Annotated in this window: 40 protein-coding genes and 1 pseudogene (1 of these 41 cut by a window edge); 23 read left to right on the top strand and 18 right to left on the bottom strand. The window is 73.8% G+C overall.

Going from position 1 to position 51,766, the window contains the following annotated elements:
• Positions 1-54 precede the first annotated feature (54 nt).
• From ACFXAE_RS18290 to ACFXAE_RS18280, 3 genes and pseudogenes are all read right to left on the bottom strand, one after another.
• Positions 55-291: a hypothetical protein gene (locus ACFXAE_RS18290; protein ID WP_384715362.1), complete on the bottom strand. Its 237-nt coding sequence runs from the start codon at positions 289-291 to the stop codon at positions 55-57.
• A gap of 132 nt (positions 292-423) precedes the next feature.
• Positions 424-975: pseudogene (locus tag ACFXAE_RS18285) on the bottom strand (toxin-antitoxin system, toxin component); the annotation flags it as partial.
• A gap of 19 nt (positions 976-994) precedes the next feature.
• Positions 995-1,651, bottom strand: a complete 657-nt coding sequence (locus ACFXAE_RS18280) for a helix-turn-helix domain-containing protein (RefSeq protein WP_384715354.1) — start codon at positions 1,649-1,651, stop codon at positions 995-997.
• A gap of 223 nt (positions 1,652-1,874) precedes the next feature.
• Between ACFXAE_RS18280 and ACFXAE_RS18275 the strand changes: the two genes are divergently transcribed.
• The 12 genes from ACFXAE_RS18275 (at position 1,875) to ACFXAE_RS18220 (ending at position 14,037) form a co-directional block, all read left to right on the top strand.
• A complete protein-coding gene (locus tag ACFXAE_RS18275; RefSeq protein ID WP_384715352.1) occupies positions 1,875-2,534 on the top strand; it encodes a hypothetical protein in 660 nt (219 codons plus the stop codon).
• Between the two features lie 65 nt (positions 2,535-2,599).
• A complete protein-coding gene (locus ACFXAE_RS18270) occupies positions 2,600-3,763 on the top strand; it encodes an NAD(P)/FAD-dependent oxidoreductase (protein ID WP_384715350.1) in 1,164 nt (387 codons plus the stop codon).
• Entirely contained in the window at positions 3,760-4,059 is a 300-nt protein-coding gene (locus ACFXAE_RS18265; protein WP_384715349.1) for a (2Fe-2S)-binding protein, read from the top strand. The genes ACFXAE_RS18270 and ACFXAE_RS18265 overlap by 4 nt, the downstream gene beginning before the upstream one ends.
• The gene (locus tag ACFXAE_RS18260) at positions 4,049-5,500 is read left to right on the top strand and encodes an FAD-dependent oxidoreductase (protein WP_384715347.1); all 1,452 of its coding nucleotides are present in this window, start codon (positions 4,049-4,051) and stop codon (positions 5,498-5,500) included. Before ACFXAE_RS18265 ends, ACFXAE_RS18260 begins: the two co-directional genes overlap by 11 nt.
• Positions 5,497-6,387 carry a dihydrodipicolinate synthase family protein gene (locus tag ACFXAE_RS18255; RefSeq protein WP_384715345.1) on the top strand — a complete coding sequence of 297 codons (891 nt, stop codon included), beginning with the start codon at positions 5,497-5,499 and terminating at the stop codon, positions 6,385-6,387. The genes ACFXAE_RS18260 and ACFXAE_RS18255 overlap by 4 nt, the downstream gene beginning before the upstream one ends.
• Before the next feature lie 15 nt (positions 6,388-6,402).
• Positions 6,403-7,404 (top strand): proline racemase family protein, encoded by a 1,002-nt coding sequence (locus ACFXAE_RS18250; protein ID WP_384715343.1) that lies wholly within the window; start codon positions 6,403-6,405, stop codon positions 7,402-7,404.
• Positions 7,401-8,060, top strand: coding sequence for a GntR family transcriptional regulator (locus ACFXAE_RS18245; protein WP_384715341.1), 660 nt, complete (start codon positions 7,401-7,403; stop codon positions 8,058-8,060). Before ACFXAE_RS18250 ends, ACFXAE_RS18245 begins: the two co-directional genes overlap by 4 nt.
• Before the next feature lie 57 nt (positions 8,061-8,117).
• Positions 8,118-9,116, top strand: a complete 999-nt coding sequence (locus ACFXAE_RS18240) for a LacI family DNA-binding transcriptional regulator (protein WP_384715339.1) — start codon at positions 8,118-8,120, stop codon at positions 9,114-9,116.
• A gap of 136 nt (positions 9,117-9,252) precedes the next feature.
• On the top strand, positions 9,253-10,596 hold the full coding sequence (locus ACFXAE_RS18235; protein ID WP_384715337.1) for an ABC transporter substrate-binding protein: 1,344 nt from the start codon (positions 9,253-9,255) through the stop codon (positions 10,594-10,596).
• A gap of 3 nt (positions 10,597-10,599) precedes the next feature.
• Positions 10,600-11,553, top strand: coding sequence for a carbohydrate ABC transporter permease (locus ACFXAE_RS18230; protein WP_384715335.1), 954 nt, complete (start codon positions 10,600-10,602; stop codon positions 11,551-11,553).
• On the top strand, positions 11,550-12,413 hold the full coding sequence (locus tag ACFXAE_RS18225) for a carbohydrate ABC transporter permease (RefSeq protein ID WP_384715333.1): 864 nt from the start codon (positions 11,550-11,552) through the stop codon (positions 12,411-12,413). The genes ACFXAE_RS18230 and ACFXAE_RS18225 overlap by 4 nt, the downstream gene beginning before the upstream one ends.
• Before the next feature lie 37 nt (positions 12,414-12,450).
• Complete coding sequence (locus ACFXAE_RS18220) at positions 12,451-14,037, top strand: alpha-amylase family glycosyl hydrolase (RefSeq protein WP_384715331.1); 1,587 nt, start codon at positions 12,451-12,453, stop codon at positions 14,035-14,037.
• Positions 14,038-14,066: 29 nt separating this feature from the next.
• On the opposite strand, the gene ACFXAE_RS18215 is transcribed toward ACFXAE_RS18220, so the two are convergent.
• The 7 genes from ACFXAE_RS18215 to ACFXAE_RS18185 form a co-directional block, all read right to left on the bottom strand.
• Positions 14,067-14,870, bottom strand: coding sequence for an ABC transporter ATP-binding protein (locus tag ACFXAE_RS18215; protein WP_384715328.1), 804 nt, complete (start codon positions 14,868-14,870; stop codon positions 14,067-14,069).
• 20 nt (positions 14,871-14,890) lie between these two features.
• Complete coding sequence (locus tag ACFXAE_RS18210; RefSeq protein WP_384715325.1) at positions 14,891-15,670, bottom strand: ABC transporter permease; 780 nt, start codon at positions 15,668-15,670, stop codon at positions 14,891-14,893.
• Positions 15,667-16,440, bottom strand: coding sequence for an ABC transporter permease (locus ACFXAE_RS18205; RefSeq protein WP_384715322.1), 774 nt, complete (start codon positions 16,438-16,440; stop codon positions 15,667-15,669). Before ACFXAE_RS18205 ends, ACFXAE_RS18210 begins: the two co-directional genes overlap by 4 nt.
• A complete protein-coding gene (locus tag ACFXAE_RS18200; RefSeq protein ID WP_384715319.1) occupies positions 16,437-17,408 on the bottom strand; it encodes an ABC transporter substrate-binding protein in 972 nt (323 codons plus the stop codon). The genes ACFXAE_RS18205 and ACFXAE_RS18200 overlap by 4 nt, the downstream gene beginning before the upstream one ends.
• A 200-nt stretch (positions 17,409-17,608) precedes the next feature.
• Complete coding sequence (locus ACFXAE_RS18195; protein WP_384715316.1) at positions 17,609-18,547, bottom strand: PDR/VanB family oxidoreductase; 939 nt, start codon at positions 18,545-18,547, stop codon at positions 17,609-17,611.
• Positions 18,544-18,714: a hypothetical protein gene (locus ACFXAE_RS18190; RefSeq protein ID WP_384715313.1), complete on the bottom strand. Its 171-nt coding sequence runs from the start codon at positions 18,712-18,714 to the stop codon at positions 18,544-18,546. Before ACFXAE_RS18190 ends, ACFXAE_RS18195 begins: the two co-directional genes overlap by 4 nt.
• A complete protein-coding gene (locus ACFXAE_RS18185) occupies positions 18,711-19,784 on the bottom strand; it encodes a Rieske 2Fe-2S domain-containing protein (protein ID WP_384715310.1) in 1,074 nt (357 codons plus the stop codon). Before ACFXAE_RS18185 ends, ACFXAE_RS18190 begins: the two co-directional genes overlap by 4 nt.
• Positions 19,785-19,992: 208 nt before the next feature.
• Here ACFXAE_RS18185 and lanKC point away from each other — a divergent pair, with 208 nt between their 5' ends.
• From lanKC to ACFXAE_RS18165, 4 genes are all read left to right on the top strand, one after another.
• Complete coding sequence (gene lanKC / locus ACFXAE_RS18180) at positions 19,993-22,653, top strand: class III lanthionine synthetase LanKC (protein ID WP_384715307.1); 2,661 nt, start codon at positions 19,993-19,995, stop codon at positions 22,651-22,653.
• Entirely contained in the window at positions 22,650-22,778 is a 129-nt protein-coding gene (locus ACFXAE_RS18175) for a SapB/AmfS family lanthipeptide (RefSeq protein WP_003972313.1), read from the top strand. The genes lanKC and ACFXAE_RS18175 overlap by 4 nt, the downstream gene beginning before the upstream one ends.
• Before the next feature lie 117 nt (positions 22,779-22,895).
• Entirely contained in the window at positions 22,896-24,683 is a 1,788-nt protein-coding gene (locus ACFXAE_RS18170) for an ABC transporter ATP-binding protein (RefSeq protein WP_384715304.1), read from the top strand.
• A complete protein-coding gene (locus tag ACFXAE_RS18165; protein ID WP_384715301.1) occupies positions 24,680-26,620 on the top strand; it encodes an ATP-binding cassette domain-containing protein in 1,941 nt (646 codons plus the stop codon). Before ACFXAE_RS18170 ends, ACFXAE_RS18165 begins: the two co-directional genes overlap by 4 nt.
• Before the next feature lie 39 nt (positions 26,621-26,659).
• Here ACFXAE_RS18165 and ACFXAE_RS18160 read toward each other — a convergent pair whose 3' ends face one another.
• Entirely contained in the window at positions 26,660-27,256 is a 597-nt protein-coding gene (locus ACFXAE_RS18160; RefSeq protein WP_384715299.1) for a LuxR family transcriptional regulator, read from the bottom strand.
• Positions 27,257-27,845: 589 nt separating this feature from the next.
• Here ACFXAE_RS18160 and ACFXAE_RS18155 point away from each other — a divergent pair.
• The 5 genes from ACFXAE_RS18155 (at position 27,846) to ACFXAE_RS18135 (ending at position 41,371) form a co-directional block, all read left to right on the top strand.
• Positions 27,846-28,736, top strand: coding sequence for a DUF4132 domain-containing protein (locus tag ACFXAE_RS18155; protein WP_384715296.1), 891 nt, complete (start codon positions 27,846-27,848; stop codon positions 28,734-28,736).
• A gap of 40 nt (positions 28,737-28,776) precedes the next feature.
• Positions 28,777-33,786 (top strand): DNA-binding protein, encoded by a 5,010-nt coding sequence (locus ACFXAE_RS18150; protein ID WP_384715293.1) that lies wholly within the window; start codon positions 28,777-28,779, stop codon positions 33,784-33,786.
• Between the two features lie 66 nt (positions 33,787-33,852).
• The gene (locus ACFXAE_RS18145) at positions 33,853-37,365 is read left to right on the top strand and encodes a DUF5682 family protein (RefSeq protein WP_384715290.1); all 3,513 of its coding nucleotides are present in this window, start codon (positions 33,853-33,855) and stop codon (positions 37,363-37,365) included.
• Positions 37,365-39,176: a hypothetical protein gene (locus ACFXAE_RS18140; RefSeq protein ID WP_384715287.1), complete on the top strand. Its 1,812-nt coding sequence runs from the start codon at positions 37,365-37,367 to the stop codon at positions 39,174-39,176. The genes ACFXAE_RS18145 and ACFXAE_RS18140 overlap by 1 nt, the downstream gene beginning before the upstream one ends.
• A gap of 140 nt (positions 39,177-39,316) precedes the next feature.
• On the top strand, positions 39,317-41,371 hold the full coding sequence (locus tag ACFXAE_RS18135) for a phosphocholine-specific phospholipase C (protein ID WP_384715284.1): 2,055 nt from the start codon (positions 39,317-39,319) through the stop codon (positions 41,369-41,371).
• 34 nt (positions 41,372-41,405) lie between these two features.
• Here the strand turns inward: ACFXAE_RS18135 and ACFXAE_RS18130 are convergent, their stop codons facing one another.
• Together ACFXAE_RS18130 and ACFXAE_RS18125 are read right to left on the bottom strand one after the other, a co-directional pair.
• Positions 41,406-42,380, bottom strand: coding sequence for a hypothetical protein (locus ACFXAE_RS18130; RefSeq protein ID WP_384715281.1), 975 nt, complete (start codon positions 42,378-42,380; stop codon positions 41,406-41,408).
• Positions 42,377-43,174 (bottom strand): phosphatase PAP2 family protein, encoded by a 798-nt coding sequence (locus ACFXAE_RS18125; RefSeq protein ID WP_384715278.1) that lies wholly within the window; start codon positions 43,172-43,174, stop codon positions 42,377-42,379. Before ACFXAE_RS18125 ends, ACFXAE_RS18130 begins: the two co-directional genes overlap by 4 nt.
• Before the next feature lie 159 nt (positions 43,175-43,333).
• Here ACFXAE_RS18125 and ACFXAE_RS18120 point away from each other — a divergent pair, with 159 nt between their 5' ends.
• Entirely contained in the window at positions 43,334-43,948 is a 615-nt protein-coding gene (locus tag ACFXAE_RS18120) for a TetR/AcrR family transcriptional regulator C-terminal ligand-binding domain-containing protein (RefSeq protein WP_384715359.1), read from the top strand.
• Positions 43,949-44,088: 140 nt separating this feature from the next.
• Here ACFXAE_RS18120 and ACFXAE_RS18115 read toward each other — a convergent pair whose 3' ends face one another.
• Positions 44,089-45,075, bottom strand: coding sequence for a DUF2510 domain-containing protein (locus ACFXAE_RS18115; protein WP_384715275.1), 987 nt, complete (start codon positions 45,073-45,075; stop codon positions 44,089-44,091).
• 262 nt (positions 45,076-45,337) lie between these two features.
• Between ACFXAE_RS18115 and ACFXAE_RS18110 the strand changes: the two genes are divergently transcribed.
• A complete protein-coding gene (locus tag ACFXAE_RS18110; RefSeq protein WP_384715272.1) occupies positions 45,338-48,019 on the top strand; it encodes an ATP-binding protein in 2,682 nt (893 codons plus the stop codon).
• A gap of 34 nt (positions 48,020-48,053) precedes the next feature.
• Here ACFXAE_RS18110 and pcaD read toward each other — a convergent pair whose 3' ends face one another.
• The 4 genes in view from pcaD to pcaH are tightly spaced (at most 6 nt apart) and all read right to left on the bottom strand, a layout consistent with a single transcriptional unit that may run on beyond the window.
• On the bottom strand, positions 48,054-49,172 hold the full coding sequence (gene pcaD, locus ACFXAE_RS18105; protein ID WP_384715269.1) for a 3-oxoadipate enol-lactonase: 1,119 nt from the start codon (positions 49,170-49,172) through the stop codon (positions 48,054-48,056).
• A complete protein-coding gene (pcaB, locus tag ACFXAE_RS18100; RefSeq protein ID WP_384715266.1) occupies positions 49,169-50,500 on the bottom strand; it encodes a 3-carboxy-cis,cis-muconate cycloisomerase in 1,332 nt (443 codons plus the stop codon). The genes pcaD and pcaB overlap by 4 nt, the downstream gene beginning before the upstream one ends.
• Positions 50,497-51,102 (bottom strand): protocatechuate 3,4-dioxygenase subunit alpha, encoded by a 606-nt coding sequence (pcaG, locus tag ACFXAE_RS18095; RefSeq protein WP_384715263.1) that lies wholly within the window; start codon positions 51,100-51,102, stop codon positions 50,497-50,499. The genes pcaB and pcaG overlap by 4 nt, the downstream gene beginning before the upstream one ends.
• 6 nt (positions 51,103-51,108) lie before the next feature.
• On the bottom strand, positions 51,109-51,766 hold the 3' portion of the coding sequence (gene pcaH, locus ACFXAE_RS18090; protein WP_384715260.1) for a protocatechuate 3,4-dioxygenase subunit beta. The gene runs 122 nt beyond the window's last position; the window shows 658 of its 780 coding nt (coding positions 123-780); the start codon falls outside the window, past its right edge — the gene reads right to left on this strand; it ends in the stop codon at positions 51,109-51,111.

The raw sequence follows: 51,766 nt of genomic DNA, 5'->3' as shown, positions 1-51,766 counted from the left end.
GTCCCGCACGGCTGAGCGGGACGGCGACCGCCGCCACGGGAGGGACGCGTCCGGCTACGGCTCGGGGTGCCAGTCGCGCAGCATCCGGAAGAACACCTCCTCGTTGCCGCTCAGGCCCGCCCGGGCCAGAGCGGTCTCCGCCTCGGCGAGCACGGAGGGCGGCACCATCGGGGGCCCGGGAGGCCCCGGCGGGCCCGGCCGGGTGTCGAGGGCGGCGCGCACCGTGTGCAGCAGTCGCAGATAGGCCTGGACGGCGGTGCGCTCGCGGTCGGTCAGTACGGCGGTGGGCATCGCTCGGTTCTCCCCGTGTCGCGGTCGGTGACGATTCACCTCCAGCTTGCCGTCCCCCACTGACAATCGGATGGCCTCGCGGCCCGGTTCCCCCGCCCGGAGGGGCTCGTGCGCCGGGGCGTGTCCGCTCGGCCCTGCGGCCCCGGATACCCCCGGCGACGCCTCGATCCGCCCCGCCGGCCGATCCCGCCGCACCGGCCCGCGCAGCGACGAACCGGCCGGCCGGGTCCGGCACCTGCCGGCCGGCAGCAGGCCGAAGGCCTCGGCCTCCTTCTCCTCGGCCGGGTCGAACCGGGTGCGCGCGGCGACCTTCAGGACGGCCGCCCGCAGGGTGTCCTCGTCGAGGGCGTGACCCAGCAGGCGCGGCGCCGCCTCGGCACCCCGGACGTGAGGGCGACCGCAGTGGCCGGCCCGCATGTGCCACAGCTCGTGCCCCAGGATGACCGACTGGTGGTCCGGCGCCGTGCGTTCCCTGATCACGACGAGGTCCTGGTCCGCCATGTCGAGCCACGGCCCGCTCGCCGTCCCGGGCGGGAGGACCGCCGTACGGAACAGCACGGGCCGGCCTCGGCGCCTGCTCACCGCCTCGCACGGGGCCGCGTACGGATCGGCGGGCCGCGCCGGGACGGGAAGCGTCGGCTCCGCCGGCGACTCGCCGCACAGGCGGCGCGTCTCCCTGCCGATGCCCGCTGTCCTCCCCGGATCAGGCCTTGGGCCGCTGGACACTCTCCAGGAGCATGTCCAGCCACTCCGCGACCTTGTCGCGGTGCTGGTCGGTGGGCAGCTGAGCGGCCCGCCAGGCGATCTGGCGCACCCCGTGGTCCTGCAGCAGCCGCTCCAGCGGGTCGCCGGCCGACGCCACCGCCGCCCGCTCCCGGTCCGCGAGTTTCTGCAGCAGTTCCTGCTCGGTGTGCTGGAGCGCGCCCGCGAGCGCCTCGGGGTCCTCGGCGGTGAGGAAGCCGGCGTGCACCCGGAAGAACCGCTGGATGGCGTCGCAGTGCTCCATGGTCGGACGCCGGTCGCCGTTGATCAGCGCGCCGGCCTGCTGCCGGGACATGCCCGCGCCGTCGGCGATCTCCTGCTGCGTGTACTTGCGGCCGTTCGGCTTCAGCCGGGTGCGGCGCAGCAGGTCCAGCCGCTGCACGAACCGCGCCTGCACATCGGGCTCGCCCGCGGACCGGCCGCTCAGCAGCGCCTTGACCACGGACCCCGGGACACCGGAGGCGGCGGACAGCCGGCCGACGTCGAAGACCTCGGCGTGGGCCACGCCGAGCCGGTCGGCGAGTGCGGTGACGCGGGCGACGACGGCCGGCAGCGCGGTCGTCGGTGTGGCGCCCGGACCCTCGAAGCCACCCGTCACCGAAAGATCTCCTACGTCTCTCACAGGCTTCTCACAAGCGATTGCCGTGAACTTCACGGAGACTAGCCGTTGCCTCGAACCCACATCCAGGTCTCGCCACAACTGTGGCCAATTTCAGCCGTCAACCGGCGTGGAATGCCACGATAGTTGACACGCCTCATGTGCGGGCAGCAGGATCGGGGCGCCGCGTCAGGGCCGCACAGGCAAGAGGGGTGACCTCCCGATGGCACATCAGGCAGGAGGGCAGCGGCCGGCACCGCGGCCCGTCCCCGGGACTCCCGAGGTCCAGGCCTATTTCCAGGACTACGCCGTACTCCTGGAGGCGGTCCCCTTCCCCTCCCTGGTGATCGACCACCGCTGGGACGTGCTGCTCACCAACACCGCTTTCCGGACACTTTTCCAGGATGTCGAGCCGCACCCCACGGCTCTGCCCTCCGACAACTTCCTCCGGTTCGTCCTCTTCCACCCGGACGCGGCCACGGTGCTCGGCGACCACGAGTCGAGCTGGTGCCTGCCGATGCTGGCCCACTTCGCCGGGACCGTCGAGCGGTACGGACACGACCACGGGCTGCAGGCCATCCGCCGCGACATCGCCCAGGACCCCATCATGGAGGCCGCCTACCGGTACGGGCTGCCGCACTGGCTGCGGGCCGTCGGCGAGCGGGCCGCCGAACACGACGGCGCCGTACGGCCGCTGCTCCACCCCGACCCGCGCTGGGGCGCCACGGACTGCCGGATCGTCGCGGAGACGACCCCGACCCTCCAGGACATGGACTGCACCCGGCTGACGCTGGTCCTGCGCGAGGCGCGCCGCACTCCCTCCGGGGACCGCGGGTCCCGCCGCGCCGCCTCCCACCTGAGAGTGGTCCACTCCGCCGACTGAGGCAGCCCTTCGCCGACGGCGTCCGCACCCTTCCCCGGCACAGTGCCATGTGACATAGTACTGGCGTGAGCGAGCCGCTGACCTGCGATGTCGTGGTGGTGGGCGCCGGGATGACGGGCGCCGCCTGCGCTCTGTACGCGGCCCGGGCGGGCCTGGCCGTGACCGTGGTGGACCGGGGCCCCGTGGCCGGCGGCACGACCGGCGCGGGCGAGGGGAACCTCCTCGTCTCCGACAAGGCGCCCGGCCCCGAACTCGAACTCGCCCTGCTGTCCCGCCGGTTGTGGGAGCAGATGGCACAGGAACCGGTCGGGCCGGTCGAGTACGAGGCCAAGGGCGGACTCGTCGTCGCCGGGACCCCCGGAACGCTCGACGGGCTGCGGAGGTTCGCGGACGCCCAGCGGGCCGCCGGGGTGACGGCCGACCCCGTCCCCGCCGACCGGCTCCACGACCTCGAACCGTGTCTGGCGCCCGGCCTCGCGGGCGGCGTGCACTATCCGCAGGACGCCCAGGTGATGCCGGCCCTCGCCGCCGCCCACCTGCTGCGCGCCTCCGGGGCCCGGCTGCTCACCGGCCGCGAGGTGACCCGGGTCCTGCGCACCGCCGGCGGCACGGTGCGCGGGGTGCGCACGGACCGCGGCGACCTCCACGCCCCCGCCGTCGTCAACGCGGCCGGCCCCTGGGGCGGCGAGCTGGCCGCCCGCGCCGGAGTGACCCTGCCCGTCCTGCCCAGACGCGGCTTCGTCCTGGTCACCGAACCACTGCCGCCCCGCATCCGGCACAAGGTGTACGCCGCCGACTACGTGGCCGACGTCGCCAGCGACTCGGCGGCGCTCCAGACCTCCCCGGTGGTGGAGGGCACGGCCGCCGGGCCGGTGCTCATCGGCGCCAGCCGGGAACGGGTCGGCTTCGACCGGTCCCTGTCCCTCCCGGCGGTGCGGGCCCTGGCGGCGGGAGCGACGCGCCTGTTCCCCTTCCTGTCCGGCGTCCGGGCCCTGCGCGCGTACGCCGGCTTCCGGCCGTACCTGCCCGACCACCTCCCCGCGATCGGCCCCGACCCCCGGGCGCCCGGACTGTTCCACGCGTGCGGCCACGAGGGCGCGGGCATCGGACTGGCCACCGGCACCGGCCTGCTGATCGCCCGGGCACTGACCGGAGGGACACCGGAACTGGACCTCACCCCGTTCCGGCCCGACCGCTTCCCCCGTACGACGAAGGAGGCCGAGCGATGAATCCGCTGGAGTTCGCCGGGGCGCGGCCCGGACCCCCCTTCGAGGTGACCTTCGACGGACGGCGGATCGAGGCGCTGCCCGGCCGGACGGTCGCCGCCGTGCTGTGGGCCGCGGGTGTCACCTCGTGGCGCACCACCCGGGGCGACGGAAGCCCCCGCGGGGTGTTCTGCGGGATCGGGGTGTGCTTCGACTGCCTGGTCACCGTGAACGGCCGTCCCGGCCAGCGGGCCTGTCTGGTCCCGGCCCGGCCGGGCGACGTGATCCGCAGCCAGGAGGGGACGGGCCATGCGGACTGACCTCGCGGTGCTCGGCGCGGGACCGGCGGGACTCGCCGCGGCCCTCGCGGCGGAGCGGCGCGGTCTGCGCGTCGCCCTGGTCGACGCGGCACCGGAACCGGGCGGGCAGTTCTACCGGCAGCCGGCGGCCGGACTCCGCGCGGACCGCCCCCAGGCCCTGCACCACCGGTGGCACACCTGGACCCGGCTGCGGGACCGGCTCGCCGCGGGCTCCGTGCGCGTGCTGACCGAGCACCATGTGTGGTGCGTGGAACGGACGCCCGGCGGACTGACCGTGCACGCGCTGCTCGGACCGGAACAGCGGGAGCCGGCCGAGGTGCACGCCACCGCCGTCCTGCTGGCCACCGGCGGATACGAGACCGTGCTGCCCTTCCCCGGCTGGACGCTCCCCGGAGTCGTCACCGCGGGCGGCGCCCAGGCCATGCTCAAGGGCGGGCTCGTCGTACCGGGCCGGACCGCCGTCGTGGCCGGCACCGGGCCGCTGCTGCTGCCGGTGGCGGCCGGGCTCGCGGCGGCGGGCGTGCGGGTCGCCGCGCTGGCGGAGTCCGCGGACCCGGGCCGGCTGCCGCGGCACGCCGGTGCGCTGGCCGGCAAGCTGCCCGAGGGCGCCGGGTACGCGGCCCGGCTGCTGCGCCACCGCGTACCGTTCCTCGCCCGGCACACCGTCGTCCGCGCCCACGGTGGGGGTGCCTCCCGCTCATGGGGGTCCCCCCGCTCGAGCGAAGTCGGGAGTGGGGGAGAAGCCGGGAGTGGGGGAGACCGGCTGACCGGCGTCACCGTCGCCGCCCTCGACGCGCACGGCCGCGTCCGGTCCGGCACCGAACGCCATCTGCCCTGCGACACCCTCGCGGTGAGCCACGGCATGCTCCCGCACACCGACCTCGCCGAGAGCCTCGGCTGCCGCCTCGACGGACTCACCGTGGCCGTCGACGCGGAACAGCGCACCGACGTCCCCGGCGTGTGGGCGGCGGGCGAGGCCACCGGCATCGGCGGAGCCGCGCTCGCCCTCGCCGAAGGGCACATCGCAGGCCGTTCGATCGCCGCCCGGCTGCGGGGCGCCGTGCCCGACCCGGAGCAGTGGGCGCCCGCCGCCAAGGCCCGCGCCCGGTCGCGTGGATCCGCCGCCGCCCTCGACGCCGTGTACGCCCCGCCCGCCCACTGGACCGACCGGGTCACCGACGACACCGTGGTCTGCCGCTGCGAGGAGGTCACGGCTGGCGCGGTCCGTGCGGGACTCGCCCTCGGCGCCGGGGACGCCCGCACGGTCAAGCTGCTCACCCGGGCCGGCATGGGCTGGTGCCAGGGCCGGATGTGCGGACCGGCGGTGGCGGGCCTCGCGGGCTGTGAACCCACCCCGTCCCGGCGCCCGTTCGCGCGGCCCGTGCCGCTGGGCGTACTCGCCGGACAGCACGAACAGCACACCGGGAGAGGACCCTCATGACCGACCACCGTCCCTGGCGCGGCGTCCTCGTCGCCACCGCGCTGCCGCTGCACGACGATCTCTCCGTCGACCACGACCGCTACGCCGAGCACTGCGCCTGGCTCGTGGAGAACGGCTGCGACGGCGTCGTACCGAACGGCTCCCTCGGCGAGTACCAGGTGCTCACCCCCGAGGAGCGCGCCCGGGTCGTCGAGACGGCCGTCGCCGCGATCGGCGGGGAGCGCGTCATGCCCGGCGTCGCCGCCTACGGGGCCGCCGAGGCCCGCCGCTGGACCGAGCAGGCGGCCGAGGCCGGCTGCCGGGCCGTGATGCTGCTGCCGCCCAACGCCTACCGTGCCGACGAACGTTCCGTGCTCGCCCACTACGCCGAGGTCGCCGCGGCCGGACTCCCGGTCGTCGCCTACAACAACCCCGTCGACACCAAGGTCGACCTGGTACCGGAACTGCTCGCCAGACTGCACGGAGAGGGGTACGTCCACGCCGTCAAGGAGTTCTCCGGGGATGTCCGCCGTGCCTACCGGATCGCCGAACTCGCTCCCGAACTGGACCTGTTGATCGGCGCGGACGACGTCCTGCTGGAACTCGCCGTGGCCGGCGCCAAGGGCTGGGTGGCCGGCTACCCGAACGCGTTTCCCCGGTCCTGCGCCGAGCTCTACCGCGCCGCCGCCGGCGGTGACCTCGACACCGCGCTGCCGCTGTACCGGCAACTGCATCCTCTTCTGCGCTGGGACTCACGGGTGGAGTTCGTGCAGGCGATCAAGCTGTCCATGGACCTCGTCGGGCGGCGCGGCGGCCCCTGCCGTCCACCCCGCGTACCACTGGAACCCGGTCAGGAGGCGGCCGTCCGCGCGGCCACCGAGAAGGCCGTCGCGGCCGGACTCGCGTAGGGGAGGGGCCCGGTCATGCGCAGCAAGCTCGTCCTGCACGCCGTCGACTCGCACACCGAGGGCATGCCCACCCGCGTGATCACCGGCGGCATCGGCACCATCCCCGGCGCGACCATGAACGAGCGGCGCCTGTACTTCCGTGAACACCGCGACCACATCAAGCGGTTCCTGATGAACGAGCCGCGCGGACACTCCGCGATGAGCGGCGCGATCCTCCAGCCGCCGACCCGGCCCGACTGCGACTGGGGCGTCGTCTACATCGAGGTCTCCGGATACCTCCCGATGTGCGGGCACGGCACGATCGGTGTCGCGACGGTGCTCGTCGAGACCGGCATGGTCGAGGTCGTCGAACCGGTCACCACCATCCGCCTGGACACCCCCGCCGGGGTCGTCGTCGCCGAGGTGGCGGTCGAGGACGGTGCCGCCACCGCCGTGACCCTGCGCAACGTCCCGTCGTTCGCCGTCGCCCTCGACCGGAAGGCGACCCTGCCCGACGGCCGGACGGTGACCTACGACCTTGCCTTCGGCGGCAACTTCTACGCCGTCCTGCCGCTGGACCGGCTCGGGCTGCCCTTCGACCGGTCCCGCAAGGACGAGATCCTCGCGGCCGGACTGTCCCTGATGGAGGCGGTCAACGCCGGCGGTGAACCGGTCCACCCCGAGGACCCGACCGTCCACGGCTGTCACCATGTCCAGGTGACCGCTCCCGACGCCACCGCCCGCCACTCCCGGCACGCCATGGTGATCCACCCCGGCTGGTTCGACCGCTCGCCCTGCGGCACCGGCACCAGCGCCCGCATGGCCCAGCTCCACGCCCGCGGCGAACTCCCGCTGCACACCGAGTTCGTGAACGAGTCCTTCATCGGCACCCGGTTCACCGGCCGGCTGCTCGGCACCACCGAGGTGGCCGGCCGCCCGGCGGTGCTGCCCAGTTTCACCGGCCGGGCCTGGATCACCGGCACCGCGCAGTACCTGCTGGACCCACGGGACCCGTTCCCGGCGGGATTCGTGCTGTGAGCACCGCCCTCTCCGGCCTGGGCGGCCGCGGGCCCAGCTACCGCGAGCGGGTCGCGGACGCGCTGCGGGCCGCGCTGATCGCCGGGGAACTGCGCCCCGGCGAGGTGTACTCGGCCCCCGGGCTCGCCGCCCGCTTCGGGGTCTCCGCCACCCCCGTGCGCGAGGCCATGCTCGACCTCGCCAAGGAGGGGCTGGTCGACACGGTGCCCAACAAGGGCTTCCGGGCCACCGCCGTCTCCGACCGGCAGCTCGACGAGTACACCCACGTCCGCGCGCTCATCGAGATCCCGACGACGGCCCGCCTGGCCGCCACCGCGGACCCGGTGGCCCTGGAGGCGCTGCGCCCGGTCGCCGAGGAGATCGTCACCGCCGCCGCGGCCGGTGACCTCATCGCGTACATCGAGGCCGACCAGCGCTTCCATCTGGGACTGCTGGCGCTGGCCGGCAACGGCCACCTGGTCGAGGTGGTCCGGGACCTGCGGCGGCGCGCACGTCTGTACGGGCTGACCGCGCTGGTGGAGCAGGGGCGGCTGGAGGCGTCGGCCGAGGAGCACCTGGAACTGCTCGACGCGCTGCTCGCCCGGGACACGGAGGCCGTACGGGCCGTGATGACCCGCCACCTCGGACATGTCCGAGGGCTCTGGGCGGCGCCTTGACAAGGAATGTGCGCAGGAACGCAAGCCACTTGCGTTTCTTGCGTTATTCTTGCGTGCATGACACGACGACTTGCTGTGGTGGCGAAGAAGGTCGGGGTCAGTGAGGCCACGGTCAGCCGGGTGCTCAACGGCAAGCCGGGAGTCTCCGAGGCCACCCGGCAGGCGGTGCTCTCCGCCCTGGACGTGCTCGGCTACGAGCGGCCGACACAGCTGCGCGGTGAGCGCGCCCGGCTGGTCGGCCTGGTCCTGCCCGAGCTGCAGAACCCGATCTTCCCGGCCTTCGCCGAGGTCATCGGCGGTGCGCTGGCCCAGCTCGGTCTCACGCCGGTGCTGTGCACCCAGACCCGGGGCGGTGTCTCCGAGGCGGACTACGTGGACCTGCTGCTCCAGCAGCAGGTGTCCGGCGTCGTGTTCGCCGGCGGCCTTTACGCCCAGGCCGACGCGCCCCACGACCACTACCGGCGGCTCGCCGAGCGCAACATTCCGGTCGTCCTCGTCAACGCGGCCATAGAACACCTCGGTTTCCCGGCCGTCTCGTGCGACGACGCCGTGGCCGTGGAGCAGGCCTGGCGGCATCTGGCCTCGCTCGGGCACGAGCGCATCGGGCTGGTGCTCGGTCCCGGCGACCACATGCCCTCGGCCCGCAAGCTGGCCGCCGCCCGCGCGGTCGCGGGGGACGTGCCCGAAGAGCACGTCGCCCGCGCCATGTTCTCCATCGAGGGCGGTCACGCCGCCGCCTCCCGGCTCATCGAGCGGGGCGTCACCGGCTTCATCTGCGCCAGCGACCCCCTCGCCCTCGGTGTCGTACGGGCCGCCCGCCGCAAGGGACTCGGCGTCCCGGAGCGGATATCCGTCGTGGGGTACGACGACTCGGCGCTGATGAACTGCACGGAACCCCCGCTCACCACCGTCCGGCAGCCCATCGAGGCCATGGGCAGGGCGGTGGTGGAACTGCTGAACGCGCAGATCGGCGGCAGCGCGGTGGCACCCGAGGAGCTGCTGTTCGAACCCGAGCTCGTGGTACGCGGGTCGACCGCCCAGGCACCCCGTTCCTGAGACTCCCTCAACTGTCGAATAATTTCATATTCCGTGCGACATCTTGCGGACCGATGTCGTCGGTGCTTGAGTGTGCCCCGCCCACCGCTCCTGTTCCGAGGGGTTCACTCGCTCCTGTCCCGTAAGGGGTCCACCGATGAGAAGCACCGGGATCCGTCGTACCCTCGTCGCGCTGGGCGTCGGCGCGCTCACGCTCACCGCGTGCGGGTCGAACGACGACGAAGCCGCCGGCGGCAAGACCCGCATCACGGTCAACTGCATGCCGCCCAAGAGCGCCGAGGTCGACCGCCGGTTCTTCGAGGAGGACATCGCCGCCTTCGAGAAGAAGAACCCGGACATCGACGTCGTCCCGCACGACGCGTTCCCCTGCCAGGACCCGAAGACGTTCGACGCCAAGCTCGCCGGCGGGCAGATGGAGGACGTCTTCTACACCTACTTCACCGACGCGCGGCACGTCGTCGACATCAACCAGGCGGCCGATCTCACCCCGTACGTCAAGGAGTTGAAGAGCTACGACACCATCCAGCAGCAGTTGCGGGACATCTACACCGTCGACGGCAAGGTCTACGGCATCCCGCGCACCGGCTACTCGATGGGCCTGATCTACAACAAGGCACTCTTCGAGGAGGCCGGACTCGACCCGGACCGGCCGCCCGCCACCTGGGACGAGGTCCGCGACGCCGCCGAGAAGATCGCCGCACTCGGCGACGGCACCGTCGGCTACGCCGACTACAGCGCCCAGAACCAGGGCGGCTGGCACTTCACCGCCGAGCTGTACTCGCAGGGCGGTGACGTGGTGAGCGCCGACGGCGAGAAGGCCACCGTCGACACCCCCGAGGGCCGCGCCGTGCTGCAGACCCTCCACGACATGCGGTGGAAGGACGAGTCGATGGGCAGCAGGCAACTGCTCGTCATCAACGACGTCCAGCAGATGATGGGCGCCGGCAAGCTCGGCATGTACCTCGCCGCCCCCGACAACATCCCGATCCTCGTCAAGGAGAAGGGCGCCGAGTACGAGAACATCGCCCTCGCCCCCATGCCCGGCGGCGAAGGCACCCTCATCGGCGGCGACGGCTACATGGTCAGCAAGAACGCCTCACCCGAGCAGATCCGCGCCGGCCTCAAGTGGCTCGACCACATGTTCCTCACCCCCGGTGACGGCTTCCTCGGCGACTACGCCCGCGCCAGGAAGAACGACGCCCCGGTCGGCCTGCCCGAGCCCCGCCTGTTCACCGGCGCCGCCGACGACAAGGACCAGCAGGTCAAGAAGGCCAACGCCAATGTCCCGGTGGAGAACTACCAGCCCTTCCTCGAGGGCAACGAGAGCCTGGAGATGAAGATCGAGCCGCCGCACGCCCAGCAGCTCTACTCCGTCCTCGACGGAGTCGTCTCCGCCGTCCTCACCAAGGAGGACGCGGACATCGACCGGCTCCTGAAGGACGCCTCCGGCAAGATCGACGGCATCCTGGCCCGGAGCTGAGCGGTGACGAAGACGGCACAGCGGCCGGCCGCGGCCGTGCGGGTCCGACCGGTGAGGGCGCCGTCCCCGGCAGGGGACCGGAGACGGCGCCGCCTCACCGACCAGCTGCACGCCTACGGCTTCCTCCTCGGCGGACTCGTCTGCTTCGCCCTGTTCTCCTGGTACCCGGCGATCCGCGCCGTCGTGATCGCCTTCCAGAAGTACACGCCGGGCTCCGACCCCGAGTGGGTCGGCACCGCCAACTTCACCCGGGTCCTGAACGACCCCGAGTTCGGCGCCGCCTGGCGCAACACGCTCACCTTCACCCTGCTCGCCCTGCTGATCGGCTTCGCGGTCCCCTTCGTCCTCGCCCTCGTCCTGAACGAACTGAGGCACGCCAAGGCCTTCTTCCGGGTCGTCGTCTACCTGCCGGTGATGATCCCGCCGGTGGTCAGCGCCCTGCTGTGGAAGTGGTTCTACGATCCGGGCGCCGGCCTGGCCAACGAGGCACTGCGCTTCCTCCACCTGCCCACCTCGAACTGGTCCAACGGCGCCGACACCGCCCTGGTCTCCCTGGTGATCGTCGCCACCTGGGCCAACATGGGCGGCACCGTCCTCGTCTACCTCGCCGCGCTCCAGTCCATCCCCGGCGAGCTGTACGAGGCCGCCGAACTGGACGGCGCGGGCCTGTTCCAGCGCATCCGCCACGTGACGATCCCGCAGACCAGGTTCGTCATCCTCATGCTGATGCTGCTCCAGATCATCGCCACCATGCAGGTGTTCACCGAACCCTTCGTGATCACCGGCGGAGGCCCCGAGAACGCCACCGTGACCGTCCTCTACCTCATCTACAAGTACGCCTTCCTCTACAACGACTTCGGCGGCGCGTGCGCGCTGAGCGTGATGCTCCTCGCCCTGCTCGGCGTGTTCTCCGCCGTCTACCTCCGCCTCACCCGCTCCGGAGAGGAGGCCGTATGAGCGGCACCCGCACCCTCGTGTCCCCGGCCGTCCTGGCCCGCCCGCGCGGCAGGGCCGTCTACTGGAGCGTGTTCACCGGCATCGTCGTGCTGTTCGCGCTCGCCTTCCTCTTCCCCGTCTACTGGATGGCGAGCGGCGCGATGAAGTCACCCGACGAGGTGGCCCGCACCCCGCCCACCCTCGTCCCGGAGAGCTGGAGCGCCGGCGGCTACACCGACGCCTGGGAGCTGATGGAGCTGCCGAACCACCTGTGGAACACGGTGGTGCAGGCGGCCGGCGCCTGGGTCTTCCAGCTGGTGTTCTGCACGGCCGCCGCCTACGCCCTGTCCAAACTCCGGCCCGCCTTCGGCACGCTGGTCCTCGGCGGCATTCTCGCCACCCTGATGGTCCCGGCCCAGGCCCTCGTCGTACCGAAGTACCTGACCGTGGCGGACCTCGGCCTCCTCAACGACCCGCTCGCCATCTGGCTGCCGGCCGTCGCCAACGCCTTCAACCTCTATCTGCTCAAGCGGTTCTTCGACCAGCTGCCCAGGGACGTGCTCGAGGCCGCCGAGATCGACGGCGCGGGGAGGCTGCGCACCCTGTGGTCGATCGTGCTGCCCATGTCCCGGCCGGTGCTCGGAGTGGTGTCGATCTTCGCACTGGTCGCCGTGTGGCAGGACTTCCTCTGGCCGCTGATGGTCTTCTCCGACACCGGCAGACAGCCGATCAGCGTGGCCCTCGTGCAGTTGTCGCAGAACATCCAGCTGACCGTGCTCATCGCCGCGATGGTGATCGCCAGCATCCCCATGGTCGCGCTGTTCCTCGTCTTCCAGCGGCACATCATCGCCGGAATCAGCGCGGGCAGCACCAAGGGCTGACCCGGCGCCTCGTCCACAGAAGAGAAAGGCACGCACCGTGGGACAGCCCCTCCCTGCCCGGAACGACGACTGGTGGCGCTCCGCAGTCATCTACCAGGTGTACGTCCGCAGCTTCGCCGACGGCGACGGCGACGGCACCGGCGACCTCGCGGGCGTCCGCGCCAGGCTTCCCCACCTCGCCGAACTCGGCGTGGACGCGCTGTGGTTCAACCCCTGGTACCTGTCCCCGATGAAGGACGGCGGCTACGACGTCGCCGACTACCGGGTGGTCGACCCGGCCTTCGGCACCCTCGCCGAGGCGGAGAAACTCATCGCCGAGGCACGGGAACTGGGCATCCGCACGATCGTCGACATCGTGCCGAACCACGTCTCCGACCAGCACCCCTGGTTCCGGGCGGCGCTCGCCGGCGGCCCCGAGCGGGAACTGTTCCACTTCCGCCCCGGCCGCGGCGCCGGCGGTGAACTCCCTCCCAACGACTGGCGGTCGGAGTTCGGCGGCCCCGCCTGGACCAGGGTGCCGGACGGCGACTGGTACCTCCACCTGTTCGCTCCCGAACAGCCCGACCTCAACTGGGCGCACCCCGCCGTCCGCCAGGAACACGAGGACATCCTGCGCTTCTGGTTCGAGCGGGGCGTGGCCGGTGTCCGCATCGACTCCGCCGCACTGCCGGCGAAGGACCCCCGGCTGCCGGACTTCGTGGCGGGCCGCGACCCGCACCCCTACGTCGACCGCGACGAACTCCACGACGTCTACCGCGCCTGGCGGGCCGTCGCCGACGAGTACGGTGCCGTCTTCGTCGGCGAGGTCTGGCTCCCGGACACCGAACGCTTCGCCCGCTACCTCCGCCCCGACGAACTGCACACCGCGTTCAACTTCTCCTTCATGACCTGTCCCTGGGACGCGGCACGACTGCGCACCTCCATCGAGGACACCCTCGCCGAGCACGCGCCGATCGGCGCCCCCGCCACCTGGGTGCTGTGCAACCACGACGTCACCCGCACGGTCACCCGCTACGGCCGCGCCGACACCGGCTTCGACTTCGCCACCAAGGCCTTCGGCACCCCGACCGACCTCACCCTCGGCACCCGCCGGGCGCGCGCCGCCGCCCTGCTCTCCCTGGCCCTGCCCGGCGCGGTCTACGTCTACCAGGGCGAGGAACTCGGCCTGCCCGAGGCCGACATCCCGCTCGACCGCATCGAGGATCCCATGCACGCGCGCTCCGGCGGCACCGACCCCGGCCGCGACGGGTGCAGGGTGCCGCTGCCGTGGACGGCGGACGCGCCGTACGCGGGATTCGGCTCGCGCGGGACGCCGTGGCTGCCGCAGCCCGACGACTGGGCGGCGTACGCGGTCGACCGCCAGCTCGCCGATCCCGGCTCCATGCTCTCCCTCTACCGCGAGGCGATCCGCCTGCGCCCCGCGTTCGGTGACGGTCCGCTCACCTGGCTCCCCGCCTCCGACGGCGTCCTCGCCTTCGCACGCGACGGGGGCACGCGATGCCTGGTGAACCTCGCCGGCACCCCCGTCGGACTGCCCGAGCACACCGAGGTCCTCCTCGCCAGCGGTCCCCTGGACACCGACGGACGACTGCCGAAGGACACCGCGGTCTGGCTGCGCGCCTGAGGCCCGACAGCTCGGTCGCCCCGCGTTGTTCAGCGAAGTGGGGGCGTATCCGTCCTGACCGTGGCGACCCCGCGCTTCGCCGCCTGGATCTGCTCGTACACATGGGTCCGCAGCTCGGCGAAGCGCGGTGCCACGCGGGTGCTCAACTGGTCCCGCTCGGCGGGCAGATCGACCTTCAGCTGCTCCCGTACGACGGTGGGGGAGGCCGACAGCACGATCACCCGCTCGCCGAGGTACACCGCCTCGTCGATGTCATGGGTGACGAACAGGACCGTGATCCCGCGCTCCCGCCACAACCGTCGTACCAGGTCCTCCAGATCGGCGCGGGTCTGCGCGTCCACCGCCGCGAACGGCTCGTCCATCAGCAGCACCTCGGGCTCGTACGCCAGCGCCCGCGCGATCGCCACCCGCTGCTGCATGCCGCCGGAGAGCTGCCACGGGTACGCCCCGGCCGCGTCCGCGAGCCCCACCGAGGCGAGGGCGTCCGCCACCAGCTCGCGGCGCCGTGTCTTGCCCAGGTCCTTCTGCTTCAGCGGGAGTTCGACGTTCTGGCCGACCCGCATCCACGGGAACAGACTGCGCCCGTACTCCTGGAACACGAACGCCATCCCGGGCGGGGGACCGTCCACCTTCCGCCCGGCCAGGAACACCTCACCGGCCGTCGGTGCGAGCAGCCCGCCCACGCACTTCAGCAGCGTCGTCTTGCCACAGCCGGACGGGCCGACCAGGCAGACCAGTTCACCGGCCGCCACGGTGAACGTCAGGTCGCGCACCGCCTCGGTCCGCCGCCCCGATCCCTCGTACACCTTCCGCAGACCGCGTACGTCGAGCATGGACCGCCCTTTCACGAGTTTCACCCGGACCGCCGGGCGGCGGTGCGCAGACCGTGGTACCAGCCGAGCGCCCGCCGCTCGACCAACTGAAAGAGGACCGAGAGGACGAAGCCGAGCAGACCGAGCAGCAGGATGCCGGTCCACATGCCGGGGATCGCGAAGGAACGCTGGAACTGCACGATGGTGAAGCCGAGACCGTTGCTGGCGGCGAACATCTCGCTGATCACCATCAGGATGATGCCGATCGACAGCGCCTGGCGCAGACCCGCGAAGATCTGCGGGCTCGCCGAGGGCAGCACCACGTCCTTCAGGCGCGCGGCGCCGGTGATGCCGTAGGAGCGGGCCGTCTCGCTCATCACCGCGTCGACCGCCCGGACGCCCTCGACCGTGTTGAGCAGCACCGGCCAGACGCACCCACTGGCGATGACGACGATCTTCATGGTGTCGCCGATGCCCGCGAACAGCATGATCACCGGCACCAGCACCGGCGGCGGCACGGCCCGCAGGAACTCCAGCACCGGCTCGCACACCGCGCGCACCCTCCGGTACGAGCCGATCAGCGTGCCGAGCGCGACACCGACCGCGGCGGCCAGGGCGTAGCCCGTCGTGAGCCGCAGCACGCTGGGCAGCACGTCACCGCGCCACCGCTCACCGGTCCACACATCAGGGAAGGTCTCCAGGATCGTGCGCAGGGGCGGCCAGTACACGTCCTCGCTGCCGGCCGAGGACACCCACCAGAGGGCCACCAGCGCGACGGGCAGCGCGAGCACGAACACCAGTCGCAGCAGCACGCGCGTCACACCGCCACCTCCCCGCGCACCGACTGGTGCCAGGCCAGCGCCCGCCGCTCCACCGACCGGGCCCCGACGTTGATCAGCAGCCCGAGCAGCCCGGAGACGACGATCAGCGCGTACATCTCGGGCACGGCCTGAGAGGTCTGGGCCACGGCGATCCGCGCACCCAACCCGGGCGCCCCGATGACGAGTTCGGCGGTGACGGCGAGGATCAGGGCGACCGCCGCCGCCAGCCGCACCCCGGTCATGACGTACGGCAGCGCGGTCGGCCACAGCACGTGCCGGACCCGCGCCCAGGTGCCCAGACCGTACGACCGTGCCGTCTCCTCGGCGACCGGGTCGACGTCCTGGACGCCGTACAGGACCTGGATCAGCACCTGCCAGAAGGAGGCGTACACGACGAGGAGCAGCACCGACCGCAGTTCGGTGCCGTACAGCAGCACCGCCAGCGGGATCAGCGCGACCGACGGGATGGGACGCAGGAACTCGATCGTGGACGCCGTCGCCTCGCGCAGATACGGCACCACGGACAGGACCACCCCGACGACGATCCCCGCGACGGCCGCGATCGCCAGGCCCAGTGCCCAGCCGGTGAGGGTGTCGCCGAGCGCGGTCCAGAAGGCGCCGTCCGTGATCTCCGCGCCGAGCGCCTCCGCGATGCGGCCGGTCGGCGGCAAGTGGTCCTCCCCGACCAGGCCGAGCCGCGGCGCCGCCTCGCCCAGGACGAGGAAGGCCGCGAGCCCGGCCGCACCGAGAGCGGCGTTCGCACCCCTCACGGAAGCAGCTCGTCCAGGTCCGGCGCCTGCTTGAACAGGCCGTCCTCCTCGCCGAGCTCCGCCAGTTCCTCGATGGCGGCGCGGTTGGGCTCGGCCGGCCACTTCGGCAGGGTCACCTTCGCCAGCACGTCCGCCGGGATCTTCGTGTACGTGGTGACGATCTCGCGCACCTCGTCGGGGTGGGAGTCGGCGTAGGCCAGGGACTCGGCGGTCGCCTCCTGGAACTTCTTCACCACCTCCGGGTTCTCCTGCGCGTACTCGACGGAGGTGAAGTACATGGCGACGGTGAGGTCCGGGGCGATGTCGATCATCGGGGAGGCGATCTCCCGGCCGCCCTGGCTCTTGATGGTGGCCAGCGCCGGTTCGACCACCATCGCCGCGTCGATCTGCCCGCCGTCGAGCGCGGCCGGCATCTGGTCGAAGGCCAGTTCGACGAGTTCCACCTTGTCGGGATCGCCGCCCGCCTTGCGCACCGAGGCGCGCACCGCGGTCTCGTTGATGTTCTTCAGGGTGTTGATGGCGACCTTCTTGCCCTCCAGGTCCTTCGCCGACCCGACCGGGCTGTCGCCCTTGACGGTGAGCGCCTCGAAGTCCTTGCCCACCTCACCGGTCGAGGCGATGCCGTTCGCCACCGCCTTCACCGGCACGTTGTTGGACCGGGCGATCATCAGCGAGGTCATGTTGGAGAACCCGAACTCGAACTGGCCGCTGGCCACGCCGGGCACGATGGCGGCGCCGCCCTGCGCACTGGAGAAGTCCAGCTTCAGCCCGCGCTCGCTGAAGAAGCCCTTCTTCTGGCCCAGGTACAGGGGCGCCACATCGACGATGGGGATGAGACCCACCGTCACCGTGGTGGTGCCGCCGGACGAGCCGGCGTCGTCGGACCCACCGGAGTCGGGCGAGCCGCAGGCCGTCGCGGCGGTCAGGACGGATGCGGCCGTGAGGCCGATGAGCAGACGACGACGCATGACTGTGACTCCCGCGGTGGGACCGGACCGGATGCTCCGAACAGGCTGTGCGCAGAAGGAACTACGTGCTGATCGGGAACGTATGGCCCGTGCGGAACTCCGGTCAATGCCTTGGCCCGGATGGGAGGTTGATGGTTCACCCATGCGTCGTGGGCGGTGTGGAGAACGCGTTCACCGCGTGCGCGGCGCGTTCGGCCGGATCACAGGCCCAGCACGAGCCTGCGTCCCCGGCACCGGGACACACAGATGAGCATGGTCTCCCCGGTCGCCCGCTCCTCCTCGGTGAGCACCGAGTCACGGTGGTCCGGCTCGCCCTCCAGCACATCGGTCTCACAGGTGCCACAGGTGCCCTCCGTGCAGGAGTAGAGCACCTCGACGCCCGCTTCGCGCACCGTGTCCAGGACGGAGACGTCCGGCGGGACGGTGAGCGTCCGGCCGCTGCGGGCCAGTACGACCTCGAACTCGCCGTCCACGGCCGCGCGTTGCTTCTCGGGCCGGAACCGCTCCACGCGCAGCACCCCGGCCGGGCACCGCTCCCCGACCGCGTCGAGCAGCGGACCGGGTCCGCAGCAGTAGACGAGGGTGTCCTCCGGGAGACCGGCCAGCACCGGGGAGAGGTCCAGCAGCCCGGTCTCGTCCTCGGGGGCGAGCGTGATCCGCTCCCCGTACCGGGCCAGCTCCCCGGTGAACGCCATGGAGGCACGGGTGCGCCCGCCGTACAGCAGGGTCCAGTCGGCGCCCGCCGCCTCGGCCGCGGCCAGCATCGGCAGGACGGGGGTGATGCCGATGCCGCCCGCGACGAAGCGGTAGCGCCCGGCCGGCTCCAGCCGGAAGCGGTTGCGCGGCCCGCGCGCCCGTACCCTGTCGCCCGGCCGCACCCGCTCGTGCACATGGGCCGAGCCACCGCGCCCGTCCCGCTCCCGCAGGACGGCGATCCGCCAGCTGCCCCGGTCGGCCGGGTCCCCGCACAGCGAGTACTGCCGCTCAAGACCCGGCCCGAGCACCAGATCGATGTGCGCGCCCGGCTCCCAGGCGGGCAGCTCCGCGCCCGACGGGTGCCGCAGGGTGAGGACGAGAACGCCCTCGGCCGCCGGCTCCCGCCGCTCCACGACGAGTTCGACGTCGTCGTACGAGGTCATGCACCGGCTCCTCGTGGCTCGTGCCCCCGCGGGTGGGCGAGCATCCACTCCCACATCTCGACCGGGTCCTGCGCGGTGTGCTCGCGCCCGCAGTGACAGGTGCCGTGCAGCAGATCGGTGCCCGGCAGCCAGTCGACGCGGTAGACCTCGCCGGTGCGCCCGCTCATCGGGCCGCCCGCTCCACGGGCTTGTCGCCCTCCTCGACCAGCCGGGCCAGGATGCGGCGGGCGGCCAGACCGCCGGTGTCGATGTTGATGCTCAGCTCCTGGTAGCCGGCGCGTTCGGTGCCGAGGGAGCGCTGGAGCAGGCTGAGCGCGTCGACGTCCTGCATGACGACCGTGTGGTTGTTGCTCCGCAGGAACTCGCTCACCTCGGCGTCATCCGTGGCCCAGTCCCGCGAGACCGCCCAGAAGTCGTACACCTTGCCGTCGGCGGACGGCGTGATGGCGTAGGTGATCTCGGTGTGGAAGCCGCCCGGGTCGCTGCCGTCCGGCTCGGGCAGCACACCGACCGGGGCGATCCTGCTGTGCAGCAGGTACAGGCACGGCGCGTGGTACTCGATGTCCTGCCAGCGGGTGATTCGCCCCTCGATGCCGGTCGACCGGGCGTAGAACGGGGGGCACGCGGCGTCGTCCATGCGGCGGCTCACCCGTACGACGCCGGCGCCCTCGTCGACCTCGGTGGTGATCGGTGTCTCGGCGACCTCGGGGGTGCCGATGTAACCGCCGTGCAGATAGGTCTCGTGGGACAGGTCGAGCAGGTTGTCGACGAGCAGCCCGTGGTCGCAGTCGATGGGCTCCATGCCCCGCACGGTCACCCAGCCGGGGGAGTCCAGGTGCCGGGCCCGCGGGATGGTCCCCGCGTCGGCGAGCGCCGGGTCGCCGATCCACACCCAGACCAGCGCGTCCTGCTCGACGACGGGGTAGGAGGCGACGCGCGCGGTGCGCGGCACCCGCTTCTGCCCCGGCACGTACACGCAGGTGCCGGTGGGGTCGTAGGTGAACCCGTGGTACCCGCACACGATGCGGTCGCCGTCGAGCCGTGTCGGTGCCTCGGAGAGCGGGTAACGGCGGTGTACGCACCGGCCGTCGAGCACGACCGGAGTCCCGTCGCCCTCGGTCCGGTAGAGCACGAGCGGCTCCCCGAGCACCGTGCGTCCGAGCAGCTCCCGGCCCACCTCGTGACTGTAGGCGGCGACGTACCACTGGTTCCTGGCGAAGGCGGTGATGTGCGGCATCGGTGCGGCTCCCGTCGTCCTCGACGTCGTGTCGCCCACACCATGACGACGCCGTCTTTGCCCCGGCAAGGGGACTTCCGCCGTACGGAACCTCCCGCGAAGTTACCCGTGCGTTCCGCACGCCGGAGTGATGACAGTGGTGACTGTGCGGGACGGTACGCCGCGTGACAACGTCATGCCCGTCAGCGATCGGTGGGAAGGAGCCGGCGTGAACAAGGGCTATGCCGTGTACTGCGACGCGGACCCGTACTTCTACGACGCCCCGCACCGCGCCGTCTCCCCGGCCGGCACCGGGCGCTCCCGGTACGCCGCGGCCTCGTGGCCCGTCCCGCCGGGATGGCAGCGGAGCGAGAGCGGGGACTGGCTCGCCCTGCGTCCGGTCGACGCCGGCCTGCCCGACCAGGGGTGGAAGATCCACGTCTCCGCCTGTCTCGACAACGCCGAGTCCGTGCTCGAGCGGGTGTGGCGGCACTGCGTCGCCGGCGGCACGGCCTTCAAGTTCGTCCCCAGCCGCTATCTGCTGCACCAGCGCAACGCCAAGTACGCGGACCGGGCGGGCAGCGGCAAGTTCATCACCGTGTACCCGGCGGACGAGGCGCGGTTCGAACGGCTCGCGGGCGAGCTGTCAAAGCTGCTGGCGGGCGAACCCGGACCGTACATCCTGAGCGATCTGCGGCTCGGCGAAGGACCCGTACACGTCCGGTACGGCGGCTTCACCCGGCGCGACTGCTACGACGCGCAGGGGGAGTTGCGGCCGGCCGTGACCGGTCCCGACGGCGTGCTGGTGCCCGACCTGCGCGGCCCCGTCTTCCGCGTACCGGACTGGGTCGATCCGCCCGCCTTCCTGCGCCCGCACCTGAAGGCCCGGGACGCGCTGACCGTGGGCGGCCTGCCCTACGCCGTCGAGTCGGCGCTGCACTTCTCCAACGGCGGCGGCGTCTACCTCGCCCGCGACTCCCGCACCGGGGAGCGGGTCGTCCTCAAGGAGGCCCGTCCGCACGCCGGTCTGGCGGCCGACGGCGCGGACGCCGTGACCCGGCTGCACCGCGAACGCCGGGCGCTGGAGCGGCTGTCCGGCCTCGACTGCACACCCGAGGTGCTCGATCACCTGACGGTCGGGGAGCACCACTTCCTGGTGCTGGAGCACATCGACGGCAAGCCGCTCAACACGTTCTTCGCCCGCCGTCACCCGCTCATCGAGGCCGACCCGAGTGAGGAGCGGCTGGCCGAGTACACCGCCTGGGCCCTCGACGTCCACGCCCGGGTGGAACGCGCCGTCGAGGCCGTCCACGCCCGGGGCGTGGTCTTCAACGACCTGCACCTGTTCAACATCATGATCCGCGAGGACGACAGTGTCGCCCTGCTGGACTTCGAGGCGGCGCACCGGGTCGGCGAAGCCGGCCGGCAGACCGTCGCCAACCCGGGGTTCGTGGCGCCGTCCGACCGGCGGGGCGTCGCGGTGGACCGGTACGCGCTGGCCTGTCTGCGGCTCGCGCTGTTCCTCCCGCTCACCAGTCTGCTGGCACTGGACCGGCGCAAGGCGGCCCATCTCGCCGAGGTGGTGGCGGGCCGGTTCCCGGTGGACCGGGCCTTCCTGGACGCGGCGGTCGACGAGATCACGAGCGGCGCCACCGCTCCCACCGGCGCCCCGGCGGCGCGAGGGACGGACGGGCCGGTGGTGCCGGTCCGTCCGGACGACTGGCCCCGCAGCCGGGACTCGATGGCCGCGGCCATCCGCGCGTCGGCGACACCGTCCCGTACCGACCGCCTCTTCCCCGGTGACATCGCGCAGTTCGCCACGGCCGGCGGCGGACTGGCCTTCGGCCACGGCGCGGCGGGAGTGCTGTACGCCCTGGCCGAGAGCGGGGCGGGGAGGGACGAGGACGGGGAGCAGTGGCTGCTCGAGCGGACCAAGCAGCCGCCGTCGGGCATGCCGCCCGGCTTCCACGACGGTCTCGCCGGCCTCGCCTGGACACTGGAACACCTCGGCCACCGCGACCGCGCCCTCGACCTCGCCGAGCTGCTCCTCGACCAGCCCCTCGACCACCTGGCCCCGGACCTGCACAGCGGCACCGCCGGAGTGGGCCTGGCCCTGGACTCGCTGGCCGCGGCCACCGGGGAGACCGCTCTGCGCGCGGCGGCCCGGCGCTGCGCCGAGCTGACCGCCCGGGGCGGGCCGGCCGGGGACGGGAGCACCGGCCGGGGCCGCGCGGGACTGCTGTACGGCGCGGCGGGACGCGCCCTGCTCTTCCTGCGGCTGTACGAACGCGACCGGGACCCCGCTCTGCTCGACCTCGCGCGGGACGCGCTGCGCCAGGACCTCTCCCGCTGCGTCCGCGGCGCGGGCGGCGCACTGCAGGTCGACGAGGGCTGGCGCACCATGCCCTACCTGGGTGCGGGCAGCGTGGGCATCGGCATGGTGCTCGACGACTACCTGGCGCACCGGGAGGACGAGGAGTTCACGCGGGCGAGAGGCGAGATCGTGGCCGCGGCGCAGGCCATGTTCTACGCCCAGCCCGGCCTGTACCGGGGCGTGGCCGGGATGGTGCTGTACCTCGGCCGCACGACGGCCGAAGTGCCCGGCACCGGTCCGCGGGCCGTCCGGCGTCAGCTCGACGCGCTGTCCTGGCACGCCATGTCCTACCGCGACCGGCTCGCCTTCCCCGGTGAGCAGATGATGCGCCTGTCCATGGACCTCTCCACGGGCACGGCGGGATGCCTGCTGGCCGTCGCCTCCGTCCACGGCGCCCGGCCCGCCGGGCTGCCGTTCCTTCCGCCGCCGCGCACAGCGGGGCGGCCCCATGACTCGGCCCCTCCCGGGGTCGTGATGCAAGAGAACCCGTTGTCCTACGAAGGGAAGATGTCATGAACCTGTTCGACCTGCAGTCGATGGAGACCCCGAAGGAAGAGGCCATGGGCGACGTCGAGACCGGCAGCCGCGCGAGCCTGCTGCTCTGCGGCGACAGCAGCCTGAGCATCACCACCTGTAACTGACACCGGTGCTGATCGCCGTGGCGGCGTGGTGAGTCACGTCGCCCGGCTCGGGCGCCCCGGGTTCCGGCCCGGGGCGCCGTCGCCTGTTTCGGTGGACGGACGGAAGGGGGTCGGCCGGTGCCGACGACCGGGTTCCGGGCGCGGCGGGCGGGCAGGGCGCGGGACGGAGCCGACGGCGCGACGCCGGGGCGTACGTCCGAAGTGCTGGTGCTGCTGTGCTCGGTCGGAGCGGCCGCGGCGACGGTGGCCCAGCCCTTCGCCCTCGGCCGCACCCTGGATCTGCTCCTGCGCGACGGCGGGTCCGACGGCGCCGCGGGACGCTGGCTGGTGCTGAGTGCCGCGCTGCTCGTCGGTGAACTGTTGCTCGACAGCCTCACCTCCCTGTTCACCGGCCGCTGCAACGCCGTGTGGACGGCGTCCCTCCGCTCCCGCGCCTTCGACGGTCTGCTGCGCGCCGTACCGGAGCGCGCGCGGCCCTTCACGCCGGGGGACGTCGGGACCCGTCTGACCCTCAACGCCGCCGACGCGGGCGGCGCCCCGGCGGCCCGGGCGGCGCTGGCGGCGTCGGTGGTCACGCCGGCGGGCGCGCTCGCGGCGCTGGCCGTCGTCGACGTGTGGGTGGCGGCCTGCGTGCTGGCCGGGCTGCCCGCCCTGGCGCTGGTACTGCGGACCTTCGCCCGCGACACCGGTGCCTCGGTGGCCGCCTACCAGAACGCGCAGTCACAGATCGCGTCCCGGCTGCTGGAGGCCCTGGAGGGCGCGGCGACGATCGCCGCCGCGGGGACCGGCGCCCGTGAACGAGCGCGTGTCCTCGAGCCGTTGACACAACTCGCCGCCCTGGGCCGGCGCATGTGGGCGCTGCACGGACGGGCCCTGGGCCGAAGCGGTGTCCTGGTCCCCCTGCTCACCCTGGCCGCCACGGCCGTCGGCGGCCTGCGTCTCGCGTCGGGCGCCCTGAGCGTGGGCGAGCTGCTCGCCGTCTGCCGGTACGCGCAGCTGACGGCCGGCGTCGGTGGCGCCGCGTCCCTGCTGGGCGCGGTGGTACGGGGTCGCGAGGCACGGAATCGGGTCCTGGCTCTGGCGCGCATGCCCGTCCTGGTCCACGGGACGCGAGGTCTTCCTGCGGCCGGACCGGGTGATCTCGAACTGCGCGGCGTGCGGGTGGTGCGCGACGACAGGCAGGTCCTGCGCGTTGACGGGGTGCGGGTGCCGGGCGGCGCCACCGCCGCGGTGGTCGGCCGCAGCGGAGCGGGGAAGTCCGTCCTGGCCGCCGTGGCGGGGCGGCTGATCGACCCCGACGAGGGACAGGTGCTGCTGGACGGCGTCCCCCTCGACCGGCTGACCCGGGAGGCGTTGCGCACCGAGGTCGCCTACGCCTTCGAGCGCCCGGCGCCGGCCGAGGGAACGGTCGCCGAAGCGGTCGCCGCCGGCCCCCGGCAGGTGTCGCCCGAGCAGGTCCGGGAGGCCTGCCGTGCCGCGGGCGCCGACGGCTTCGTCCGCCGGCTGCCGAGCGGTTACGACACCCCGCTGTCCGCGGCGCCGCTCTCGGGCGGTGAGTACCAGCGCCTCGGGCTCGCCCGGGCGTTCGCGCACGCCGGACGGCTGCTGATCATGGACGACGCGACGTCCAGCCTGGACACCGCCACGGAGCACGAGGTGGACCGGGCGCTGCGCCACTCGGTGCGGCCCGGAACCAGGCTGGTCGTCGCGCACCGCCCGTCGGTGGCGGCCCGGGCGGATCTGGTGATCTGGCTGGAGGGCGGGGGAGTGCGGGCCGTCGCGCCCCATCGCGAACTGTGGGACGTGGCCGGCTACCGGGCGGTCTTCGGCGCCGGTGCCGCCGATACGGCGGCACCGTGTGCGAGCACCACGCGCCGGCCCCGGCCCGAGGAGGCGCGGCCGTGACGCGCGTCGCGGACGGGGGCACGCGGGGCACGGGCGACGGGTCCGGGGCGCTGCGCCGCGTCGCGCCGCCCGCCCGTCGTTTCCTCGCCCGCCGCACGGGAGTGCTGGCGCGGCTCGCGCTCTGGTCGCTGGCCGAGACCGGACAGGCGTTCCTCGTGGGCTACGGCGTCGCCCGGGCCGTCGACCAGGGGTTCCTCGCCGGTGACGCGCGCCGGGGGCTGCTGTGGCTCGCGGTCGCGCTGGTCGCCGTCCTGTTCGGCGCTCCGGTGATCCGGGGCGTGTTCACCCAGCTGGCCGGGCTGACGGAGCCGCTGCGCGACGGCCTGGTGCGGCGTGCGGTCGACCGGTCCCTCGCCCTGGCCGCCCCGGGCGGGGCCGGCGGGACGGACCGGGCGGCCGTCTCCCGGCTGACGAACCAGGTCGAGATCGCCCGGGACAGCTTCGCCGGTCTCGTCCTGACCCTGCGGTCCTTCGTCTTCACCGCCGCCGGAGCGCTGCTGGGGCTGCTGTCGCTGCACCCCGCCCTCCTCACCGTGGTGCTGCCACCGCTGACGGGCGGCCTGGTGCTGTTCCTGGCGACGCTGCGGCCCATGGCGGCGGCCCAGCGGCGTGCCCTGGCGGCCGACGAGGCGCTGGGCGACCACGCGGCCCGGTCGCGGGCGGCGCTGCGGGACCTGACGGCCTGCGGAACCGGGCCCGGGGCGGCACGGCGCGGTGCGGAGCTGGTCGACGAGGCCGCCGCGGCGGCCCGTGTCCTGGCCGGCTGGGCGGCGGTGCGCACGGCGGCGCTCGGCGTCGCGGGTCATCTGCCCGTCCTCGCGCTGCTGCTGGCGGTGCCGTGGCTGCGCGGGCGAGGAGTGACGGCGGGCGCGCTGCTGGGTGCTTTCACCTATCTCGTCCAGTCGCTGCTGCCCGCCCTGCACACGCTGATGACCGCGCTCGGTGCGGCAGGGGCCCGGCTGTTGGTCGTCCTCGACCGGATCATCGTTCCGGAGCCGGAGCCGGAGCCGGAGCCGGAGCCGGAGCCGGAGCCGGAGGGGGAGGGGGAGGGGGAGCCGGAGGGGGTGGCGGGGGAGTCGGCGCCGACGGTCAGGCACCACGCGCGGCCGAAGCCCGCGTACCCGGCTGCGCGCCCTTTGACCGCCGACGCCACTGGCGTCGGCGCCCGGTCACCGGCCCACAGGGGACGTCCGGCGTACGGCGGACCGGCCGCGGCGGTGGAGCTGCGGTCCGTGACCTTGTCCTACGGCGCCCGCGCGCAGCCGGTCCTCGACTCGCTCGACCTGTGCGTCGCCCCGGGCGAGCGCCTCGCGGTCGTCGGACCGAGCGGCATCGGCAAGTCGACGCTCACCCGCCTGGTCGCGGGGACGCTCGCGCCGAGCGGCGGCGAGGTACGGGTGGCCGGCCGGAAGGTGACCGGGCGCGCACCCGCCGAACTCGCCGCGCTGCGTGTGCTGGTGCCCCAGGAGGCGTACGTCTTCTCCGGGACCGTGGGAGACAACCTCGCGTATCTGCGTCCGGACGCGGACCGCGCGGACCTCGACGCCGCCGTCGGAGCCCTCGGTCTGCGGCCGCTGGTCGAGCGCCTGGGCGGGCTTGACGCACCGGTGCGGCCCGCCGGACTGTCCCCGGGCGAACGGCAGCTCGTCGCGCTCGCCCGCGCCTACCTGTCCCCCGCGTCCCTGCTGCTGCTCGACGAGGCCACCTGCCATCTCGACCCGGCGTCCGAGGCACGCGCGGAGGAGGCCCTCGCGCGGCGCCGGGGAACACTGCTGGTGGTGGCGCACCGCCTGTCGTCGGCCGTCCGCGCCGACCGGGTGCTGGTGCTGGACGGGACGAGGGCGGTGTGCGGCACGCACGAGGAGGCGCTGGAGCGCTCGCCGCTCTACCGTGACCTGACGGGCCACTGGAACGCCGGCCCGGCCCGGGAGCCCTGACCGGGGCCGACCGTCCCGAGCGGGGTCACCGCACGCCCGTCACGTCCATCCGGCACTCTGGACGATGCGTATCGCGTCGACCCGGTTGCGGGCGCCCACCTTCCGGATCGCCGTGGCCATGTAGTTGCGGACGGTCCCCCGGGACAGGTGCAGACGGGCCGCGATCTCGGCCATCGGCGCCCCCTGGGAGGCGAGGGACAGCACGTTCAGCTCGCGGGTGGTCAGCGGCATTTCCGCGCCTTCCAGCAGGGCGACCGTGAGCGTCTCGTCGAGGAAACGTTCCCCCTTGGCGACCGTGTGCACCGCCGTGATCAGCCGGTGCGCCGGAGCGTTCTTGTCGACCAGTCCGAGAGCACCGCCGTCGAACGCCCGGCGGAGGACCCCCGGCCGCTTGGCGGTCGTCAGGACGACGAGCCGGTCTCCGCACCGCGCCCGGAAGGACGCGCCGTGCGTCTGCCCCGGTCCTCGCAGGCAGTCACCGTCCACGACCCACACGTCCGTCGGCAACACCTCGTGATCCGGCGGGTCGGCGCCGGGTGACATGGACGAGACCTCCAGCGCGACATCGGATCTGAGCAGTTGCGCCAAAGCCGATCGCAGCAGTTCCTCGTCGTGCACCACGACAGTACGGACCATCTCCCCCACCTCATGTCAGTGGCCGCGCCGGAGCGACCGGCCACATACTTCCCCCAAGCCACGGGGGCGTGTGCCCTGATCCGTCCCGCAAGAACACGACGCGTACGCACGTGCGAACCGCACCGGACGCAATCCGCCGTCCCCGACGCCCCTCGGGGAGCGGGACGGTGGTGCCCGTCCGGCCGAAAACGGCGGAGCCACAAGCCCTCCGGCGGGCGGCACCCGCCGCTGCGGCATGCGGCAACCGGCCGTCGCGCCCACGCCGGCGGTCCCGGTGCCCTGGTTACGGCGGCACATGGCCGGCCGGAGCGGCCGTGCCGCGCCGGACGGGAGGCGCCGGACGGCGGGTCCGTTCCCGTCCGGGACGCGGCTGGAAAACGTCGTCACCCAATCTGGCGCGAATCCCACCGTCCGTCCGGACGGACCGCGCTGCCCACCGCCTCCCCGCCAACTCGGCCCGGACCGGGCGTCGGTGGACTGTCGGTGGGTGCCTCTAGTCTTTCGACCGTCGTCACAGCGAGGCACGCCGATCGGGCCGTTGCCGGACGCGCTGTGCCGGAATCCGAGTGCTGGGAGAGGCGAGTAACCCATGGGTTGGCTGGCAGCGGGCGATACGTACGAAGTCGCCCTGATGGAGGGCGGGGTGGTGGCCCGGCCCCGGTCCGCCACGGCGGACTCCCCGGCCGGGGACTCCCCGGCCGGGCGGGCGAGGGCCGTGCCGGAGGAGATACGGGACCGGCCCGAAGTACAGGAACTCCAGCGGTTCGCCGAATGGCTGGAGCGGCACGCGGCCGAGTGCGCGGCACAGGTCGACACCTGGATGGTGTCCTCGCTGCCGGTGCCGACCGGTCTGCTGGCCCGGCTCTGGCCCGACGAGGCATGGCAGTCCGCGCTGCGCGACATCGTCGTCGTCGGTGACGGCCCCGACGAGACCGGCTTCCTGCGCGACGCGGACGTCTCGGGTGAACTGCGGGTGGTCGACCTGGACGGCGAGACCGTCCGCCTGGCCCCCCGCACGGTGACCATGCCCCATCCCGTCCTCCTCCCTGACCTGGAGGAACTACGGACGTTCGCCGCCGAGCTGGGCGTGACGCAGGGCGTCGAGCAGATCCACCGCGCCACCTGGCACAAGCCCGCCGACATCGACGGGTCCGCCTGCTCGGTCGGCGAGTTCGCGGGTGCCGAGTACCGCTCGTGGTTCCACCTCTCCTCCCGCATCACGTCCCTCGGCTACAAGGTCTCCGGCAGCAGCGCCGTCGACCGGATCCTGGACGGCGGGCGCGTCGTCACCGCCTCGGTCGGCATGAGCGACCCCTACACCGAGGAGAAGGCCTGGACCGGTGACCTCAGCTGGAGCGACGAGGAAAGCCACCGGAACCTTCCACTGGCCGAGGTCGGCCCCGTGGCCTGGTCCGAGGGCATGCGCATGGCCGCGGCCCTGCACGCGGGCCGCACCGTGACCGAGGACGGCGCCGCGTGAACGACACGAGGGAACGCACACCCGGGAAAGGCACACACGTATGAACGACCCGACGACACGGAACGGCGCGCCGGCGGATCCGGAGGAACTGCTGCGTGCCGGCGCGGTACTGCCGCCGGGCACCAGCGGGGCGGGCGACCGGGCCGTGCCCATGTACACCCAGGCCTACCGCCATCCGGGCCTGGACGGCCGGATCGTCGTACGCCTCACCACCGAGGAGCAGACGCAGGGCCCGAGCACCGGGTTCCTCGGCCTCGAACCCGAGGGCGAGCCGGTGGAGGTCGGCCTCGGCCGGCCCCGGGCGCTGGGCTTCCCCGACTGGGTGCTGGTCCACCACCCCTCGGACGGTCACCTCGCCATGTCCCTGGTCGAGGAGGTGAACAAGGTGGCGCGCAGGGCCAGATCGAGCCCGAAGCGGGCCCGTGCCGCCTACGAGTCGATCGGCGAACGGCTCGCCGGGTCCGTACCGCACTTCCTGCCGACCTTCTACGAGCAGGCCGGCCGGGTGTTCCTGGCCGCCGACGAGCAGGCGTACGCGTCCCAGATGTTCGTCAACGCGCGCAAGGCCGAGACGGCCCACGCGCTGCCGTTCGACGAGGCGCGCATGGACGCCGTGTTCCTGGAGTTCGCCCTCGCCGACGCCATGCCGACGAAGGTTCTCAGCAGCTACGCCAAGGGCCTGATCTCCCGGGTCCCGGCCGCGACGGCGTTCCGGCACCTGCGCGGACTGTTCGTCCGGCTCGCGGCGCACGGACTGGCTCCGTCGAGCCCGGGCGCGGCCGAACTGCGCAAACTGGCGAAGGCGGTCGCGGGCAAGAACGCGCAGGCGGAGGAGATCGCCTACCTGCGCGAGATGCTGACGCTGCCCGGCACCCTCAAGGCACCGCCCGCCTGGTGGAAGGCGCACCGGCAGGCCGTGCTCCAGCTGGCCCGGCAGGAACCCGCCGTCCGCGGCACCCTGCTGGGCCTCATGCCCGCGGAGTGGGAGGGCGAGGAACTGTCCCAGTGGCTGGACCTGCTGGAGAAGTCCGGCGCCATCGCCGGGCTGTGCGACCCCACACTGCCCGCCGACGTACGGCCCTTCGACGGTACGGCCGGGTGGACGCGCAGGTTCTTCGACCTGTGCCGGGTCGCGCACCGGCGGCTCGCCCCACCGGAACTCCATCCGCTCGTCGACCGCATGGCCGACGCGCTGCGTGCCGAACTGGACGCCACCGGCGGCACGTTGCCGCCCCCGGTCAGTGATGTGAACCTCCTCGACCGGCTGCTGACGCTGCGCATACCGGTGGCGGAACCGCAGGACGGCCAGCAGCTCGGCCTGAACGACTGGGCCGCCTGCGACACCCGGCGCGACCTCGTCGCGCTGGAGGCCGACGCCCGCTTCCGCCGCGCGTTCCGGCACGGCTGCCCCGAGGACGGCAGGGGGAACGACAAGGAGACCGTCCTCGCCCTGGCCGAGTCCCCCGGCGGGCGGCCCATGCTCGCCGAATGGGTGGGCGAGGTCAGCCGGAGGTACCTCACCGCGGAACTGCCCGCGTTCTCCGGCTACTCCGGCCCTCTGCGCACCCTGGGCTGGCTGCCGGGAGAGGTGCTGGCGGTCGCCGAGGAGGCGGTACGGGACGCGCTGAGCACCGGGATCGCCCCCGCGCTCGCCCGCACGCTGCGCACCGGCGTCCTCGACGAACTGGGCTGGCCCGCCTGGGAAGAGGCACTCCCGCCCTGTGAACCGGAGCAACGCGCCCCGAAGGTCCGGGTCGTCGACGCCTGGCCGTATCTCGTCGTCCTGACCGGCACACAGGCCCGGGTGATCGGCGCGGAAGGCACCGTGCTCACCCATGAGCTGCGGCTCCCGCCGGACATGACGGACCAGCTGTGGCGCGTCAGCTGCCAGTACGTGGACGGCGAACTGCTCGTCTGGTGGAGTTCGCACTCCACCGGCACCGAGGGCTACTGGAGCCACATCCCGGACCCGTCACCGATGCCCGTCGCGGGCTGCTTCCCAAACGCCAGTGAGGCGGGCGGACGTGACGCGGACCGGCTCCTCGTCTCCCTCCCGCTGCCCGGGGGCGGACGGACCACCGGCCACGGCGTACTGCGCCGCGGGGACACGCTCGTCCAGGCGGGGCGGCGGATGATCGGCGACGGGACGTCGTACTGGGTGTGGACCGCCGAGGGGGCCGAGGACGGGCGGCACACCTGGCGCGCGTACGACCCGGCCGGCGACACCGTGGGTGATCCCGGGGCGCCGGAGTGGTTCGGCGGGGAATCGGGCACCGGCTCCGAGGACCACGTTCTGCAGAACTCCTGGCTGCGGCCGGCCCCCACCGCCGTACCCGGTCCGGTGTGCGCCCCCGTGGACGGGCTCCTCGGCTGGCGACTGACGAGGCTGCCGGGCGGCCGGCTGCGGGGCGAGGACCTCGCCGGACGCTCGGTCGTCGTACCGGACGACAAGGACGCGTTCCCCCGGCACGCGCTGCGGTTCCCCGGTGCCGAGCGGCCGTTGGCCGTGATCCGGTACTGGAACGCCGTCCGGCTCCTCGACCCGGACGGCACGGTGCTCGCCGAGGTCCCGGAGGACCGGACCCACGGACGCTTCAGCGCGGGCACCGCGCTCCTGCCGCCCCTGACCCACTGGCACCTGCTCCAGCCCCGCGACCCGCAGGGCTCCGCGGCGCTCCGCCGGCTCGACGAGGACACCGCGCAGGCACTGCTGACCGGGGCCGTGACGGAGCGGCCGCGCGACGCCGGGGACCAGGACGGGCCGGTCGACGACGACCAGGACCTGGTACCCGGACTGGTCCGGACCCTGCTGCCGGAGGTCGGCCACGAGGCGCTGCGGGCGGGCATCACCGGCATCGTGCGGTACGCCGCCGAACAGCAGCGCGTCCTGGACGCGGCGCTGGCCCGGCTCGACTCCGCGATCGCGGGAGAGGTGCTGCGGGAGCCACGGCCCAAGGTGGGCGACGAAGTACTCGGGGCGGCGCTGAACGGCGTCGGACTCACCATCGGCTGGCACCGCCGGTTCTACGACTTCTACCACCACCTCTACGATCTGCCGGACCTGCTGGGCCGCTCCCTGCGGGGCCTGGCCGAACCGGCTCCCACGGGCCGGACCCACCTCGACACGGCCAGGCAGGAATCCCTGGAGTGCCTGCACATCCCGGCGCTGCCCGTGCTGCCCGCGATCCTGGCGCTACGGGCCGGCTCGGAGGCCGTCGTGGAGGAGCACCGGAAGGCGCTGGACGCCTACCTCGAGGAGTTCGACGCGCAAGGGCTCACGGACCTGGACCCCGGGCACTGGCGGGGGGTCCGGCTGCGGCTGGACCAGAGCCTGTTCGAAGGGCCCGACGCCATTCAGGGGTACCGGGACGCGACCGTGCTCGACCTCGGCGACGGCGCGTTCCTGGTCTTCCCCGAGCACGCGTTCCGCTTCCTCCAGGACCGGGACCCCGGCGGCGAGACCACCGGCCGGCACTACGGGGCGCTCTTCCACGACCCGTCCGGCCGGTTCGAGACACCCGCGCCGTACACCCTGGTCGCCGCGGGACCGCTCGTGCCGGAGCCGACGCGGTCGCCGGGCTGGGCCGCGGCGTTCCGCGCCGAACTCGCCGAGCGCGGACCGGCGCCCTGGTTCCCGGCGGCCGCCGAGGAGTTCGCGCGGCTCACCGGTGTCACCCCGACCATGGCCCGGCTGGTGGTCGCCGGCCTGCCCATGATCGACGACGAGCGCCAGGCGGTGCCCTCGGCGACGCTGAGGACGATCGGCGTGAAGTCGGCCGACGCGCGCGTGGCCAAGGACGAGCTGAGCTCCCTCGACGCGGACGCCCGGCAGGCCGTGGTCGCGGCGCTGCTGCCCGCCGATCCGTCCCGGCTGTGGACGGACGGCCCCGACGCCGCCCGCGCGGCCGAGGTGTGGAACGAGCGGCTCGGCCGGCGCACGCCCCTCCCCGAGGAACTGCTCCACGACGCGGTCCGCGGCGTGGTCTCCACGGGCTGGGCACCGGCCGAGGCACTGCGCGGCTTCCTCGACGTGTCCGCCGAGCCCCGGCTGTCCCGGGACCGCACCTGGAGGATCGGCTCCCACCGCCCGGAGCGGACCGAGAACACGCCCGGCTTCGACGGCTCCGTCCTGAAGAGTTCGGTGGCCCTGGCCGCGTGGCTCGCCCACCGTCTCCCGGCCGGCGACCCGATCCGCGCCACCCTGCCCGGCGTGCTCACCGCGCTGCGCGAACGGCTGGCCCACCCGGGCCTGCTGATCGGGGTCGACCGGCGGATCGACCTGGAGGCGTTCCGGCGGGCCGCCGGAGAACCCACGGAGACCGGCGACGGCTTCGTGCGCCACGGCGCGGTCGTGCTGGGCACCGGGGGGTCCGAACCCGTCCCCGTCATCCGTCCCGCGCTGCTGGACGCGGCCGGCAACGACCCGCATCTGACGGCACTGTTCACCGGTGAACGGCCCAACGCCCAGGAGACCGCGCTGCGCCTGGTCCACGACCGGCTCTTCGCCGAGCTGCTCGCCGACCCCGGGAACCCGGTGGGCGGCGAGCGCGACGCGGACGGCCGGTGGTGGCCGCAGGACCCCGCCCGGTCCGTGCCCGACCTCGTCACGGAGGCCGCCAAGCGGTACGGCATCGGCGAGGACGCCGCCGTCCTCTACCTGATGCTGCTCGCCCTGCCGGACCCCACCGACCGCAACACCGCCCGCTGGACCGGCTGGGCCGGGCAGCGCGGCGGAACGGCCAGGCTGCGTGCCGCCCGCGCCGAACTCGCCGCCACCGGCCTCGTGGTCGAGGGCAGCCGTTCCAAGGCCGGACGCTCGCTGTTCCTGCCCGGCGGCTGGACCCGCCTGGAGACCCCGCACCTGCCGCTGGAGCGGTGGAAGCTGCCGATGTACGGCCTGGCCGACGGTGAGAGGCCCGTCCTGGGCGTCGTCGTGCCCGTCCTGCCCGTCGCCGCGCTCTACCGCGAGGCCTGGCGGCGGGTCCAGGACGGGGACGCGCCCCAGCTGGAGGAACTGGAGGTGCCGCGACCGCGGAAGAGCCGTCGCTGAGTTCCACCACGAAGGGGGACGGCCGTCCCGTACGGCCGTCCCCGCCGGACCGTTCCCCCTGGACCCATGACCGCAAGAGCAGAGGTGGCCGCGCCGGCGGCCCGTACGCGGCCGTACCTGATCGGCGTACGGCACCACAGTCCCGCACTGGCCGTCGCCGTGCCCCGGCTGCTGGACGCCGCGGACGCCGAGGTCGTCTGCGTCGAGCTGCCGGCCGACTTCCAGCCCTGGCTGCCGTATCTCTCCGACCCGCGCACCGCCGCGCCGGTGGCACTGACCGGCGCGTACGAGGACGGACGGCTGCACTTCTACCCCCTCGCCGACTTCTCCCCGGAACTCGCGGCGATCCGCTGGGCACGGGCACGAGGGGCGGAGGTGATCTGCTGCGATCTGCCCCTCGCGGACCCGGGGTGGTCGGCCGGCCCGGCGACCGGTGCGGAAGGGCCCGGCCCCGGCGCGGACGACCTGTGGGACCGCACCGTGGAGGCGCTGGCACCCGGCAGCGCCCCGGAGGCCGTGCGCCGGGCCGCCCTCGGCTTCGGCCGGGCGCTGCGCCGGGACCGGCGGGACCGGGGCGGGATCACGGACGTCGACCTGGCCCGCGAGGCGCACATGCGCCGGGTCGTCGCCGCCGTCGGGGAGCGCCGGGTGGCAGTGGTGACCGGCGCCTTCCACACACCCGCCCTGACCGACGCGGACAAGGGGACCTTCGACGCCGACGCCGACGCCGCTGCCGGGCCGGGCCCGTCGGTCGTCACCTCGCTCGTGCCGTACGCCTTCGCCCTGCTGGACTCACGCTCCGGCTACCCGGCCGGCATCCGGGACCCCCGCTGGCAGCAGACCGTGCTGGACGCCGGCGGCGACCCCGGCCGGATACGCGATGCGGCCGCCCGTCTCGTCACCGAGATCTGCCGGGAGATCCGCGCGTCCGGTCACACCGCGGGAACCGGTGAGGCGATCGAGACCCTGCGGCTGGCCTGCGACCTGGGCAACCTGCGCGGTCTTCCCGCACCCGGCCGGAACGAACTGCGGGAAGCGGTGACGTCCGTACTGGGCCACGGGGACCCCCTCGAACAGGTCCTGGAACCGGTGATGGTCGGCACCGGACGCGGTCGGCTCGCCCCCGGCACACCCCGCTCCGGACTCGGCCCCCGGGTGGAGGCGGAGCTGGCGTCACTGCGACTGCCCGGGCCGCACAGCCCCGCCCGCCGGGAGATCCGGCTCTCGCCCCTGCGTTCCTCCCTCGACGCCCGGCGCGAGATCCTGCTCCAGCGGCTCAAGGCGTGCGGGGTGGGCTACGCGGAGCCGGCCGCGGTGTCCGCCGCGAGGGAGGGGGCCGCTCTCACCACACGCTGGCAGGCCGCCTGGACCCCGTCGGTCGCCGCCCGGCTCGACCTGGTGGGGGACAGAGGTGTCACCGCCGCCCAGGCGGCCGACGGCACCCTCCGGGCGAACCATCGCAGGGCGTGCGACTCCGGCGGAGCCACCCCCGCCCGGGTGATCGCGCTCCTGGACGCCGCGGCCCGGTGCGCCCTGCCGGACCTGGTCGACGAGGGCCTCACGGAGGCCGCACGGGTGCTGCCCGCCGCGGCCACCCTTCCCGAACTGCTGGAAACCCTGGACCTGCTGGAGTCGATACGCCGCGCTCACCTGCCCGGCACCACACAGCGGACACGCGCCCGGGCGACAGCCCTCTCCGACGTCCTCCTGGAAGCCGCGGTCCGAGCCCTCCCGGGGCTGGCAGGCAGCGACGAGGAGGAGGACGCCGTCGCCCTCGTGACGCTGGCCGTCAGAAGCGGTGAGGACCGGCTCGGCCTGCGCCTGGACGGCGAGTTGTACGACCTCTCCCGCACCGGTTCACCGCTCGTCCAGGGAGCGGCCCTCGCCGCCCGGGTGCTGCTCGACCTCGACAGTTCCGGCCTGCTGGGCAGCAGGCCGGCCGGCTGGGTCGACTCGGCGACCACACCGGAGACCCGGCACCGGCTGGAGCGCCGGCTCACCGGACTGCTCATCGCCGCCGGACCGCTGATCGAGTCCGTGCCCACGGCCCTCGACCCGCTGCTGGAGCGCGTCGAGACGCTGAGCGACCGGGACTTCCTCGACCGGCTCACCGCCCTGCGCGGCGGCTTCCGGGCGCTCACTCCGGAAGGACGGGGACGGTTGCTGACAGCCGTGACCGGCCGCCTCGGCGACCGTCCCGACCTCCGGCTCGGCGCGCCCGCCGAACTGATCGGCCGGTGGGCCGAGGCCGACGACGCGGGACTCGCGCTGCTGAGCGAGGTGGGACTGGCGGAGCCGGCGAGTTCCGCGGTCACGGAGCCGGCCGGTTCACCGGCCCCGGGGCCGGTGAGTCCCGCGCTCACGGACACGTCCGTTCCCCACGGGCCGGTACGCACGGCGCGCGGGCCGGCGTCCGGCAGCGGCGCGGCGCGCGGGACTTCACGGCTCCGCCCCGCCGACCGCTGGCGGCTGCTGCTCGGCCGCGAGAGGGCGAAACTCCCCCCGGACCTGGTGCCTTACGCCCGGGCCCTCGACGAATTGTTCGGGCGGGACGAGGGCGCGGACGCGGGCGGCGGCGCGGACGAGGCCCTCGGCGGTGACACGGACGAGCTCACCGGTGGCCAGGACGACCCCGGTCACCCCGGCGTCCGGCACTGGGCCGAGGAACTCGAAGCGCTCTTCGGCGCGGACATCCGGGAGGAGGTCCTGGGCCGCGCCGCCGCGAACGGCCGTACGGATGTGATCGCCCACCTCGACCCGGACTCGGTCCGTCCGTCCGTGGAACTGCTGTCCGCCGTGCTGAACCTCGCCAAGGGCATGCCCGAGCAACGGATCGCGCACCTGCGGCCGCTCGTCGGACGGCTCGTCGAGGAACTCAGCCGGGAACTCGCCACCCGGCTGCGCCCCACGCTCACCGGCCTCAGCACACCACGTCCCACCCGGCGTCCCGGCGGCCGGCTCGACCTGGCCCGTACCCTGCGGGAGAACCTGGTCCACAGCCGCCGGCTGGAGGACGGCAGGGTCGAGGTCGTGCCCGAACGGCCGGTGTTCAAGACCCGCACCGCCCGGCAGAACGACTGGCGGCTGATTCTGGTCGTCGATGTGTCGGGCTCGATGGAGGCCGCGGTCATCTGGTCGGCGCTGACCGCTGCCGTACTGGGCGGCACGCCCATGCTCTCCACGCACTTCCTCACCTTCAGCACACGGGTCGTCGACCTCACCGACCGGGTCCACGACCCGCTCTCCCTGCTGCTGGAGGTGAAGGTCGGCGGCGGCACGCACATCGCCGCGGGTCTGGCGCACGCCCGCACGCTGGTGAAGGTGCCGAACCGCACGCTGATGGTGGTCGTCAGCGACTTCGAGGAAGGCTTCGGGACCGAAGGCCTGCTGACCGAGGTCGGGTCCCTGGTCGCCTCCGGTGTCCACCTGCTGGGCTGCGCCGCTCTGAGCGACGAGGGCGTCCCCCACTACTCGGTGCCGATCGCCGGGCAACTCGTCGCCGCCGGTATGCCGGTGGCCGCCCTCAGCCCCCTGTCACTCGCCCGCTGGGTGGGCGAACGCGTCCGTGGAGCAGCCTGATGAACGCTTCCCTCCCCCTCCCACCGGCCGCGCCGGAGGTGGTCGCCTCCGCGGTGGAGAGCCTGACCACGCGCCTGCGGGGCAGGCTGGACGCGGCCGTCGGGGCCCTGGCCGGCGCGTCCGTCACCACCGGGGACGGAACCTTCCGCGTCCGCTGCGGGGAGGACACCTGGGTGACCCTGGCCCCGGCACCGTCCGGCACGCTCACGAAGGCCGAACAGGTGCACTGCACCTGCCTGCTGGCCCCCCGGTGCCTGCACCGCGCGGCAGTCCTGACGGCCTGCCCGGTGGCCGCCCCGGACCACGCCGCCCCGGCCCCCCGGCCGCTCACCGCACCGGATCGCCCCACCGGGCGGGACCGTCCCCCCGCCTCCGGCGAGGAGCCCGCCCTCCCCCCGGCCACCGGCCCTTCCCCCCGGCAGGTCCGGGCCGCCTCCGCGCTCTGGACGGCGGCCGCGACGGTGCTGTCCGCCGGAACCGGCGCCGCGGGCGCGGTCGTTCAGGCCGAGTTGCTCCGCGCCGCCCACACGGCCCGCCTCGCGGGTCTCCACCGGGCGGAGGCCGACGCCCTGGACGTGGTACGCCGCTTGCGCGACGGGCGCGACCCGCGCCGTCCACGCGCCCTCACCGCGTTGGCGGCCTCTCTCCGTGAACTCCTCCTCGTGACGCACCGGTTGAAGAACGCCGATCCCGACCCGGCACTGATCGGCGCCGTCCGCCGGCACCGTCGTCCCGACGGGCCCCTGCGGCTCTACGGCGTGTGCCGAGAACCGGTCATCGGCCCCGACGGCCTCGGCGGGGTGGTCACCCACCTCACCGACGACGACGGCCACTGGTACACGCTCCCCGACGTCAAGCCCGGGGGCCCCGCCCGGGCCCGCCGGGCCGGTACCGCCCATGTCGCCATCCGGTCCTTCCTGAGCGACCACTTCCGGCTCTCCCGCGGTGGCCTGGTCCTCGCCGGCGCGGTCGTCTCCCCGGACGGCGGCCTGCTGCCGGAACCCGGGGTCCGTGCCACGTTCGCCGCCGGACGGCCCTGGCCCGCACCGGTGACGGTGGCCGACGGCGGTCTCCCGGCGGCCCTCGCGGCAGACTCCGGCAGGACCGGGTACACCGCGTCCCTGACCGTCCGCGATGTGGAGATCGTCGCCGCGGACGGCGAGGAGGTGCTGGCCCGCGTGCTGCCGGAGCACAGCGGCGCGCCCGTCCGGCTGGCCCCCGCCCACCGTCATCCCGGCCTCGCCCACACCGCCAACCTCCGGCGGCTCGGCGCCCGCCCCGGACTGCGGATCCGGGTCGTCGGCCGCCTCGATCCCGGCCGCCCCTCGACCCTCCGCCCGCTCGCCGCCGGCCCGGTACCCGGCACCGAGGCGACTCTGCGCCTCCCGCACGACTGGCAGGGCCGCGCCGACCTCGGCTACGACCAGCTGCGGGACGACCACTTCCCGCCGCACCCGCCCGTCCCGTCCGAAGCCGCACCCTCCCGCCCCGCCGCCGCCGTGGGCGACTCACCGCTCTGGCGGGTGCGCCGGCTGGTCGAGCTGGCCGTCGCGGGCGGGCGCCGGACCGCCGCCGAACACGCGCGTGACGACGATCACCGTGACCATGTGGCCGCGCTGCGCCGCAGCGGTTTCGCCGGCGGCGCGGAACTGGTCACCGCGTTCGGCGCGGCCGCCGCTCACCGCACCCGCGACGCCTTCGGCCGTCTCGACGACGGCGGCCCGGACCGGTACGCGGCCCAGTGGCTCGCCACCGCCGTCTACCTGACCGGAGCCGAAGCGGCCCTGCGCCGGGACTTCTGGCGCGGCTAGGGCGTTCACCCGGCACACCTCACGTACCGACGACCTTCACGCCGGCGCCACCGCGCCCTTCCCCGAGGTTCGCTGCTCCTGGAACACTCCTTTCACGCGCACCCCCTCAGCATCCGGCACCGCACGAGAGGCCCTCACCCATGCCCGAAGTCAACCGGCGCCGATTCCTCCAACTCGCGGGTGCTACCACGGCGTTCAGCGCGCTGTCCGCGAGCATCGAGCGGGCCGCCGCGCTGCCGGCCAACCACCGCTCGGGGTCGATCGAGGACGTCGAGCACATCGTCGTCCTGATGCAGGAGAACCGCTCCTTCGACCACTACTTCGGCAGGCTGCGCGGCGTCCGCGGCTTCGGCGACCCGCACCCGGTGACCCTGGACAGCGGCAAGTCGGTGTGGCACCAGACCAAGAGCGACGGTACGGAGGTCCTGCCCTTCCGCCCGGAGGCCGACGACCTCGGCATGCAGTTCCTGGAAGGGCTGCCGCACAGCTGGCCCGACGGCCAGGAGGCCTACCGCAACGGCAAGTACGACCGCTGGCTGCCCGCCAAGGGCACCACCACCATGGCGTACCTGACCCGTGAGGACATCCCCTTCCACTACGCGCTCGCCGACACCTTCACCGTCTGCGACGCCTACCACTGCTCCTTCATCGGCTCCACCGACCCCAACCGCTACTACATGTGGTCGGGTCACACCGGCAACGACGGGCAGGGCGGCGGCCCGGTCCTCGGCAACGACGAACTCGGCTACGACTGGACGACGTACCCCGAGCGGCTGGAGGAGGCCGGGATCTCCTGGAAGGTCTACCAGGACATCGGCGACGGCCTGGACGCGGCCGGCCACTGGGGCTGGATCTCCGACGCCTACCGCGGCAACTACGGCGACAACTCCCTGCTGTACTTCAACAAGTACCGCAATGCCCAGCCGGGCGACCCCTGGTACGACAAGGCCCGCACCGGCACCGACGTCAAGAACGGCGACGGCTACTTCGACCGGCTCCGCGCCGACGTCAAGGCCGGCCGGCTGCCGCAGATCTCCTGGATCGCCGCCCCCGAGGCCTTCTCCGAGCACTCCAACTGGCCCTCCAACTACGGCGCCTGGTACATCTCCCAGGTCCTGGACGCGCTCACCTCCAACCCGGCCGTCTGGGCGAAGACCGCCCTGTTCATCACGTACGACGAGAACGACGGCTTCTTCGACCACGTGGTGCCGCCACTGCCGCCGAAGTCGGCCGCGCAGGGCCGGTCCACCGTCGACGTCTCCCTGGACGTCTTCGAGGGCGGCGCGACCCACCGCGAGGGCTTCTACGGGCTCGGCCCGCGTGTGCCGATGCTGGTCGTCTCGCCGTGGAGCAAGGGCGGGTACGTCTGCTCGGAGACGTTCGACCACACCTCGGTCATCCGGTTCATGGAGCGCCGCTTCGGTGTCCGCGAGCCGGGCATCTCGCCGTGGCGGCGCGCCATCTGCGGCGACCTGACCTCCGCCTTCGACTTCTCCCGCAGGGACAGCCGGCCGGCCCGGCTGCCGGACACCGACGCCTACGAGCCGCCGGACCGCGAACGCCACCCCGACTACCGGCCCACGCCCCCGGCCGAGGCCGGCATGCCCCGCCAGGAGCGCGGGCTGCGCCCGGCCCGCCCGCTGAAGTACGCCCCGGCGGTGGACGGTTCCGCCGACCCGGCGACCGGGAAGTTCACGCTGACCTTCGCCTCCGGTGCCCGCGCCGGCGCCGCCTTCCTGGTCACGTCCGGCAACCGCGCCGACGGCCCCTGGACCTACACGACCGAGGCAGGCAAGGAGATGTCGGACACCTGGAACTCGGCGTACTCCGAGGGCTCGTACGACCTGACCGTGCACGGCCCGAACGGGTTCCTCCGCGTCTTCCGGGGACCGAACGGGACCGTGAGCTGTGAGGTCACCGCCCGCCACACCGGCGACGACATCCGGCTGACGTTCGTCAACGGGGGATCCGGCACGGCCCGGCTGCGGCTGGCCAACGGATACGGAGGCCGCCCCACGACCGTCACCGTCCGCCCCGGCGCCACCGTGCACCGCACCGTCGACCTGCGCACGAGCCACCGCTGGTACGACCTGACGGTCACCTCCCCGGCCGAACCGGCTTACCTGCGCCGCTTCGTGGGGCACGTCGAGAACGGCCGGCCGGGCGTCAGCGACCCGGCGATCGTCACGGACTGACCGCCGGCCGGACGGACGGGCCGGGGGTGACGTCTCAGGCCGCGCTGTCCCGCGGCCGGCGGTCCGCCACCGTCGGCCCCGCCTCCGGCAGCGGCACACCGACGGCCCGGCGGTCCTCCAAGGGAGGCCGGGCCGCCGGGACCGCGGCCAACGGGGCGAGCGGCTCCGGGACCGCCGGGGCTCCCTCGGGGCGGGGTGCCGCCCGGCTGAGCAGGAGCACGCCCCAGGAGGCGAGCGCCGCGCCGGTCAGCGCGAGCAGGATGCCCGCCGGGCCGTCGCGGAGGCGTTCGCCGAGGAGGGAGAGGCCGATCACCGCGGCCGCCAGCGGGTTCGTCAGGGTGACCACCGCGAGCGGGGCGCCCAGGCCGCCCCGGTAGGCGGTCTGGGACAGCAGCAGTCCGCCTGCCGCGAAGGCGGCCACCAGCAGCGCCACCACGACCACCTGGGCGCTGAGCAGCGGACCGGACCGGTCCGTCACCGCGACCGTCACGGTCTGGGTGAGCGCCGAGGCCACCCCGGAGGCGATGCCCGACGCGGTCGCGTGCCGCAGACCGGGCCGGGACCCCGGCCGCGACAGCAGGCCGATCAGGGACGCCGTGCCGCCCGTGACGGCCAGCGCCTCGGGCACGCTCAGTACGTCGTCGGGCGCCGGCCCGGACGCCGTCGCCAGCACCGCCGCCAGACCGGCGAGGGTGAACGCCGTACCCCGCCACTCCACCGCGCTCACCGGCCGCCCCGCGAGCCGCGCACCCAGGGGCACCGCCGCGACCAGGGTGAGGGCGCCCAGCGGCTGGACCACGGTGAGCGGCCCGTACCTCAGCGCCACCACGTGCAGCAGCGCGGCCGAGGCGTTCAGCGCGACCGCCCGCCACCAGGCGCCGTCGGCCAGCAGTCGCAGCGTGCCGGTGCCGGAGGACCGGGAGGCCAGCCGCTCCTGGGCGACCGCCGCGGCGGCGTAGGCGCCGGCGGAGACGAGGGACAGCAGGACGGCCACGGCGACGGCGCTCACCGTCCCGCCCCCGCGAGCGCCCGGTCCCGCGCCGGCACGTGCCGGGCCCGGATCCGTCCCGCCCCCGTCGCCGTGTGCCGCGGCGGGCGCAGCACCACGAGCGCGAGGCCCAGCAGCGCCGCCGCCGCGAGCGCGTCCAGCCAGAAGTGGTTCGCTGTCCCCACGATCACCAGCAGCGTCACCAGCGGGTGCAGCAGCCACAGCCACCGCCACCACGCGCGCGTGGCGACGAGCAGGCCGACCGCCACCATCAGCGCCCAGCCGAAGTGCAGTGAGGGCATCGCCGCGAACTGGTTCGCCAGCCGGTCGGTCCCCGGCGGGCCGTACACCGACGGCCCGTACACCCGCGCGGTGTCCACCAGGCCCGTGGCGGCGAGCATCCGCGGCGGGGCGAGCGGGAACACCAGGTGCAGCACCAGCGCGGCGGCGGTGACCGCCGCCAGGATCCGGCGCGCCCAGACGTAGTGGGCCGGGCGGCGCAGGTAGAGCCAGACCAGGAAGGCCGCGGTGGCCGGGAAGTGGACGACCGCGTAGTAGGTGTTCGCGAGGTGCGCGAACCCGTCGCCGTGCAGCAGCAGGGACTGCACCGCGCCCTCGCCGGGCAGGTGGAGCGCGCGCTCCAGGTCCCACACCCCGTGGCCGTTGCGGTAGGCCTCGCCGGTGTGGCCGGTCGCCGCCAGCCGCCCGAGCTTGTAGACGAGGAAGAGCCCCGCCACCAGCAGGAGTTCACGGACGAGCGGCGGGCGCGCCGCCGCGTCGGACCCCGCGGGTCCAGGCTCCTTGCGGCCATTCATCCCCCGGCCCTTTCTGTCGTGGTGCAGACGGTGCGCGCGGGTACCGACTCTCATCGATACGGGTTCGTACCGATACGCCAGTGTACCGATACGGTCGCGTACCGGTACACTGGCGTATCGATGACGTACGCCTCACTCGAAGGGCAGGGAGCCGAGCCGATGACGTCGCAGGGCGCGGACCGACCCGGGACGGCCGGAACCTCGCGCCGCTCCAAGATCACGCCGGAGCGTGAGCGGGAGTTCTTCGACGCCGTGCTGGACCAGATCCGCGAGTGCGGCTACGACGCCGTCACCATGGAGGGCGTCGCCGCCAGCACACGGTGCAGCAAGTCCACGCTGTACCGGCAGTGGCGGACCAAGCCCCGGTTCGTCGCCGCCGCCCTGCGCTCCAGCCGGCAGGCGCGGTTCGCCCGCATCGACACCGGCACCCTCGCCGGGGACCTGCGCGAGGCGGCGCGGTGCGCGGGGGAGTGGTCGCCGAAGGACACCACGCTGCTCCAGGCGCTCGGGCACGCGGTCGTCCAGGACCGGGAACTGGCGCAGGCGCTGCGCGAGGCGCTGGTCGACCCGGAGATCAGCGCGCTGGAGGAGATCCTGCGGCGCGGCGTCGAGCGCGGGGAGGTCGCGGCCGGGAACCCGGCGCTGGAGTACATCCCGGCGCAGATGTTCGGAGTGCTGCGGGTCCGGCCCATACTGGAGGGCCGCAACGCGGACGCGGACTACCTGCTCCGGTTCGTCGAGGCCGCCGTACTGCCGGCCCTCGGCCTCGCATGAGACGCAGGCCGCCGTCGACGGGATGACCGTACGGCGGCCTGACCGCGCCGCACCGTGGGGACGGGGGCGGCGCCCGTCCCGGCCGGGTGGGACACCCCTTGAGCGGAGGAGTGCCCCACCCGGCCGTCAGGCACGGGTGGTCAGACGTCCTGGCCGTTGCCGCCGCCGCCCGACGACACCTCGATGCCCTCGGTGATCTCGTCGAGGACGGACTGCTCCTGATCGGTGTCCACCCCGAAGCGGACCACGACGATCTGCTGCGGCCGCGCGGGGGACGGGAAGGCCAGCGACTGGACGTATCCGTCGGACCCCTTGCTGGTGACCGCCTTCCAGCGCACCAGATAGCCCTTCTGCCCGGCCACCGTCACGGCCTTGGACGCGAGGACGTCGTGCGAGGTGATCTTCCCGTACGCCTCACCGCCGTAGCTCTCCTCCGCGTTGGCGGAGATGTCCGCCTTGGCGACCTCCTCGGCGGTGGAGCCCCGGGTGCCGAACGCCAGGGCCGGCGCCGAGTACGCCCCGCCCTTGGTGCACGTCTTGGAGGTGTCCCCGGGGCAGTCGTACGAGTCCTTCGACGTCACCGAGGCACCCACCTGCAGCTCCTGGCCGTACCAGCCGTCCGGGATGGGCAGACTGATTCCGCTCAGCCCGTCGGTCACCGCCCCGCTCTCCACCCGCGGCGCCTCGGACCCGTCCGGCGCGGGCTCCTCGCCGCCGGAACCACCGGAACCACCGGAGTCCCCGTCCGACCCGCCGGAGCCCCCGTCCTGCCCGCCGTCCCGTCCGCCCGGCCCCTGCGAGGTCGCGGTACCGCCGCCCCCGCCGTCGTCCGTCAGCGCGTACACACCCACACCGATGCTCGCCAGGACGGCGACGGCCGCCGCCACGGCTATCCCGTTCCGCACCCTGTGCCCCCGCCCGGGCGGCGGCGGAGCGGGATGCACCGGGTAGGCCGGATACCCCGGCCCGGCCGCGCCGCCCGGCGCCGGGGGCCCCCAGGCGCCGGGCGGCCCCACCGGACGGACCTGCTCCGTCCAGGTCCTGCCGTCCCACCAGCGCTCGGTGGCCGGCCCCTCATTCGTCTGCCCGGGGTCGGGGTACCACCCGGGAGGAGTCACCTGCGTCATGCCCCCACCGTATGAGGCCTCGGTGAAAGCCGGATGAGAGAGCCCCGTCACACCCCCGCACGGACCGCCCGGCGATTGCCGTCTCCCCGCCCCTTGACAGCAGTTGACCATCAGGACCCCTGGTGAGGGGTGGTACGTGTCGATTCCCCGTGGCCGTGTCACCCGTCACGGCAACACGTGGCGCGAGGGGGCACCGCTCGGACGGCAGGAGGACTAGGCTCGAGGTCTGTACGTCATTCGGGCGACTCGGGGAGGTAGCGGGATGACGGAGGTACGGCCCCCGGCCGTCCCCTCGGCCGCGCTGTGGGAGCGCGACGAGGAAGTCGCCGCGATCGCGCAGGCCGTGGACACCCTGTGCGCGGACCGCTCCTCACCGGGCGGCCTGCTGGTGTTCCGGGGCGAGGCCGGACTCGGCAAGACCGCGCTGCTGGCCGAGACCCGCCGCATCGCCGAACAGCGCGGCTGCACCGTGTGGTCGGCCCGCGGCGGCGAGACCCTGCGCTCCGTCCCCTTCAACGTCGTGCGCCAACTCCTCCAGCCCGCGCTGGTGTCGATGCTGCCGGAGGAGGCACGCGAGTACCTCGGCGACTGGTACCACATCGCCGGCCCCGCCCTCGGCATCGCCGACCCCGGTGAGCGGCACGCCGACCCGCAGGGCGTGTGCGAGGGACTGGTCGCCGCCGTGCGCCGGCTGGCCCGCCGGGACTGGCCGCTGGTCCTGCTGATCGACGACGCGCACTGGGCCGACCAGGAGACCCTGCGCTGGCTCGCCTCCTTCGCCGAACGCCTGGCGGACCTGTCCGTCCTCGTCGTGGTCGCCCGCCGGCCCGGCGAGATCTCCGGAGCGAGCGCCCGGTACCTGGACGCCGTCGCCGCCGACCGGCCCGTCACCACCCTCAGCGCCCTCACCCCCACGGCCGCGGCCGGACTCACCCGCGCCGCGCTGGGCGGGAACGCCGACGCCGCGTTCTGCCGCGAGGTCTGGGCCGTCACCGGCGGCAATCCCTACGAGACCGTCGAACTCCTCGCCAAGGTCCAGGACAGCGAACTCGAACCCGTCGAGGCCCACGCCGGTGAACTGCGCGACCTGAACCGTTCCGCCCGCGGCGGCGGACTCGTCGCCCGCCTGGAACAGCTCGGCATAGACGCCACCCGGTTCGCCTGGGCCGCCGCCATCCTCGGCAACGACATCACCGTCGACCTGGTGGCCCGGCTCGCCACCCTGGACGTCGACGACGCCGCCCGCTGCGCCGAGCGCCTGCGCGGCGCCCGCATCCTCACCGTCCCCGACCCGTCCGCCACGGGCCGCACCGCCCCCGCCGACTTCGAGTTCGTCCATCCCCTGATCGCCACCGCCGTCTACAACTCCATCCCCGACGCGCTGCGCCGCGCCATGCACGGCATAGCCGCCCGGATCGTCACCGACTCCGGACGCGGCGCCGCCGCGGCGGCCCGGCACCTCCTCGAAGTGCACCCCGACGACGACGAGGAACTCGTCTGGCAACTGCGCGAGGCCGCCCGCGAACACCTCGCCGTCGGCGCCCCGGACGCCGCCCGCCGCTGCCTGGAACGCGCCCTGGAGGAACCGCCCCGCCCCGAGGTCCACGCGCAGGTCCTCTACGAACTGGGCTGCGCCACCTTCCTCACCGCACCCGCCCGCACCATCGGCCATCTGCGGGCCGCCCTCGGCATGCCCGGCCTCGACGGCGACCGACGGGTGGACGCCGTGGTCCGCCTCTCCCAGGCGCTGCTGCACAACGACCAGATGGAGGAGGCCGTCCGCACCGTCGAGGCGGAGGCCGCCCGGCTGGAACCCGGCCCCGCACAGATGCGGCTGCGGACCGTGCAGTTCATGTGGGAGGGCATCCACGCCGGCGAGGCCGTCTCACCCGGCCGCTCCGAACGGCTGGCCGAACTCGCCGCCACCTGCACCGGCCGGGACAACTCCGAACGCGCGCTGCTCATCGTGCGCGGCTTCGACGCCATGATGCGCGGCGAGAACGCCGAGGAGATCGTCGAGATCTGCGACCGCGCCCTCGTCAACGGCCGCCTCGCCCCCGGCCTCGGCTGGACCGACTCCGAGTGGGGCGTCGAGCTGCTGCTGATGCTGGCCGATGCCTACGTCTACACCGACCGCCTGGACCGCGCCGAAAGCCTCTACCACGAGGGCCTGCGGGCCTACGAGACCGCCGGCTGGAGCGGCGGCCACCTCGCCCTGGCCCACGCCTATGTGGGCCTCGCGCACCGCAGGCGGGGCCGGCTGGAGGCGGCGGAGTCGGCACTGCGCGAGTCCCTGCGCCTGGCCGAGCGCGTCGGCCGCGGACTGCCCCTGTACTGGACGGCGACCTGCAATCTCGTCGACACCCTGCTCGCCCGCGGTCATGTCGACGAGGCCTGGGAGGTGGCCGAACGGCACGACTTCGCGCCGCCCTACCCGTCCACCATCGTGCTGCCCGATCCACGCTCCGTGCGTGGCCGGCTGCTGCTCGCCGTCGGCCGCGTCCAGGAGGGCGTCAACGAACTGGAGGCGGCTCAGAAGGCGGCGGCCGCGCGCGGCCACCACAATCCGGTGCACGTCTTCTGGGCCGCCGACCTCGCCCGCGCCCTCGCCACCGAGGACCCCGCCCGTGCCGCCCGGCTCGCCGTCGACGTCCGCCGGCAGGCCGAACGCTTCGGCACGGACACCGCCATAGGGGAGGCCCTGCGCGTGGCCGCCGCCCTGGAGACCGGCCGGCGCGCGGTCCGCCTCGCCGGCCAGGCGGTCACCTTCCTGGAGTCCTCCCCCTGCCAGTACGAACACGCCGTGGCCCGCGTCGAGTACGGCATCCTCGCCCGTTCCGTCCCCGATCTCGAACGCGGTCTCGCCCTGGCCCGTTCCTGCGGCGCGGACGGCCTGGTGAAGCGGGCCAGGGAGGAGCTCGGGACGGGCGTGGGACCGCGCTAGCTGTATTGCCCTGAGAGGTTGGGGACGTCCCCGGCTACCCGTCCTCCTCCGCCAGCACCCGCCGGGCCGTCGCGAACGCCGAGTTCGCCGCCGGGACCCCGCAGTACACGGCCGTCTGGAGCAGCACCGCCCCGATCTCCTCGGGGGTGAGCCCGTTGCGCCGGGCCGCGCGGACATGCATCGCGAGCTCGTCGTAGTGGCCGTGCGCGACCAGCGCCGTGAGCGTGATCATGCTGCGTTCGCGGCGGGTGAGGGTCGGGTCGGTCCAGATCTCGCCCCAGGCGTAGCGCGAGATGAAGTCCTGGAAGCGTGCCGTGAACGGCGTCTGCCGGGCTTGCGCCCGGTCCACGTGCGGGTCGCCCAGCACCTCCCGGCGCACCTCCATGCCGCGCCGGGCAGTTCCGTCGAAGTGCGCCCGCAGCGCGGTCAGCACCGCCTCCGGACGCTGGGCCGGCGCCAGGTGCGAGGCGCCCGGGATCTCCACGAGCGCGGCGTCCGGCACCGCGTCCGCGATCTCCCGCAGATGCTCGGGCGGCGTCGCCGGGTCCTCCCGGCCGGCCACCAGCAGCGTCGGCACGGACACCTCCGCCAGGCGGTCCCGCAGATCGAACGCCGCCAGCGCGTCGCAGCAGGCGGCGTACGCCTCCGGGTCGGCCTCCCGGTGGTCCCGGACCAGCCCCGGCACGGTGAACCCGGACGCGAACCACCGGGCGTCCGCGTCCTCGGCGAGGCCGGCGAGCCCCTCGCTCCGCACCCGCGCCGCCCGCTCCTCCCACGGCTTCGCGCCGTTGAAGTGCGCCGAGGAACAGATCACGGCCAGCGAGGACAGCCGGTCCGGATGGTGCACGGCCAGATGCAGCCCCACCGCACCGCCCAGCGAGACGCCCGCGTACGCGAACCGCTCGATGCCGAGCGCGTCGGCGAGCGCGAGCACAAGACCGGCGAGGTCGCCGACGGTCGCACCGGGACCGATCAGTCCCGCCGCCGAACCGCCGTGCCCCGGCAGGTCCCAGCGGACCACGCGGTGCGCGGCAGACAGCTCGGGAGCCACCTTGTCCCACAGGGCGTACGAGGTGCCGAGCGAGGGGCCGAGCAGCAGCGGGGGCGCGGAAGCGGGGCCTTCTTCCGCATGGTTGAGAAGTCGGTCGGTCAACGTCGCTCCAGAGCACGGTCGGTGAGGGTTCCGGCGGAGCCGGTGTAACGGGCGGGGTCGATGAGGGAGGAGACGTCGATCCCCTTCAACTCCTCTTCCGCGAGGAGTAGTTCACCGAGGTCACGCCCCTCCTGGTACGCCCGCCGGGCCAGCTCCGTGAGCAGCTCCTTCGCGCGGGCGCGGCCGAGGACCGGCGCCAGCTCGGCGGACAGCCGCTCGGAGACGATCAGTCCATGGGTGAGCCGGAGGTGTTCGGCCATGACCTTTGGACGCACCCGCAGCCCCTCGGTCAGTTCGGCCGCGTCGCGGGCGGCACCGCCCACCAGGCGGAGCAGGTCCCTCAGCGGTTCCCATTCGGCGTGCCAGGCGCCGGCCGGCCGCTCGTCCTCGGCCACCAGTGAGCCGTACAGCGTCGCCGCGAGCTGTGGTGCGCGCCGCGCCGCCGCCGCGATCAGCGTCGAGCGCACCGGGTTCGCCTTGTGCGGCATGGCCGAGGAGCCGCCGCCGCTGCCCTCGGCGACCTCGGCGATCTCCGTGCGCGAGAGGGTGAGGACGTCCACGGCGAGCTTGCCCAGCGCGCCGGCGGCGAAGGCGAGACAGCCGGCGAGATCGGCGACCGGCGTGCGGAGCGTGTGCCAGGGCAACAGGGTTTCGGCGAGCCCGAGTTCACGGGCGTACGCGCCCGGCAGCGCGGTGGCGTCCTCGGCCCCGTACGCGGAGAAGGCCGCCAGTGTTCCGGCCGCACCGCCGAGTTGGGCGGGCAGGGAGCCGCGTACCGCCGTCACCCGGTCCCGCGCGTCCAGCACCAGCGACCGCCACCCGGCCGCCTTCAGCCCGAACGTCGTCGGTACGGCGTGCTGGGTCAGCGTCCGGCCCGGCATCGGCGTGTCACGGTGCTCGGCGGCCAGTTCGGCCAGGGCCCGCCGGCAGCGGTCGAGGTCGGCGAGGACCGGTCCCAGGGCGCGGTGGGCGACCAGCATCATGGCCGTGTCCATCACGTCCTGGCTGGTCGCCCCCCGGTGCACGTACGGGCCGTGTTCCGCGCCGACCGCCCGGGTCAGGTCCGCGACCAGCGGGATCACCGGATTCCCGCCGCCCCGCGCCCGCACCGCGAGGGACGCGATGTCGAAACCGCCGGGATCGGCCGCCTCCGTCACCGCCGTCGCGGCCTTCGCCGGGGCGAGCCCCAGTGCGGCCTGGGCGCGGGTCAGCGCGGCCTCCGCGTCGAGCAGCGCCCGCAGGAACGCCGCGTCCGCCGTCTCGGCGGCGGCCGGGGAACCGGCCCACCCGGGGGCGAGCAGACCGGTGTCGGAATCGGCTGATGTCACCGGAACTCCAGGAAGACCGTCTCGCCCTCGCCCTGAAGGCGGATGTCGAAACGATACGTGCCGTTGCCCTGGTCCTTCGCGACCAGCGTGTCGCGGCGGCCGGTGGCGAGCCGGGACAGCAGCGGGTCCGCCGCCAGCGCCGCCTCGTCACCCGGCAGGTAGATCCGGGTGAACAGGTGCACCAGCAGACCCCGCGCGAACACGCACACACTGAGATACGGCGCGTTCCCCCCGCGCGCTCCGGGGCGCAGCGTACGGGCGTACCAGTGGCCGTTCGCGTCGGTCTGGATCCGCCCGAAGCCGGTGAACTCCACGCCGTTGCGGCCGAGGAAGCCGCCCGTCGCCGGATCGCGCCGCATCGAGCCGTCGACCCGGGGCACGTTGCCGTCCGGGTCCGGGCCCCACAGCTCCAGGAAGGCGTCCGGCAGCGGGTCCCCGTCGCCGTCGTACACGTAGCCCTGCAGGGCGATGGTGTCCGGGTGGCCGACGGGAGCGATGTCGCCGCCGCCGGGGAAGGGCAGGGCGTGGCCGTAGAAGGGGCCGACCGTGTGCGACGGGGTGGGCAGCACGGTCTCCGGACGAGTGGTGTCGATCTTCGTCATGGCGGGTCAGCGCCCCTCTTCCATCCAGGTGGCCCGCGGTCCGTCGAGCACGATGTCCCAGTGGTAGCCCATCGAGAACTCCGGCACCGACAGGTTGTGGTCGTACGTCGCGATCAGCCGCTGCCGTGCGGCGTCGTCCGTCACCGACTGGATGATCGGGTCGTAGGGGAAGAGCGGATCGCCGGGGAAGTACATCTGCGTCACCAGCCGCTGGGTGAACGCCGTGCCGAAGACGGAGAAGTGGATGTGGGCGGGCCGCCAGGCGTTGAGGTGCTGGCGCCACGGGTAGGGGCCCGGCTGGACGGTGGTGAAGTGGTAGCGGCCCTCGTCGTCGCTGAGGGTGCGGCCCACGCCGGTGAAGTTCGGGTCCAGCGGGGCGTCGTGCTGCTCGCGCTGGTGGGCGTAGCGGCCCGCCGAGTTGGCCTGCCAGATCTCGACGAGCTGGCCGCGGACCGGGCGCCCGTCGCGGTCCAGCAACCGGCCGGAGACGGTGATGCGCTCACCGATCGGCTCACCGGTGTGCTGCCGGGTGAGGTCGTTGTCGATCCCGGTGATGTCCCGCTCCCCGAACGCGGGGGAGGACAGCTCCACCAGCTCGGGGTCCTTGGTGACGTCGATGGTGATCGGGGGCTGCTTCGGGTGGCGCAGCACCGAGGAGCGGTAC

Source organism: Streptomyces sp. NPDC059454 (assembly GCF_042749965.1).
GTDB lineage: Bacteria > Actinomycetota > Actinomycetes > Streptomycetales > Streptomycetaceae > Streptomyces.
Note: the sequence above shows the minus strand (reverse complement) of the source record. Positions and strands in the feature narration are given on the sequence as shown.

Coding starts and splice junctions, on each gene's coding strand:
- ACFXAE_RS18290 (WP_384715362.1), bottom strand. CDS start 291: ATGCCCACCGCCGTACTGACCGACCGCGAGCGCACCGCCGTCCAGGCC.
- ACFXAE_RS18275 (WP_384715352.1), top strand. CDS start 1,875: ATGGCACATCAGGCAGGAGGGCAGCGGCCGGCACCGCGGCCCGTCCCC.
- ACFXAE_RS18265 (WP_384715349.1), top strand. CDS start 3,760: ATGAATCCGCTGGAGTTCGCCGGGGCGCGGCCCGGACCCCCCTTCGAG.
- ACFXAE_RS18260 (WP_384715347.1), top strand. CDS start 4,049: ATGCGGACTGACCTCGCGGTGCTCGGCGCGGGACCGGCGGGACTCGCC.
- ACFXAE_RS18255 (WP_384715345.1), top strand. CDS start 5,497: ATGACCGACCACCGTCCCTGGCGCGGCGTCCTCGTCGCCACCGCGCTG.
- ACFXAE_RS18250 (WP_384715343.1), top strand. CDS start 6,403: ATGCGCAGCAAGCTCGTCCTGCACGCCGTCGACTCGCACACCGAGGGC.
- ACFXAE_RS18240 (WP_384715339.1), top strand. CDS start 8,118: ATGACACGACGACTTGCTGTGGTGGCGAAGAAGGTCGGGGTCAGTGAG.
- ACFXAE_RS18235 (WP_384715337.1), top strand. CDS start 9,253: ATGAGAAGCACCGGGATCCGTCGTACCCTCGTCGCGCTGGGCGTCGGC.
- ACFXAE_RS18225 (WP_384715333.1), top strand. CDS start 11,550: ATGAGCGGCACCCGCACCCTCGTGTCCCCGGCCGTCCTGGCCCGCCCG.
- ACFXAE_RS18215 (WP_384715328.1), bottom strand. CDS start 14,870: ATGCTCGACGTACGCGGTCTGCGGAAGGTGTACGAGGGATCGGGGCGG.
- ACFXAE_RS18200 (WP_384715319.1), bottom strand. CDS start 17,408: ATGCGTCGTCGTCTGCTCATCGGCCTCACGGCCGCATCCGTCCTGACC.
- ACFXAE_RS18195 (WP_384715316.1), bottom strand. CDS start 18,547: ATGACCTCGTACGACGACGTCGAACTCGTCGTGGAGCGGCGGGAGCCG.
- ACFXAE_RS18190 (WP_384715313.1), bottom strand. CDS start 18,714: ATGAGCGGGCGCACCGGCGAGGTCTACCGCGTCGACTGGCTGCCGGGC.
- ACFXAE_RS18185 (WP_384715310.1), bottom strand. CDS start 19,784: ATGCCGCACATCACCGCCTTCGCCAGGAACCAGTGGTACGTCGCCGCC.
- ACFXAE_RS18175 (WP_003972313.1), top strand. CDS start 22,650: ATGAACCTGTTCGACCTGCAGTCGATGGAGACCCCGAAGGAAGAGGCC.
- ACFXAE_RS18160 (WP_384715299.1), bottom strand. CDS start 27,256: ATGGTCCGTACTGTCGTGGTGCACGACGAGGAACTGCTGCGATCGGCT.
- ACFXAE_RS18155 (WP_384715296.1), top strand. CDS start 27,846: ATGGGTTGGCTGGCAGCGGGCGATACGTACGAAGTCGCCCTGATGGAG.
- ACFXAE_RS18150 (WP_384715293.1), top strand. CDS start 28,777: ATGAACGACCCGACGACACGGAACGGCGCGCCGGCGGATCCGGAGGAA.
- ACFXAE_RS18145 (WP_384715290.1), top strand. CDS start 33,853: ATGACCGCAAGAGCAGAGGTGGCCGCGCCGGCGGCCCGTACGCGGCCG.
- ACFXAE_RS18140 (WP_384715287.1), top strand. CDS start 37,365: ATGAACGCTTCCCTCCCCCTCCCACCGGCCGCGCCGGAGGTGGTCGCC.
- ACFXAE_RS18135 (WP_384715284.1), top strand. CDS start 39,317: ATGCCCGAAGTCAACCGGCGCCGATTCCTCCAACTCGCGGGTGCTACC.
- ACFXAE_RS18125 (WP_384715278.1), bottom strand. CDS start 43,174: ATGAATGGCCGCAAGGAGCCTGGACCCGCGGGGTCCGACGCGGCGGCG.
- ACFXAE_RS18120 (WP_384715359.1), top strand. CDS start 43,334: ATGACGTCGCAGGGCGCGGACCGACCCGGGACGGCCGGAACCTCGCGC.
- ACFXAE_RS18115 (WP_384715275.1), bottom strand. CDS start 45,075: ATGACGCAGGTGACTCCTCCCGGGTGGTACCCCGACCCCGGGCAGACG.
- ACFXAE_RS18110 (WP_384715272.1), top strand. CDS start 45,338: ATGACGGAGGTACGGCCCCCGGCCGTCCCCTCGGCCGCGCTGTGGGAG.
- pcaG (WP_384715263.1), bottom strand. CDS start 51,102: ATGACGAAGATCGACACCACTCGTCCGGAGACCGTGCTGCCCACCCCG.